The sequence below is a fragment of the Desulfurococcus sp. genome (assembly GCA_026626905.1).
Lineage (GTDB): Archaea > Thermoproteota > Thermoprotei_A > Sulfolobales > Desulfurococcaceae > Desulfurococcus.
Genome location: JAPNUX010000003.1, coordinates 172,356 through 229,563, shown reverse-complemented (window position 1 = coordinate 229,563; position 57,208 = coordinate 172,356). Strand labels below are relative to the sequence as shown.

At 46.2% G+C, this 57,208-nt stretch carries 61 protein-coding genes, 1 tRNA gene and 1 pseudogene (2 of these 63 only partly in view); 31 read left to right on the top strand and 32 right to left on the bottom strand.

Features of this window, described 5'->3' with window-relative positions; genetic code table 11:
• From OWQ48_03285 to OWQ48_03260, 6 genes are all read left to right on the top strand, one after another.
• Positions 1-483 carry the 3' end of an ATP-dependent DNA ligase gene (locus tag OWQ48_03285; protein ID MCY0868238.1) on the top strand. 1,356 nt of this gene lie to the left of the window's left edge, so 483 of the gene's 1,839 nt are visible here — the last part of the coding sequence; the start codon falls outside the window, past its left edge; its stop codon occupies positions 481-483.
• A 54-nt stretch (positions 484-537) separates the two neighbouring features.
• The gene (locus tag OWQ48_03280; GenBank protein MCY0868237.1) at positions 538-1,305 is read left to right on the top strand and encodes an ATP/GTP-binding protein; all 768 of its coding nucleotides are present in this window, start codon (positions 538-540) and stop codon (positions 1,303-1,305) included.
• A gap of 40 nt (positions 1,306-1,345) precedes the next feature.
• Entirely contained in the window at positions 1,346-1,924 is a 579-nt protein-coding gene (locus OWQ48_03275; GenBank protein MCY0868236.1) for a glycosyltransferase, read from the top strand.
• 4 nt (positions 1,925-1,928) lie between these two features.
• Entirely contained in the window at positions 1,929-3,602 is a 1,674-nt protein-coding gene (locus OWQ48_03270) for a DUF2070 family protein (GenBank protein ID MCY0868235.1), read from the top strand.
• A 69-nt stretch (positions 3,603-3,671) separates the two neighbouring features.
• The gene (locus tag OWQ48_03265) at positions 3,672-4,256 is read left to right on the top strand and encodes a TATA-box-binding protein (GenBank protein ID MCY0868234.1); all 585 of its coding nucleotides are present in this window, start codon (positions 3,672-3,674) and stop codon (positions 4,254-4,256) included.
• Between the two features lie 271 nt (positions 4,257-4,527).
• Positions 4,528-5,895, top strand: coding sequence for a rhomboid family intramembrane serine protease (locus OWQ48_03260; protein MCY0868233.1), 1,368 nt, complete (start codon positions 4,528-4,530; stop codon positions 5,893-5,895).
• Here OWQ48_03260 and OWQ48_03255 read toward each other — a convergent pair.
• A complete protein-coding gene (locus tag OWQ48_03255; GenBank protein MCY0868232.1) occupies positions 5,892-6,419 on the bottom strand; it encodes a nitroreductase family protein in 528 nt (175 codons plus the stop codon). The genes OWQ48_03260 and OWQ48_03255 overlap by 4 nt on opposite strands.
• 209 nt (positions 6,420-6,628) lie before the next feature.
• Between OWQ48_03255 and OWQ48_03250 the strand changes: the two genes are divergently transcribed.
• Genes OWQ48_03250 through OWQ48_03240 form a run of 3 tightly spaced genes read left to right on the top strand, consistent with a single transcriptional unit; the run spans position 6,629 to position 9,355 of the window.
• A complete protein-coding gene (locus OWQ48_03250) occupies positions 6,629-7,213 on the top strand; it encodes a hypothetical protein (GenBank protein MCY0868231.1) in 585 nt (194 codons plus the stop codon).
• Positions 7,200-8,645, top strand: a complete 1,446-nt coding sequence (locus tag OWQ48_03245) for an ATP-binding cassette domain-containing protein (GenBank protein ID MCY0868230.1) — start codon at positions 7,200-7,202, stop codon at positions 8,643-8,645. Before OWQ48_03250 ends, OWQ48_03245 begins: the two co-directional genes overlap by 14 nt.
• 2 nt (positions 8,646-8,647) lie before the next feature.
• Entirely contained in the window at positions 8,648-9,355 is a 708-nt protein-coding gene (locus tag OWQ48_03240; protein MCY0868229.1) for a hypothetical protein, read from the top strand.
• Between the two features lie 147 nt (positions 9,356-9,502).
• On the opposite strand, the gene OWQ48_03235 is transcribed toward OWQ48_03240, so the two are convergent.
• From OWQ48_03235 to OWQ48_03220, 4 genes are all read right to left on the bottom strand, one after another.
• On the bottom strand, positions 9,503-10,273 hold the full coding sequence (locus OWQ48_03235) for a hypothetical protein (GenBank protein MCY0868228.1): 771 nt from the start codon (positions 10,271-10,273) through the stop codon (positions 9,503-9,505).
• A gap of 265 nt (positions 10,274-10,538) precedes the next feature.
• Positions 10,539-10,703: a hypothetical protein gene (locus OWQ48_03230; protein MCY0868227.1), complete on the bottom strand. Its 165-nt coding sequence runs from the start codon at positions 10,701-10,703 to the stop codon at positions 10,539-10,541.
• A 72-nt stretch (positions 10,704-10,775) separates the two neighbouring features.
• Entirely contained in the window at positions 10,776-10,898 is a 123-nt protein-coding gene (locus tag OWQ48_03225; protein MCY0868226.1) for a hypothetical protein, read from the bottom strand.
• A gap of 165 nt (positions 10,899-11,063) precedes the next feature.
• Positions 11,064-11,336 (bottom strand): hypothetical protein, encoded by a 273-nt coding sequence (locus OWQ48_03220; GenBank protein MCY0868225.1) that lies wholly within the window; start codon positions 11,334-11,336, stop codon positions 11,064-11,066.
• Between the two features lie 108 nt (positions 11,337-11,444).
• Here OWQ48_03220 and OWQ48_03215 point away from each other — a divergent pair, with 108 nt between their 5' ends.
• Positions 11,445-11,897, top strand: a complete 453-nt coding sequence (locus OWQ48_03215) for a magnesium transporter (GenBank protein ID MCY0868224.1) — start codon at positions 11,445-11,447, stop codon at positions 11,895-11,897.
• Between the two features lie 14 nt (positions 11,898-11,911).
• Here the strand turns inward: OWQ48_03215 and OWQ48_03210 are convergent, their stop codons facing one another.
• The 7 genes from OWQ48_03210 to OWQ48_03180 all read right to left on the bottom strand — a co-directional run bounded on the left by OWQ48_03210 (position 11,912) and on the right by OWQ48_03180 (position 19,926).
• Complete coding sequence (locus OWQ48_03210; GenBank protein ID MCY0868223.1) at positions 11,912-12,880, bottom strand: NAD-dependent epimerase/dehydratase family protein; 969 nt, start codon at positions 12,878-12,880, stop codon at positions 11,912-11,914.
• Between the two features lie 202 nt (positions 12,881-13,082).
• Positions 13,083-13,436 carry a carboxymuconolactone decarboxylase family protein gene (locus tag OWQ48_03205; protein ID MCY0868222.1) on the bottom strand — a complete coding sequence of 118 codons (354 nt, stop codon included), beginning with the start codon at positions 13,434-13,436 and terminating at the stop codon, positions 13,083-13,085.
• A gap of 91 nt (positions 13,437-13,527) precedes the next feature.
• On the bottom strand, positions 13,528-14,499 hold the full coding sequence (locus OWQ48_03200) for an ABC transporter ATP-binding protein (GenBank protein MCY0868221.1): 972 nt from the start codon (positions 14,497-14,499) through the stop codon (positions 13,528-13,530).
• 6 nt (positions 14,500-14,505) lie between these two features.
• Positions 14,506-15,498 (bottom strand): ABC transporter ATP-binding protein, encoded by a 993-nt coding sequence (locus OWQ48_03195; protein ID MCY0868220.1) that lies wholly within the window; start codon positions 15,496-15,498, stop codon positions 14,506-14,508.
• Complete coding sequence (locus tag OWQ48_03190) at positions 15,495-16,589, bottom strand: ABC transporter permease (protein MCY0868219.1); 1,095 nt, start codon at positions 16,587-16,589, stop codon at positions 15,495-15,497. Before OWQ48_03190 ends, OWQ48_03195 begins: the two co-directional genes overlap by 4 nt.
• Positions 16,590-16,599: 10 nt before the next feature.
• The gene (locus OWQ48_03185; GenBank protein ID MCY0868218.1) at positions 16,600-17,658 is read right to left on the bottom strand and encodes an ABC transporter permease; all 1,059 of its coding nucleotides are present in this window, start codon (positions 17,656-17,658) and stop codon (positions 16,600-16,602) included.
• Between the two features lie 75 nt (positions 17,659-17,733).
• Complete coding sequence (locus OWQ48_03180; GenBank protein MCY0868217.1) at positions 17,734-19,926, bottom strand: ABC transporter substrate-binding protein; 2,193 nt, start codon at positions 19,924-19,926, stop codon at positions 17,734-17,736.
• A gap of 189 nt (positions 19,927-20,115) precedes the next feature.
• Between OWQ48_03180 and OWQ48_03175 the strand changes: the two genes are divergently transcribed.
• The gene (locus OWQ48_03175; GenBank protein ID MCY0868216.1) at positions 20,116-20,628 is read left to right on the top strand and encodes a 4Fe-4S ferredoxin; all 513 of its coding nucleotides are present in this window, start codon (positions 20,116-20,118) and stop codon (positions 20,626-20,628) included.
• Positions 20,621-21,934, top strand: a complete 1,314-nt coding sequence (gene thiC, locus OWQ48_03170; protein MCY0868215.1) for a phosphomethylpyrimidine synthase ThiC — start codon at positions 20,621-20,623, stop codon at positions 21,932-21,934. The genes OWQ48_03175 and thiC overlap by 8 nt, the downstream gene beginning before the upstream one ends.
• A 37-nt stretch (positions 21,935-21,971) precedes the next feature.
• Here thiC and OWQ48_03165 read toward each other — a convergent pair whose 3' ends face one another.
• Positions 21,972-23,372, bottom strand: a complete 1,401-nt coding sequence (locus OWQ48_03165; protein ID MCY0868214.1) for a phosphoglucomutase — start codon at positions 23,370-23,372, stop codon at positions 21,972-21,974.
• A gap of 138 nt (positions 23,373-23,510) precedes the next feature.
• Between OWQ48_03165 and OWQ48_03160 the strand changes: the two genes are divergently transcribed.
• Entirely contained in the window at positions 23,511-23,702 is a 192-nt protein-coding gene (locus OWQ48_03160; protein ID MCY0868213.1) for a hypothetical protein, read from the top strand.
• Positions 23,703-23,852: 150 nt separating this feature from the next.
• Positions 23,853-25,127 (top strand): glycoside hydrolase family 1 protein, encoded by a 1,275-nt coding sequence (locus OWQ48_03155; protein MCY0868212.1) that lies wholly within the window; start codon positions 23,853-23,855, stop codon positions 25,125-25,127.
• On the opposite strand, the gene OWQ48_03150 is transcribed toward OWQ48_03155, so the two are convergent.
• Positions 25,124-26,452 (bottom strand): MFS transporter, encoded by a 1,329-nt coding sequence (locus tag OWQ48_03150; GenBank protein ID MCY0868211.1) that lies wholly within the window; start codon positions 26,450-26,452, stop codon positions 25,124-25,126. The genes OWQ48_03155 and OWQ48_03150 overlap by 4 nt on opposite strands.
• A 215-nt stretch (positions 26,453-26,667) precedes the next feature.
• On the opposite strand from OWQ48_03150, the gene OWQ48_03145 reads away from it, so the two are divergent.
• On the top strand, positions 26,668-27,237 hold the full coding sequence (locus OWQ48_03145) for an inosine/xanthosine triphosphatase (GenBank protein ID MCY0868210.1): 570 nt from the start codon (positions 26,668-26,670) through the stop codon (positions 27,235-27,237).
• 23 nt (positions 27,238-27,260) lie between these two features.
• On the opposite strand, the gene OWQ48_03140 is transcribed toward OWQ48_03145, so the two are convergent.
• A complete protein-coding gene (locus OWQ48_03140; GenBank protein MCY0868209.1) occupies positions 27,261-28,775 on the bottom strand; it encodes an SLC13 family permease in 1,515 nt (504 codons plus the stop codon).
• A gap of 187 nt (positions 28,776-28,962) precedes the next feature.
• Here OWQ48_03140 and OWQ48_03135 point away from each other — a divergent pair, with 187 nt between their 5' ends.
• The 4 genes from OWQ48_03135 (at position 28,963) to OWQ48_03120 (ending at position 33,540) form a co-directional block, all read left to right on the top strand.
• Positions 28,963-30,099 (top strand): NDP-sugar synthase, encoded by a 1,137-nt coding sequence (locus OWQ48_03135; protein ID MCY0868208.1) that lies wholly within the window; start codon positions 28,963-28,965, stop codon positions 30,097-30,099.
• Complete coding sequence (locus OWQ48_03130) at positions 30,083-31,324, top strand: phosphoglucomutase (GenBank protein MCY0868207.1); 1,242 nt, start codon at positions 30,083-30,085, stop codon at positions 31,322-31,324. The genes OWQ48_03135 and OWQ48_03130 overlap by 17 nt, the downstream gene beginning before the upstream one ends.
• 111 nt (positions 31,325-31,435) lie before the next feature.
• Positions 31,436-32,836, top strand: coding sequence for an ATP-binding cassette domain-containing protein (locus tag OWQ48_03125; protein MCY0868206.1), 1,401 nt, complete (start codon positions 31,436-31,438; stop codon positions 32,834-32,836).
• Positions 32,833-33,540 carry an energy-coupling factor transporter transmembrane component T gene (locus OWQ48_03120; GenBank protein ID MCY0868205.1) on the top strand — a complete coding sequence of 236 codons (708 nt, stop codon included), beginning with the start codon at positions 32,833-32,835 and terminating at the stop codon, positions 33,538-33,540. The genes OWQ48_03125 and OWQ48_03120 overlap by 4 nt, the downstream gene beginning before the upstream one ends.
• A gap of 70 nt (positions 33,541-33,610) precedes the next feature.
• On the opposite strand, the gene OWQ48_03115 is transcribed toward OWQ48_03120, so the two are convergent.
• From OWQ48_03115 to OWQ48_03105, 3 genes are read right to left on the bottom strand one after another with little or no spacing between them, the layout of a single operon-like run.
• Entirely contained in the window at positions 33,611-34,726 is a 1,116-nt protein-coding gene (locus OWQ48_03115) for a glycosyltransferase family 4 protein (protein ID MCY0868204.1), read from the bottom strand.
• A 7-nt stretch (positions 34,727-34,733) separates the two neighbouring features.
• Positions 34,734-35,801, bottom strand: coding sequence for an MBL fold metallo-hydrolase (locus OWQ48_03110; protein MCY0868203.1), 1,068 nt, complete (start codon positions 35,799-35,801; stop codon positions 34,734-34,736).
• Positions 35,802-35,813: 12 nt separating this feature from the next.
• On the bottom strand, positions 35,814-36,527 hold the full coding sequence (locus OWQ48_03105) for a CopG family transcriptional regulator (protein ID MCY0868202.1): 714 nt from the start codon (positions 36,525-36,527) through the stop codon (positions 35,814-35,816).
• A gap of 322 nt (positions 36,528-36,849) precedes the next feature.
• Between OWQ48_03105 and OWQ48_03100 the strand changes: the two genes are divergently transcribed.
• The 3 genes from OWQ48_03100 (at position 36,850) to OWQ48_03090 (ending at position 38,215) form a co-directional block, all read left to right on the top strand.
• The gene (locus OWQ48_03100) at positions 36,850-37,173 is read left to right on the top strand and encodes a hypothetical protein (protein ID MCY0868201.1); all 324 of its coding nucleotides are present in this window, start codon (positions 36,850-36,852) and stop codon (positions 37,171-37,173) included.
• Between the two features lie 161 nt (positions 37,174-37,334).
• Positions 37,335-37,718 (top strand): hypothetical protein, encoded by a 384-nt coding sequence (locus OWQ48_03095; protein ID MCY0868200.1) that lies wholly within the window; start codon positions 37,335-37,337, stop codon positions 37,716-37,718.
• Between the two features lie 167 nt (positions 37,719-37,885).
• Positions 37,886-38,215: a hypothetical protein gene (locus OWQ48_03090; GenBank protein ID MCY0868199.1), complete on the top strand. Its 330-nt coding sequence runs from the start codon at positions 37,886-37,888 to the stop codon at positions 38,213-38,215.
• 408 nt (positions 38,216-38,623) lie between these two features.
• Here the strand turns inward: OWQ48_03090 and OWQ48_03085 are convergent.
• Positions 38,624-38,709: transfer RNA gene (locus tag OWQ48_03085), tRNA-Tyr, on the bottom strand.
• A gap of 64 nt (positions 38,710-38,773) precedes the next feature.
• Between OWQ48_03085 and OWQ48_03080 the strand changes: the two genes are divergently transcribed.
• On the top strand, positions 38,774-39,451 hold the full coding sequence (locus OWQ48_03080) for a haloacid dehalogenase (protein MCY0868198.1): 678 nt from the start codon (positions 38,774-38,776) through the stop codon (positions 39,449-39,451).
• A 91-nt stretch (positions 39,452-39,542) separates the two neighbouring features.
• Entirely contained in the window at positions 39,543-39,974 is a 432-nt protein-coding gene (locus OWQ48_03075) for an ArsR family transcriptional regulator (protein ID MCY0868197.1), read from the top strand.
• Between the two features lie 26 nt (positions 39,975-40,000).
• On the opposite strand, the gene OWQ48_03070 is transcribed toward OWQ48_03075, so the two are convergent.
• The 4 genes from OWQ48_03070 to OWQ48_03055 are packed head-to-tail and all read right to left on the bottom strand — an operon-like array spanning position 40,001 to position 43,182.
• Complete coding sequence (locus OWQ48_03070; protein ID MCY0868196.1) at positions 40,001-40,855, bottom strand: 50S ribosomal protein L11 methyltransferase; 855 nt, start codon at positions 40,853-40,855, stop codon at positions 40,001-40,003.
• Between the two features lie 15 nt (positions 40,856-40,870).
• Entirely contained in the window at positions 40,871-41,272 is a 402-nt protein-coding gene (locus OWQ48_03065; GenBank protein MCY0868195.1) for a ribbon-helix-helix domain-containing protein, read from the bottom strand.
• Positions 41,273-42,142 carry a metal ABC transporter permease gene (locus OWQ48_03060; GenBank protein ID MCY0868194.1) on the bottom strand — a complete coding sequence of 290 codons (870 nt, stop codon included), beginning with the start codon at positions 42,140-42,142 and terminating at the stop codon, positions 41,273-41,275. It abuts the gene before it with no gap.
• Positions 42,143-42,147: 5 nt separating this feature from the next.
• Positions 42,148-43,182: a zinc ABC transporter substrate-binding protein gene (locus OWQ48_03055; GenBank protein ID MCY0868193.1), complete on the bottom strand. Its 1,035-nt coding sequence runs from the start codon at positions 43,180-43,182 to the stop codon at positions 42,148-42,150.
• Positions 43,183-43,226: 44 nt separating this feature from the next.
• Between OWQ48_03055 and OWQ48_03050 the strand changes: the two genes are divergently transcribed.
• The 4 genes from OWQ48_03050 (at position 43,227) to OWQ48_03035 (ending at position 46,993) form a co-directional block, all read left to right on the top strand.
• Positions 43,227-44,012, top strand: a complete 786-nt coding sequence (locus OWQ48_03050; protein MCY0868192.1) for a metal ABC transporter ATP-binding protein — start codon at positions 43,227-43,229, stop codon at positions 44,010-44,012.
• A gap of 22 nt (positions 44,013-44,034) precedes the next feature.
• On the top strand, positions 44,035-44,868 hold the full coding sequence (locus OWQ48_03045) for a hypothetical protein (protein MCY0868191.1): 834 nt from the start codon (positions 44,035-44,037) through the stop codon (positions 44,866-44,868).
• Between the two features lie 84 nt (positions 44,869-44,952).
• Complete coding sequence (locus OWQ48_03040) at positions 44,953-46,194, top strand: Nre family DNA repair protein (protein MCY0868190.1); 1,242 nt, start codon at positions 44,953-44,955, stop codon at positions 46,192-46,194.
• A gap of 1 nt (position 46,195) precedes the next feature.
• Positions 46,196-46,993, top strand: a complete 798-nt coding sequence (locus OWQ48_03035) for a radical SAM protein (GenBank protein MCY0868189.1) — start codon at positions 46,196-46,198, stop codon at positions 46,991-46,993.
• Between the two features lie 55 nt (positions 46,994-47,048).
• On the opposite strand, the gene OWQ48_03030 is transcribed toward OWQ48_03035, so the two are convergent.
• The 4 genes from OWQ48_03030 to OWQ48_03015 are packed head-to-tail and all read right to left on the bottom strand — an operon-like array spanning position 47,049 to position 48,805.
• Complete coding sequence (locus OWQ48_03030; GenBank protein MCY0868188.1) at positions 47,049-47,774, bottom strand: DUF2192 domain-containing protein; 726 nt, start codon at positions 47,772-47,774, stop codon at positions 47,049-47,051.
• Positions 47,758-48,051 carry a hypothetical protein gene (locus OWQ48_03025; GenBank protein MCY0868187.1) on the bottom strand — a complete coding sequence of 98 codons (294 nt, stop codon included), beginning with the start codon at positions 48,049-48,051 and terminating at the stop codon, positions 47,758-47,760. The genes OWQ48_03030 and OWQ48_03025 overlap by 17 nt, the downstream gene beginning before the upstream one ends.
• A 3-nt stretch (positions 48,052-48,054) precedes the next feature.
• Entirely contained in the window at positions 48,055-48,441 is a 387-nt protein-coding gene (locus OWQ48_03020; GenBank protein MCY0868186.1) for a hypothetical protein, read from the bottom strand.
• A 10-nt stretch (positions 48,442-48,451) separates the two neighbouring features.
• Entirely contained in the window at positions 48,452-48,805 is a 354-nt protein-coding gene (locus tag OWQ48_03015; protein ID MCY0868185.1) for a helix-turn-helix domain-containing protein, read from the bottom strand.
• A gap of 84 nt (positions 48,806-48,889) precedes the next feature.
• Between OWQ48_03015 and OWQ48_03010 the strand changes: the two genes are divergently transcribed.
• On the top strand, positions 48,890-49,765 hold the full coding sequence (locus OWQ48_03010; protein MCY0868184.1) for a hypothetical protein: 876 nt from the start codon (positions 48,890-48,892) through the stop codon (positions 49,763-49,765).
• 24 nt (positions 49,766-49,789) lie between these two features.
• Here the strand turns inward: OWQ48_03010 and OWQ48_03005 are convergent, their stop codons facing one another.
• Positions 49,790-51,004 carry a PLP-dependent aminotransferase family protein gene (locus tag OWQ48_03005; GenBank protein ID MCY0868183.1) on the bottom strand — a complete coding sequence of 405 codons (1,215 nt, stop codon included), beginning with the start codon at positions 51,002-51,004 and terminating at the stop codon, positions 49,790-49,792.
• A 69-nt stretch (positions 51,005-51,073) separates the two neighbouring features.
• On the opposite strand from OWQ48_03005, the gene OWQ48_03000 reads away from it, so the two are divergent.
• The gene (locus OWQ48_03000; GenBank protein MCY0868182.1) at positions 51,074-52,654 is read left to right on the top strand and encodes a radical SAM protein; all 1,581 of its coding nucleotides are present in this window, start codon (positions 51,074-51,076) and stop codon (positions 52,652-52,654) included.
• Positions 52,655-52,746: 92 nt separating this feature from the next.
• Here OWQ48_03000 and OWQ48_02995 read toward each other — a convergent pair whose 3' ends face one another.
• The 4 genes and pseudogenes from OWQ48_02995 to OWQ48_02980 all read right to left on the bottom strand — a co-directional run bounded on the left by OWQ48_02995 (position 52,747) and on the right by OWQ48_02980 (position 56,366).
• On the bottom strand, positions 52,747-53,145 hold the full coding sequence (locus tag OWQ48_02995) for a Zn-ribbon domain-containing OB-fold protein (protein MCY0868181.1): 399 nt from the start codon (positions 53,143-53,145) through the stop codon (positions 52,747-52,749).
• A gap of 24 nt (positions 53,146-53,169) precedes the next feature.
• Positions 53,170-54,222: pseudogene (locus OWQ48_02990) on the bottom strand (hydroxymethylglutaryl-CoA synthase).
• A 56-nt stretch (positions 54,223-54,278) separates the two neighbouring features.
• A complete protein-coding gene (locus tag OWQ48_02985; protein ID MCY0868180.1) occupies positions 54,279-55,394 on the bottom strand; it encodes an ABC transporter ATP-binding protein in 1,116 nt (371 codons plus the stop codon).
• Between the two features lie 6 nt (positions 55,395-55,400).
• Positions 55,401-56,366 carry an ABC transporter ATP-binding protein gene (locus tag OWQ48_02980; GenBank protein ID MCY0868179.1) on the bottom strand — a complete coding sequence of 322 codons (966 nt, stop codon included), beginning with the start codon at positions 56,364-56,366 and terminating at the stop codon, positions 55,401-55,403.
• A 111-nt stretch (positions 56,367-56,477) separates the two neighbouring features.
• Between OWQ48_02980 and OWQ48_02975 the strand changes: the two genes are divergently transcribed.
• Positions 56,478-57,208: the 5' portion of a radical SAM protein gene (locus tag OWQ48_02975; protein MCY0868178.1), read on the top strand. It continues 328 nt past the right edge of the window; only the first 731 of its 1,059 coding nucleotides appear in the window; it begins with the start codon at positions 56,478-56,480; its stop codon lies beyond the right edge, outside the window.

The following is a 57,208-nucleotide window of genomic DNA, read 5'->3' as shown; positions in this document are numbered from 1 at the left end:
ATGATTGATACAGTAGACCTAGTCGTAGTGGGAGCCTTCTACGGGAAGGGGCGTAGAGGAGGAAAGTACGGTGCTCTTCTAATGGCTGCATACAATGAGGAGAAGGATGTCTTCGAGACGGTATGCAAGGTGGGCTCAGGCTTCTCGGATGAAGACCTTGATAAGCTACCGGAGATGCTTAAACCCTACTTAAGGGATAGAAGACATCCCCGTGTAGTAGCTAAAATGGAGCCTGATGTATGGGTTGAACCAGTATTTGTTGCTGAGATAATAGGAGCCGAGCTAACTCTTTCGCCAATACATACATGCGCGTACGGGAAGCTTAGAAGTGATGCAGGTATCTCTATAAGATTCCCGAGGTTCATACGGTGGAGAACAGATAAGAATCCGGAGGATGCTACTACTAGCTCGGAGCTAGTTGAAATGTACCAGAGGCAGTTAAAGAAGATCACTAGTGAAACTAAAAGCATGGAAGAACAGTAGTTGAAAATTCTTCATAAACCATGCCGGAGTTTCAGGAGTATATGGGAGCAAGTGATGGTGGTTGTCGCTGTATTTGTGGGTCCAGCTGGTTCAGGCAAGACTAGCCTTGTTAAATCCTATAGTGAGTGGGCTCGGAGAAACCTGCTTTTAAAGACAGCAATAGTGAATTTAGACCCGGGTGCTGAGGAGCTAGGCTATACTCCTACTCTCGATATAAGAGAGTTTTTCACGCTGAGAGATGTAATGGCTAAGTACGGTCTAGGACCTAATGGTGCCTTCGTGAAATCCTCAGAGCTACTACTTGATTACATTGACCTCATGCTAGCTAAGCCTCCCTTCTCCAACATGCATAAATGGGATCTTGTGCTAGTGGATACACCTGGACAGATGGAGGCATTTATATTCAGGCCTGCCGGCAACATCTTCCTCAGGCATATAGCTAGGCGTGGAAACACAGTACTAGCATATCTTATAGACGCTTCAACCGTAGAATCCGTTGCTGATGCTGTCACGCTCTGGTTCATCTACGTTCTCCTGCAAGTGAAGACGGGTTTAACTACAGTTCCCGTGGTCAGCAAAACAGATGCGGCCAGGAGACCTGAGATACTGCGATTAATAGTTGAAAACCCATCAGATCTGGTTAAGCTGGCATCTAGTGAGCACAGTTTTGCCGTTGAAATTATACCAGACCTACTTAACGTGGCTATGAAGACTAAGGGGCCATATAGAGCTGTTGAAGTATCGGTAGTCGAGAATAGAGGGTTTTACGAGCTACACTCTCTAATTCATGAAGCTTTCTGTGCTTGCGGAGATTTAACCTGAACTGAACCTTATTAAAGAATACCTGCTGCCAACAATATAAATGGTGGGGATAATATTTCTATGCAAGGATGCCGGCGGCTACAGGGGTTCCATGATGAGCCAGTGGATAACCTTAGAGACGGGTAGCCTGGTTTCACAGCTGGCTGTTATTTACGGCTTGATCCTGCTTCTAGCTGGAAGGTTTATCGTTAAGATCGCTGTATCTTTAGGCTTAGGCTTGATTGGAGGCTACATAGCCTATTTAAGTGCTATACATGCTGGCCTAGGATACACTGGGTCACTTGCAGTCTTCATCGTGGTTTCCATCCTGGTGACGCTGGTAGGCTGGTTTCTCTTCAGGATCACTATATCTCTGCTGGCATCTCTATCCATATGGCCTATTCTAGCGAATCTCCCCTTCATGCATCGCTTAGAGGTGCTCTCTATACTAGTCTTTATACTGCTATTCTTATTCTTCTATGTTGTTTCAGATATACTCGTAACATCTATTACAGTTATAGCCGGGCTAGCATTGATTTACGTGGGTTTATCCCGGCTTTCCAGTCCTCTACTGGCATTACTATTTATAGTTCTGCTCGTATCTCTCCGCATATACCTATATATTTCATTCAAGTGGTGAACCAATGAAGCTGTACAAGCCTAGAACATCAGTAAGCAAGTACTACACGGTTCTCTTCACGCTACCCCACTGGAGAACTCTTGCAGCTCTACTCGTAGTACTCTCTACTGTGCTCTTAATACTTCAAGGAGCAGGTGCTACGCCACTACTAGTGAATTCCATAATGCTTGTAATCGTATTGAGGATCTATGGGCTGCTTTATCCATCCACTGTATTCTACAAGTTGAAGAGAATACTTGGCCTCACACTAGTGGTACTACTGTATACTCTGCTGTACGATGTGGTGACAAAGGATTGGATTCTAGCTGTTACCGCGTCTTCTACTCTAGTGATAGCTGTGCTTCAAGGGCTTGATGGAACCAGGTGGTGGAGGTATATTATAGCGGTTTCACCAGCCTTTACATCAATAGCTATATCCTCCCTTGTAGTGGAGGAGCCGTTGGGTCTAGCTGTAAGTAGAGCTTCAATCCTTCTACTGCTATTCATAGTGCTAGACTACGTGATATACCTCGTGCTGAGTAGGCATAGGGTAAACAGTTTTAGTGCACCAGACCTCGGTACGCTGTACCTACAGAACTGGCTTGATAGGAAAAAAGATATAGAGAGAGTTTTTGAAGCCCTATCCACCTATGAGATCGTGCACCCGCAAGCCATATACCTGGATGACCTAGTGGTAGTCTACACGGACCTACACTACGGCCCGTTCTCTAATACTGGTAGCAGTGAGCTGCCAGGCGAGTTGAAGAAGCTATTGGGGAGGCTAGGCTATACAGCTATAACGCTACACGGATACGGGTTCCACGATAGAAATCTCGCTTCAAGCAGGTATCTTGCAGAGTACTTGAAGAGAGTTCAATCCATGATCCTCGACGCTGGGAGAGTGAGATTACAGTATCATGGCGCACTGAGACTGAGTGGAGAAGACAACTGGGAGATTCTAATGCTCGTCTTTGATAAGCTGATCCTGGCGTTTACTTCGAGACCTGGTAGGGGTATTGACGACCCACCATACTACGTGTACATGCGTTTTAACGCTACAGTGAAGAGAATGGGGTTAGGGAACCTCATTCTAGTTGACTCGCATAACTGGGAGAAGGAAGTAGAGCATGATATAAGAGCACTTGAAAACCTCCTTGAGGAAGCTTTAAATCAAGCTCTAGAATTGAAGAAGCTTCCACCCGTAGAAGTGTTATCAAGATACGTGTGCTTTAAGTCGAAGTCGCCAGGGTTGATCGAGGGGGATGCATGCCTGCTCGAAATAGCCGGGGAAGGGCGGGGGAGAGTAGTCCTCCTCTACCTTAGAGGAAACAATATGAAGCCAGGCCTCAGGGATCAACTGGTCAAGATTCTCAGGGAGCTGACTGGAGCCGACTACGTGGAGGTATTCACGAATGACGAGCATAGTGAAACCGGTACCAGAGCTACTCTAACCTATGTACCAGTACACGAGTCGCCAGAGCTTCTACGGGATCTAGAGGAAGCTGTAAGAGAGCTGGTATCAAAGCCCTATATGCGTGGAGCCTTCTACTCTTCAATGAGGTTTGATGCTAAAGTTATGGGTTACTCAGCACGCGTGCTCGAAGACCTGCTTAAGGAGACGTATATCGAGTCAACAGTACTCTTATTATCCTATGCTTTTCTTCTACCACTAGTAGCCTGGATGCTGGGATTCCACTAGCCTCAGGGTATACCAGGTTTATAAAGCTACACGGGTTTATTAAAGTGGTTTGAATAGGTGATTAAAGCGATGAGCAAGGCCCTTCCCTTTAAAACCAGTTATCGCGTTGAAAACATTGTGGCTACAGTCATCCTAGAGCACGACCTTGACTTAGAGCTCATTGAAACCAGAATTCCAAGTATAACCTACAAGCCTGATCAGTTCCCAGGCTTAATATTCAGGCTTGAGAAGCCTAGAGCCACCGCACTAATATTCAGGTCGGGTAAAATGGTGGTTACAGGCACTAAGAGCACTCAGCAGCTTGTAGAGGCAGTTAAAAGAATCATAAAGACGTTCATGAAAAACGGTATTGACATACATGGTAGACCACGAGTTCAAATACAGAATATTGTCGCAGGCGGTGACATCCACGCGTACGTCAATCTTGAGAAAGCAGCCTACACGCTTGAAGACAGCATGTATGAGCCGGAGCAGTTCCCTGGTTTAATACATAGGATGAGAGATCCTAGAGTAGTCCTCTTGATATTCAGTAGTGGTAAAATGGTGATTACAGGAGCTAAAGAAGAAGGCGAGGTTGAACGCGCCGTACACAATATAGCTAGGCAGCTCTATGAGGCTGGATGCATCGTTGAAGCCCGTCCTGAAGAAGAATAGTCTTTAATAAACCTTAATGGAATCCCTACTACTAAGTGATGAGGCGGGCAGCCTTAGACCATGAAGGGATGAAGACCTCTAATGCTCACTCTGATCGAGCGTTCAACAGGGGTCTTTTTAAATAATGGCTTCAGGATTCAATCACCTGGCCGGGTAGAAGCTGTATTAAATCCCCGTTGACTGCAAGTTGGATTTTAGATTTTAATGCTACAGTATATAATCTAGTTTCAAAATGTAGAATATCCGCTATAGGTTGCAAGAGGTACTTTAGATGGTTGTGGTTCCAGGAGAGAGAGTTAGGGTGAGAGGCTCAGCTAAGGTAACTTATCTCCTAGTGCTCGCTAATACATTAATCTACCTTTACACTAGCTACCCATACATGTTTCTCCAGTCAACCGAGGAGAGCGTTTACTCTCTAGGCTTTATCCCCGCTCTACTGTTCACTAATCCCATTCAAGGCGTAGTAAGAGTGTTTACATCAATGTTTACTCATGCAGACATCTTTCACATATTCTTCAATATGTACTTCCTCTGGTTGTTCGGTAAGAGTGTTGAAGGCTACCTTGGCTCGAGGAAGTATCTTTCACTCTATATGCTCTCAGGGATTGCAGCCACACTATTCTATGTGGCTATAATTCCAGTTGGAGGATATGATTCACTAGTTATACCTGCTATAGGTGCATCGGGGGCGATAAGTGGTGTCCTCGGCTCATACCTCCTGCTATTCCCTCACACTAGGCTCATATGGTGCATGTTCTTCTTATTCCTGCCTTACTGTATTCCTGTTCCAGCTTCACTATTCCTCGTGGTGTGGTTTGCGGAGCAAGTGATATACGGGTATGCTAGGCTTGGAGGAGTTGCATTCTTCGCTCATGTGGGTGGATTTATAGCTGGAATTGCCATGACCTACCTTATCGCGAGGAGGGCTTCCAGGCAGTACGCTTACTGGGCTTTTAGTAGTCTATACGACTGGTATAGGAGCATAGGTGTGATCTTTACTGGAAGGCGCGGGCTAGGAAAGATCACTAAGGCGGTATTAATAATCTTTCTGGTGGCTGTGGCAGCAGGCTTCGCTTACAGCCTCTACACTCTTACATCCGAGCCCCCGTTAACGTATATTATGAGAGCTCAGGCTTCCAGCGGTACAGCTACAGCATCAGATACAGTATCCCTTGTAGTATACAGGGATGGCGGCGTGGAGATATCCTACAGCCCAGTTGACGTAGTCAGGATACTGCTAGGTAGAATGCAACCCTACATCTACAATCCCAGTTTAAGTGGGGAAAGTCTAGTGATAGATGCAACTTATAGCGTGACTATACGTGGATTAACGGTTCCAGTAGAGCTACACGCGAATGCTTCATACGATAGCAGTGGTGTTATTCTCTACGGGAGTGGATGGATGAATACACGCGTAGTGAACATAAGGGTATCTAGCCTAGGTGAGAGCGCCGTGCTAGGAAACCCTATTACTATAAACTTCGAGCTGCACTCGGAGAGATTGAGGATGGAGACCGCGCTCAGCCTTGGTGGCATAGCATCCCTGGCTCTAACGATCCTCGCCATAATCTCAGTTAAGAAGGCTGACGAAGTCTCAGCTTTCACAGAGGAGTACACGTATATACCTCCACTACTCTAAGGCAGGCTTGGAAATACCTCCCCGTACTTATTCAAGTAGACTATTTTATCAAGGCTTCTCCTGGGTCTAGGTGGTGGATTCTCAGCTGGATAGCCTACTGCTAGCACTGATACCGGTATCACGTTAGCTGGCAACTCCAATATAGATCTAATTGCTTCAATGTTTCTTAGTGTCTGAATCCATACTGTGCCAAGCCCTAGTGCATGTGCTGCCAGCATGAAGTACATTGTTGCATTAGCGCAGTCGAGGAGATAAGATGTAGGTGATTCATCAACCACGCACGCGACGACTACAGCGAGAGGCGCGTTCAGTAGTGGTCTAGCCCCCACGTGTAAAGCGCTGAGCTTACGTTTCACCTCGGGATCCTCAACAACAATGAACCTCCATGGCTGGCTATTCCCAGAGCTCGGTGCATACCTAGCTGTATCAATAATCTTCAAGATTAGCTCTCTAGGAATAGGCTCAGGTTTAAACCGTCTTATACTCCGCCTCGACTTAAGAAGCTCTAGCAGGGCTTCACTCATACCACTCTACCGTTTTATAGTTCGTGTGGGAGTCAGATTATAAGATTACGGTTTAGGTAGCTGGTGATCACCTTACACTGCAAACACGGATATCTAGGATTATTCTCGAAGTTCTATTAACTGTTGAACCCTCTATTGTAATAGGTTGTGGAACAGTTCAGTAGCCCTATTTAAGTACTGTAATCCTGAAGGGGGTTATGGTGTCTTTGTTGAGTGATATACGTGTTGAAAGATATGTTAAGCTAGTTTACATCTCGAATTTCACGGCTCTAGCAGTAGTCTTGAAGTTCTTCGAGATACCTTTCCCGCTGGCTCCCTTCCTCAAGTATGATTTCTCTGGTATACCGCTTATGGTGTTAGGGTTTAGATCACTTAAGTGGGCTTTACTCGCGCTTCCAGCATACTATGTTATCCCTGTTGTAATGGGATCTGATCCTATTGGCATGGCCATGAAGGTGCTTGCAGAAGCATTTACATTCACTCCCTTCATACTGCTCTACAGGAGGCTGGTTCAACACTCCCCGTGGAGCACTGCGTACACTCTCTCTAGCCTTGCAGCCTTACTCTCGAGGACCGCCCTCATGACTCTCGTAAACCTAGCGGTAACACCCTTATGGCTTATGCTATCCTACCCTAAGTCCTACCCAGACTATATCTCAGCGTTTAATCTAACCCTTAAACTAACACCATATATAGCTGTATTCAATGCTACTCTAGCTGTAATAGTACTAGTGCTTACAGCCCCTATCTTCAGAATTCTAGCGAGAGTTGGTCTACTCTATGACAAGGAGTAACTGCGCAGTCAGCTTTGAAGGCGTGTGGTTTAGGTATCCGAGGGGAGACTGGGTTTTAAGAGACGTTAATCTCTGCGTTGAGAAAGGCGAAAGCGTGCTTATAACTGGCGCGTCAGGTTCAGGTAAGACAACTATATCTAGGATACTCAACGGCTCAGCCACAAGGATCTATCAGGGTGAATTAAAGGGTAGAGTCCTCGTAGAGGGTGTTGATGTTGAAAGCACTGCACCCTGGATTCTTTCAAGGATTATAGGTGTTATAGGGCAGAACCCCTACTTCTACTTCATAGATCCTTATTTAAGAGAAGACCTGGAGTCCTATGCCCGCTCACTCTACGGTGATAACGAGGTTGCCAGCAGAGTTTTCTGGAAGGCTGTAGAATCGACTAGCATAGCCGGCCTCCTCGAGAAGTACTTCTTCGAGCTATCTGGTGGTGAGGCACGCAGAGCCCTGGTTGCTAAATCCATGATTGCAGAACCCAAAGTAATAGTGTTTGATGAACCATTAATGTGGCTTGACGATAAAGGCGTGAACGAGTTTCTGAAACTAGTTGAAGTCTTTAGGTACGCAGGCAAGACGCTGGTATTCATGGAGCACAGGTTTATGCCTCTACTAAACTATATTGATAGAATATTAGTTTTAAGAAATGGGAGACTAAACGATGAAACAGTAAGACTACACCAGGTTAAAAGACAGATCACCATTAAGCGTTCTAGAGAGAATCTGGGTAGCAGTATAGAAGTAAGACGAGAACATAATACTAGTAGGCCCGTTGTCTTAAAGGCTGAGAACTTATGGTTAAAGGTGAATAATACAGTTATTCTGAAGGGTGTAGACCTTACTGTTCACAGTGGTGAATACGTGTATATATACGGGGACAATGGGTCGGGTAAGACAACCCTACTAAGGATACTGGCCGGCTACCTCAAGCCTACCCGAGGAAGAGTTTGGAGGAGTGGTAGAGCAGTATATGTCCCCCAGAATATCTCACTCTTCTACACGGAGGAATCTATCCGTAAGGAGATAGAGGTCTCATGTAGATCCCAGCAAGATAAAGTTGAATGTATTAAGAGAGGTGAGAAGATTGCTGGAGCCCTCGGCGTGGATCTCGATAAGCCAGCTTTCAATCTATCCTATGGTGAAATGGTTAAGCTTGCAGTTGGTTTAGCTAGTATTAGAAGAGACGTAGATTTAATATTACTGGATGAACCCTTCTCGGGTCAAACATATATTGATAGACTCGAGTTAGCTAGGAACCTCGAGGGAGTAGGAAAAACTGTTATTGTAGCTGTGAGTAGTGGATGCATGCTTGGATACCCGAGGTCCTCAAGGATCTACAGGCTTGAGGATGGATCTCTACAAGTGTATGCTTTCAATGATTCACCGATGGAAAAGTACGCTGAGATAGCTGCAGTGCTACTAGGTGGATAACTATGATTAGGGATCTAGCCTACATGTTCCTAACATCTAGAAGAGACTTAGGTTTCAGTACTCTAGGTAAGATACTCTACAGTTCAAGCATTATAATTCTACTAGTACTCTCGAGAAACGTGGGGAATCCACTAGTCTACACTACTTACCCTGTAGTCGTCTTGCTCGTAGAGCTTATCTTTCTATCAGTCCATAAAGGCTACAGGGTTGTTTTTTCAGGCTTGAAACTTATGCTTGTATTCGTAATGCTTGGAGTATTATTGTTTATGCTTTCATCGCTAGTAGGGACGCCGGCCCCCTCAGCTGTGGAAATCATTGTGGGTAGTATAAGGATGATCGCGTTCTTCTTAGCCTTTACACTCTTCTTCCAGCTTATCACTATTAGGGAGTGGCTGGGAATTCTAGCTAAGCTCGGCCTCCACGAGTATGCAGTAGTATTAGCTCTAACGCTATCCCAGGTGCCATTAATGCTAGTATACTTTAGTGAAGCGCATACTGCTGTAAGCCTTAAGTACGGTAAGAAGACCCCTGGAGTTCTCGTGACACCACTAATATATCACTCGGCATTAACAGCTAGAAGCAGGCTTGAAGCACTACTACAGTATCCTATTAGACCTCTAGCTCAGCTCACAGTATTCAGGTGGAGAGATATATATCTCTACATTATAGTGTTAATACTGGCACTACTATTAGTATACGGGTATATATAAATGCTTTTGAGGAAGTAATGCTAGAGATATTTTAAGTTAAGCAAACCCGTGAAGGGGGTTTGCAGTACGATAACTGCATTATTGCAAGCCAGGATATCACGTTCTGTTTACCCGTATGTCTTACATCGGAAGAGTATTGCTTGTTTTCTATATAGTCTTCAGTAGTGATGAAACCTCTTCATCGAATTCTACAGGATATGTTATAACCAGTTTATCGCCTGGTTTTAGCTCAGGGTTCTTGGCGAGAGGATATGCAAGCCATGTGTCCCCTATTTTTACTGCTAGAACTGTACCCCCATACTTTCTAAGCCATGCAGCTATTTTATCGAGGCTCTCGCCTCTATGTATAGTGAGAGTGCGAACTCTCTCGCCGATTGACTCGAAAACCTTACTGAAGATGTCTTTGTATTCTTCGGGCATCTCTCTGAGAAGGCTTGGTATATGGCTTATAGTGTTTGATGCGTCAGCTATGTCCTCGAACTCCTTGAAGAGAATTGAAAGCCCTATGAATGTATCAGGGTCTATTCTACCACTCGCTTCTTTAAGCTTGTCTAGTGCGTCCAGCTGCCTCCAGTCAACGTATACCTCTAGATCCTCGACTTCATCTATTACGCCTGGCTCAGGTTCTAGTAGAGTGTAGTGTGCTAGGTCTATCATTAACCTAGTATAATCTTTTAACTCGATAATAGCTTTTAGCACCGGGTCAAGCCATTCCTCCATTCGTTTCTCTGGAAGGGTTATACCGAGCTCGCTGAGCATTCTAGTCACGTTCTCTCTATATCCTCTCACATATATTACTGATCCTTTGGGAAGTGTTAGTTCTGGCTGCGGGGCTAGAATCCATTTACCTGAGTGCACGCTCAGCAAGATGTCTACTGGGTAGGATTCCACGAAATCTTCCACCCTGATCGATTCCATGATGGTTAGCTTAGCTACTATCTCACCGTCAGTTAACGGGATTACTTCTTCGTATGATACACGTGGAGTATACCCGACGAGCAGCGTGTAAACTATGTCTTTAATGCTGTCAACTATCGCATCAATTGATGAACCATAATAGAAGGCTAGAAGGTGAGCTTCAGCAGCCTCTCTACTCCTCCCGTATGCTAGACTTGGTGTGCATTATAAACTGAGCGAGATTCCCGCTTATCACATCGTCTATTTCAATGACTTGTTTAGCTGCTTAAATATCCTTCGAGAAGTAGGCGTAGAAGGCTAGATCAAGGCCTATATCACTGAGCTTCCATATACTCCTTAGTAGATCGGATATTGGTGTGGGCTTATACTCTATTCTTGAAATCTTCCTGTGAAGACGCCTGTGTTGATCAGGTGAGATGTTCCTAGACACCACAGACTCCTCAACGCTGAATTTAATATATTATCAAGCCTCTTAAAAACGTGTGGTAGAGCAGAGTTAAAACTAGAGGTGGACTAGTATTGCAAAGAAAAATATCAAGGAGATTACAGGCGTCTTCACACCGCTCATTACTCTAGCATTAATCGAGGTATGGGCTGGCTTAACATTAAATCTAAACGTCGACATGCTAGTTGCATTCAGCATCTTCATGGTGGTGCTACCAGGGTTAATGGATTTACGCGGGGATATCTATGGGGCGCTGGGCTACAGGCTTACATCTAGGTAAAGCCGAAGCGAGTTTCTCTGGTAGATTCAGCTTGGTTAACGCTCTCATAGGCTTCACTGTATCTGTTATGGCATCTCTATGGCTATCAGTGTTCTCTGCAATTCTGTCTTTTCAAGCCTTACCTCTATTGATATATTCTCGTTATTCTTCGTTGTTATGGCTTCGACACTCATAGTCTTCGCTATTCTAACTCCTGCTACAACAGCATCTATAATAGCCTTATACAGGAAGGGTGTGGATCCCTCAGGTTTTGTAGCACTAGTTGTTACAGGGGTGGGTGATGCACTAACACCTCTAACGCTAATATTAGTATCCCAGATCCACCATTCCTTCCCCATGATTCTTAAACTAGTACTTCTCGTGGCTGTACTAGCACTTAGAGCAGCCTCATACTACTATCTGATTATATTTCTTCAATTATTGCTTCAACGGGAAGTAGCCTAGGAGTGTTTATTGCCGCTTTAAGCCTAGGGGATCTCGCTAGATACCCTGAGATACTGGGTACTCTACCAGCATTAAACGCCTTGATCGGGGCGTCTATGGGGCATCTTGGTAACACGCTTAATGTGAGACTACATGTAGAAGGACGCGCTGAGCTAGCCTTATACTCGAGGCAGGCGTTTATAGAGGCTCTCGGAGTTTACGTATCAACTCTCACGGCTTTCACTGTGATCGCAACTCTAGGAGTGGTGGGTAACCTAGCCTTATCCCTGATGACAGTCTCCCTGGTCTTCCTAGCAGTATATGTTCTCTCATCTTTAATTACATTCTACCTTACTCTCGAATCCTTCAGGCACGGCTGGGATCCAGATAACCTCGTGTTCCCTGTGATGACGACTGTCGCAGACTTTCTCGGCTACTTCTTTACTTCAATTGCTCTACGGGTTCTCGCAGGCTAGAAGGTCGTATCCTATTAATCCTTACCTAGAAGCTCTCTTACAGTTCTCCTTACAGCTTGACGCGAGGATAGCGTGGGCTTCCAGCCGGATGACTCTAGTTTCCTTATGTCAAGCAGCATTAGCTTCACGTCGCCCGGCCATCCTCGTCCGTCAGGTGTCACCTTTTTGAACACGTATTGAACGTTCTTTAAGCCCATTTCTTCTACAACTATATCTGCTATCTCAGTGACAGTAATCCAGTCATTATTGCCTACATTGTATACTTCAAAACTGCCGGGAGTCCAAGCGGCATGTTTAACTAAGTGTACTGTGGCTTCTACGGCATCGCTGACATGGAGGTAGCTCTTCCTCTGTGATCCATCGCCAAGTATCTCGAGTACTGAGGGGTTAGCTTTAAGCTTGCTTATGAAGTCTACTATTACACCGTGGCTGCTTCTAGCGCCAATTATATTAGCGTATCTTAATACCAGGGCTTTAAAGCCGTAGAGACTACAGTAGGATTGGATAAGCACTTCTGATGCTAGTTTTGAAGCCCCGTAGACTGATATAGGCTTTAAAGGATAGTAGTCTTCTGGCGTTGGTATTACCGCTGGCTCACCGTATACTGTGGAGCTGCTAGCGAAGACTATTCTATCCACGTCATGTATCCTCATGGCTTCAAGCACATTGAAGGTTGCAACAACATTATTGTCGAAGTGTATTCTCGGCTCAATACTTGAAACCCGTACCTCAGGGTTAGCAGCATAATGGAAGACTATCTCACCATCCTTAAACCATTTAATCCATTTTTCATCGAATACTGTTAAGTCGGCTTCCACTAGTTTAACAATACCGCTCCTTAAGTGCTGTTCAATATTCCTGATGCTTCCAGAGGATAAGTTATCTACTACTATTAAGTCTCTACCGCTTGATTCGCTTGCAAAGTAGTCGATTAAGTGGCTGCCGATGAAGCCTGCTCCACCTGTGACAATGTATGCTCCCATAAATTTAACACCACTAGTTGAATCAGTATAGTTGTGAGGATTTATTAGACTTGTGCATGGATCGAGGAACATGTTAGTGTAGTAATAACCAGGAATCCCGTTGAACCAGCATAGTGTTAAAAACCCTGTTGAAAAGAAAAGTAGGAGTTCTGGAAAAGAGACGCTGTGTTAACTCGACGCGGGTTGAGAGATTAATGTTGTGTTACTTCTTCACGCCGGTGAATTCCTTTGCAGCCTCATATGCTTTCAAGCCGTACATTAAGGCTGGACCGCCACCCATGCATACAGCAACCTTGATTACATCGAGTATCTCTTCTAGTGATGCACCGGCTTTTACTGCTGCATTAGTATGCCATATTATGCACGGCTCGCACCTAATAGCAATGGCTATTCCGAGACTTATCAGCTCCTTTGTCTTCGAGTCAAGTATCTTGGGTGCTTCAGCCTCCTCCAAGTACTTAATGAACTCCTGGAGTTCGGGTGCTCTGGGGACCAGCTCGTTTAGTACAGCTAGTGTTTCATTAAGTTTATTTCTATATGTCATCATGACCACCATTATTACTTTTAACAGTAAGTTAATATTAAAAGCTCTCGAATAGGCCCTCAGAGCTAGGTGTGCTCCTAGAGCATGAGGGTAGAGGAACCTTTTATTTACGGTGGTACAGCCAGCATGCAACGTAGTGGCCTGGTTCTACTTCTACTAGTGGTGGCTCCTCCCTCCTGCAGATATCCCTGGCTAGAGGGCACCTTGGGTGGAAGCGGCATCCAGCCGGCGGGTTTATTGGTGAAGGCGGCTCGCCTTCCAGTTTAATCCTCTTTCTGCTTCTAGCAATCTTCGGGTTGGGTATGGGGATTGCTGAGAAGAGCATCTGTGTGTATGGGTGTAGCGGGTTATTGAATACTTGCTCTGAATCCCCTATCTCCACGATTTTGCCTAGATACATTACTCCTATCCTATTGCTCATGTATTTTACCACTGAGATGTCATGGGATATGAACAGGTATGTTAAATTAAACTTCCTCTGGAGGTCTCGTAGAAGCTCTAAGACCTGTGCTTGAACTGATACGTCTAGTGCTGAAGTCGGTTCATCTAGCACCATGAACTTCGGTTTCAATATTAATGCCCTGAGGATAGCCACCCTCTGCTTCTGTCCTCCACTCAACTCGTGAGGGTACCTGTAGAGTAGCTCAGGGTTTAATCCTACGAGCTTCATATGTTCAGCTAGAAAGTCCTCAATACCTCCTTTTACCTCGATATTATGCTCTCTTACAGGCTCCTCGAGTATCTCAGCTATGGTCATCCTAGGGTTAAGAGATGTATGCGGGTCCTGGAAGACCATTTGAGCGTTTCTACGGAACTCCTTGAGCTCTCTACCCTTAAGTCTAGCTATATCCTTACCTTCGAAGAATATGCTCCCACTTGTCGGCTCGTGTAACAGTAGTAGAAGCCTGCCGAGAGTGGTTTTACCACAACCGCTCTCACCTACAAGCCCGAAGGTCTCTCCCCGGTATATCTTGAATGATACATCGTCGACTGCTTTCACAAGCTTTGTTGAAAATAGCCCTCTAACCTTAAAGTACTTTTTTAAGTTGACTGCTTCTACGAGCACTTGGCTCACAGCCTATCACCTCTTAGCGTGAAGCCAGCAGTAAACTCTATGTGTTTTACTCACCTCGATTAGAGGAGGCTCCTTCGAGCACTCCTCGAAGGCAAATGGGCATCTATCTCTAAATCTGCATCCAGGTGCTGGGTTTATGAGGCTTGGGACCGTGCCGGGAATAGATTCTAATCGTTCAATCCTCCTTGTTGGGTCAGGGACTGTCTTTAGGAGCAGCCTGGTGTAGGGGTGCTGGGGATCCTCGAAGAGCTCCTCTACTGTTGCCTCCTCAACTATTTTACCTGCATACATAACGTAGACTCTGTGAGCTACTTCAGCGACTACGCCTAGATTATGTGTTATGAGTATAACGCTCATTCCATGCCTGGCTTGAAGCTCCTTTATTAGCTCTAGTATTTGAGCCTGTATAGTGACATCCAGGTTTGTTGTAGGCTCGTCTGCTATAAGCAGGACAGGGTTATTGCTTAAGCCTATGGATATTACGGCTCTCTGCCTCATTCCCCCGGATAACTCGTGAGGATAGTTTTTCACTCTTGCTTCAGGACTCGGCACTAGTGTCTCTCTGAGGAGGCTTATGGCTCGATCTAACGCTGTCTTCTTGCTCACTCTACTGTGATCAGCCATAGTCTCGTAGAAGTGGTGGCCGATCGTGTATAGCGGGTCTAACGCTGACGTTGGATCCTGGAATATATATGCTATTTCATTACCCCTAATATCTCGTATTTCTTCGTCACTTAAGCTGAGGAGGTCTACGATACGTCCATCTCTCCTCCTGAATAAGGCTACACCTCCTTCTATTCTCCCAGGCGGGTCTATTAGCTTAGTGATAGCTCTTGTAGTCACAGATTTACCGCATCCAGTTTCACCTACCAGTGCAACAATCTCGCCTTTACCTACATCGAATGAGACACCTGATACAGCGTGTACTACCCCAGCGTAAGTGTAGAACTTGACTTCTAGGCCTCTCACACTTAAAACTATATTCTCATTCAAGCTCACTTCCTCTCACCCTCACTAAACTCTATTGCCCTCCTAGTTCGAGGGTCTAGCACGTCTCTTAATGCATCCCCGAGGAGGTTCCAGCCTAAAGCTATGAAGAGGAGGACTAAGCCTAGGAATAATACTATATGCCAGCTGCTTTCAGGGAACCAGTTGCCTGCTTTAGATATCATGAAGCCTAGCTCCGGGACAGGCTCCTGGGGACCCAAGCCTAGGAAGGAGAGGGTTGCAGCAAAGAGTGTTGCAGTAGCTATATCAAATGTCATCATGACTATGATAGGCGAGATAATGTTAGGTAGCATATGCTTGAAGAGTATCCGCCACGTTGAGAGACCTAGGACTTTAGCAGCCTCTACGTAGGTGTGTTCTCTAGCACTCAGCGCGCTCCCTCTAACTACTCTAGCGTATCCTGGCCACCACACTATGATCATTGCTACCCATAATGCTAGGAGCGCGGCTATCTGAGGGTATTCCTCGGCTCTTAAGCCGAGTAGCCCTGCTATAAGGTTTCTCGCAATAGTGTTTGATTCCAGGAAGAGTCTGAACCTGCTGGGTAGTACTGCAGCGAAAGCTATTGCGAGCACCAGTGCTGGGAAAGCCATGAATATATCTGTCAGCCTCATTATGATCTCATCAATAACACCGCCTTTGTACCCTGCTATTAAACCGAGTAGAATACCTAGAGGGGCTCCTAGCACTACAACCATTATTGAGATCACGAATGATATCCTAATGCCAACCAGCGTCATGGACAGCAGGTCTCTTCCCCATTCATCAGTTCCAAGTAGCGGGTGCCCAGTACACCAGGGTGGTATACATGGTGGTAGTAGCTTTAATCCAGGGTTCTCTATAACTGGGTACACCCAGTATGGCTGCCAGGCTAGGTATGGCCCTATAATAGCTAGTACTACTTCAATGAACACGAGTATACCGCCTAGTACGCCTATCCTGCTCTTACTTAACGCGTAAGCCATGAGCTTCCATTCACGTATCTTAGAGCTATTTCTCTCACTCCACCCTCTACTCAGCTTATTCCTTAGGGATGCGTAGCCATCTATAGCTTTAACTAGCAGCTTATAGATTATCTCCACGGTCTACCACCTAGTACCTAATCCTCGGATCCAGGATTGCATAAACTATGTCTATGATTAGATTTATAGTAACGTATACTATGGCGACTAGGAATGTTCCACCTATTATCGCGGGGAAGTTAAGTCTTGTTATAGCATTGTAGATGTATCTTCCAATTCCAGGTATATTGAAAACTGTTTCAGCTACTATAGCTCCAGATAGCAATCCTCCGAATAAAGCTCCAAGAACTGTTACTACTGGGATTGATGCATTCTTTAATGCATGCATCCACACCCTAGTCTTCCTTAAGCCTCTAGCTTTAGCGTACTGAATGTACTCTTGGCTGAGGTTATCGAGCAGACTGTTCCTCACTATTCTAGCTATGAATCCACCATTCAGTAGCCCTAAGGCTAGCCCGGGCAGGTAGAGCCTCCTGAAAGTATCAGTTACCACGCTCCACTCGCCACACATGGCTGCACCAAACATAGGTACGCTTCCAATAGCTGAAACTAAGTGGCCGAGAACTGGTATCCTTCCTGGTAGAGCTGAAAGAGTTGACATGCAGGCTTTGGAGGGGAAGGGTATTCCAGCTAGAACTGTTGTATGGAGGTATGTGAAGAGGAATAGTATTAGGAAGTAGTAGAGAACGAAGGCTGGTAGCGAGCTGCCAACTAAAGCAAATACTCTTACAAGGAAGTCTACCCATGTATCCTTCTTCAAGGCTGCTATGAAGCCTAATGGTATTCCTATGATAACTGTGAAGAGAAAGCCGACAATTGCTACTTCAACTGTTATAGGGAACCTGTAGAATAATTCATCGAAAACATTTCTGTGAAGAACCGGGTCTTCTAGGTTACCTGAGAGGAGGCTTCCAACGAGAAACGCAAACTGCTCATACCAGGGTGCATCAAACCTATACTTAACGCGGATCTGCTCAAGGGCCTCAGGATTCATGTTTTTCTCTCCAATCCAAGCTCGCACAGGGTCGGCTGGAATAGCATAGGCTATAATGTAGGTTATGAAGAGCACACCTATAACTGTAGGTATGAATGTAAACACCCTTCTAACAAGAAACCTGCCAAGCCCCATCTGGATCCCCTGAGCTGGACGTCATAGGGAGAGTATGAGTGAGAAATTAAAAAAGATATATAGGGGGTACAGGGCTCATGGCCTGAACCCGTAGAGCTCATACCACATTGTGGCATTCCAGTAGTATGGGTTGAGCTTCAGCAGGATATAGCTGTCCTCCTTGTAGTCGGCTATATAGTAGGGGCCAGTGCTCACAGGCTTATCCCTTAGTAGCTTATAGGTAGCATCATCTTCTCCCTCAATAACGTATTTAGCCCACGCACTCGGGTTCTTACCGTTGTTGCTGTCAGCTAGTGCCTGCTGGTACTTGTCTCCTAGAGCATACTCCATTGGGATAATGCTGCCAACAGCTGTTGTGAATATATGGAGTATCGGCGGGTACGGGAATTTCAGCTTAAACTTAACGACTCCAGCTGTGCTACCAGTATAGTTGAAGATTGATAGCAGCTCACTTAAGCTTGAAACAGTCTTTAACTCACCATGATACACAGTCTTCAATCCACTGCTCGCTATCTGCTCGAACTCATCCTCACTTAGAACCTGGGATGCATTAACATCTATGAAGTCGGAGACCATCCATGAGGGTCCTCCAGGTAGGTTAAGTCTAGCAACCCTCCAGATGCTGAATAACACGTCTGTAGCGTCTATTGGATACGTCTTGTTATTCCATGGATCGTATGCTACAACACCTCCTCTAATAATGAGGTATAGTTCTGTCTCATCGCTGCTGAAAGCCCATGCTACAGCGAGCTCTGGCTCCGGCTCAGTGTTCTCGTAGTAGTAGGTTACAGGCTTCGAGTATATTTGCCAGAATAGCTCCCAGCCGAAAGACTCGTAGGATTTAGCTGGATCGAATGTGTCAGGCCATCCTATGGTAGCTATCACCATAGTGTTGGGGTCATTCTTTACCCCTGCTACACCAGTATCAACTACTGGGGCATCAGGGTCCTCCCATACGAGATCGTATCTAGCGAAGGCTGAAAGCGGGTAGTACATGTCGTGTACCCATGAACCATAGTTCTCGGCCCTCACAGCCTGGCCTAGCATTATCATTGGTGCTTCATTGTTGAATACTATTACTGCAGCGTTAATTACAGCTGTCCTGATCTCAGGGTCTAGTAGTGTTCTCGAGAGCTTTACTAGAGCGCTTACAGGTATATCTTTCCAGCCAGGTGCTCCAATTGTGACCATTGAGACTGGGTTCTCCCAGTTCTTGCTGGTTTTAGCTTCATCTAATACGTAGTCTACTACGAGTATGGGTTTACCTGTCGGGCCAGTATAAGATGCCCCACTACCACTTGGACCTACAACTACAACGTATTTCTCCGTATCGATTACTCTCTCAGCTTTAGAGATGTAGTTGGCTACATCGCTCGGGGATGTGACGACATGGTATCCTATACTGGTGAACTCTGCTCCACCCCATACGAAGGGCATCAGGTAGTTATCTGGGTCAAGGTAGTCTGGGATCCAGCCTAGAATTGCTACATCGAAGTCGAAGCTGTCGACCTTACTTAGGTACTGTGGCCAGTTGTACGTGTTTACGATAACTTTGAATCCGAGCTGGCTCCAAGCATTCTGAAGTAATGCTGCTATCTGGGCTCTTGCAGTGTTCCCGAGGTTGTAGGCTACTTCAATAGTGTACTTGGATGGATCGAAGCCTTTCTCCTCCTTAAGCTTATTTATTATCTCCTTCGCCCTTGTCATATTGTACTCGTATTTAACAATATTGTATTCAGTATAGCCCTGAAGACCCTTCGGCACTATAGTGTAGAGCCTTGTGTATAATCCAGCGAAAACCTGGTCTAGTATAGTCTGGTAGGGTGTAGCCCATGCAAGTGCTTGTCTTACTTCTGGTATGTTGAATGGCTCCTTCATGGTATTGAGGATCAAGTGCTGTATGGTTAGACGTGGCTTACTAGGGTCGTATCTAAGTACAAGGTGGAACCTGCCGACTGGCGTGTTGTTAACATCCTTCCATCTAGCTGGGGTTACAACAGCTATATCAGCTGTACCCGCCTGATACATTTGTATCCGCGTGATTTCATCGTTAACTATCAAGTAGAGTACCTGAGTGTGTAGAGGCTTAGTGGGCTGTGGCGTGGTTGTAGGGGTTGGAGAGGGAGAAGGCGTGGGTGTTGGAGTAGGGGATGGTGTCGGTGTAGGGGAGGGTAGCTGGGAAGTATAGATGTATGCTCCCACAGCTATAGCAACAATAACTATTAATACTAGTATTATAGCTGTGGTCTTACTAAGGGCTTGACTCAACTACCTCACCTTCTGCATGGTATCATGGGACCCCTATATAAATTTTTCCATAGGTTAGATCAATAGTTATGTGGGTTCTTAAGTAATTACAGGTATTTAACTACGAGTATCTGCTGTGTTCTCGCCATTATAACTATGTTATTAGTAGATTTATAAAGGTGTTAGCGATTATTTACCCTGGTGCTCTGTATGATGAAGGATGACCTCCACCTACCTGGCTTGTGGAGTATATGGGTTAAAGCCCCTCTTCTCAAAGATAGTGATCTACTTGTCGTATCAGCATGCCTGCCCTACGTGAATCCAAGGCTCTTCAGAGAGCTTTCTAAGGGTAAAGTAGTTCTACTTGCCTGCCCTGAAGCCGAGTCTTCAGCATACTATGGTAAGCTTGCAAGTATCGTGAAGAGTTCTAAGCCTAGGAGTATTACTGTGGTCACTATTGATGGCAGTCCACACTGCTTAATGCTGCATGCAGCAGCTAATGAAGCCGAGTATATTCTAGGGGAGAAAGTTGAAAAGAAGCACTACGTGGTGGTAGGAGCTGAGAGACTCGTAGAGGTAAGCTCAGACGCGGTACGCGTTGCAAGATACCTCTCGCTCGTAGACGAGTTAATCCGTGAGAAGCCTGAAATATTCGGGGAACTAAGAAAGTTGAGTCTCGAATATAAGAGCATTCTGGAGAAGCATGGTGGAAGCCGTGAGTAAAACTATTGTCTCTACAGCTAGAGCTGGAAGTATAAGTGAAGAAATGAGGAAACTCAGCGAGCTTGAAGGAGTTCCAGCTGAGAAGATCCGTGATAGAATAGCTTCGGGCAGGATAGTTATCATAGCTAACAATAGACTTGAGAATTTAAAGGTGACTGGAGTAGGAAGGGGCTTGTATACCAAGGTTAATGTTAATGTAGGCACCAGTGGCACTGTCATGGATGTAGAAATGGAGAGGGAGAAAGTAAAGATAGCTGTCGAATATGGTGCCGATACAGTAATGGATTTAAGTATAGGCGGGGATCTAGATGAAATAAGACGATTAATTATAAGAGAGGCTAGACCACTACCAGTTGGCACAGTACCAGTTTACCAGGCATGGATTGAAGGTGTTAGAAGGTACGGGGGCGCTGGGTTTCCCAGCGACTGGTTCCTAGAGATTGTAGAAAGGCACTTAAGGGATGGAGTAGCCTTCATGACCATCCACTCGGCTATAAGCCTCGAGCTAGCTAGGAGAGCTGTTAGAAGCAGTAGAATCATGCCGATTGTAAGCCGTGGTGGCGCAATGCTAGCTGCATGGATGCTCGAGAACAATGAGGAGAACCCGTTTAGAAGGCACTGGGACTACCTTGCTGAGCTCTTCGCTGAGTATGATGCAGTCGTTAGTATAGGAGACGCATTGAGACCTGGAAGTATAGTAGACCAGCACGACGAGCTCCAAATAGCAGAACTCACCGAGGCTGCCAGGCAGGTTAAATCCCTTAGAGAGAAAGGAGTCCAGGTGATCGTGGAGGGCCCGGGCCACATGACAATAGATCAAGTAGCCAGTAACATCAAGTTAATGAAAAAGCTAACTGATGGGGCACCCTACTATGTGCTGGGACCCTTAGTCACAGATATAGCTATGGGCTACGATCACATCGCTGCCGCTATAGGTGGAGCGATAGCAGCTGCAAGCGGTGCTGACTTCCTGTGCTATCTAACTCCAGCCGAGCATCTAAGTCTCCCCACACCAGAGCAGGTGAAAGAAGGGTTAATAGCAGCCAGGATTGCAGCGCACGCCGGTGATATAGTGAAGCTGGGAGCTAGAGCTTATAGGAGGGATTTCGAGCTGAGCCTTCACAGGGCAAGGCTTGAATGGAGCGAGGTATTCAAGTACGCGTTTGATAGAGAGCGTGCTCTACGAATATACAAGCAGTTTAATGTTAACGTAAGCTCATGCAACATGTGCGGGCAGTACTGTGTTTTTCTACTACTCGGTAAGTACCTCCGTGAGAGGGCTGTGGGAGGCAGCTTAAGCCAGTAGCAGGTGGAGCCGTGCTTGAAATAATGAAAGTACTCTATTAGCCGATTGTAATAGCTTTCACACAAGCATTTCTTGCTAAAGCGGACTCCTTGATAATCTTGCTAACGGATTCTATTATCTCCTTCAGTCTATCACGGCTCTTCGCTTCAGCGTAGACTCTCAGCTTGGGCTCTGTACCACTGATTCTCACGAGTATCCAGGAGTCGTCACTATACTCGAACCTGTATCCATCAATATCTATGATTTTAGCCGGCTCGCCTAACCTGCTTTTCAACTCCTCCACGAGATCCCTGTAAACGTGGATCCTGGATTCAGGGGGGTCGAGCAGGAAGCTTCTCCTATCCCATGGGTACTCAGGTATCCCCTCCTCCATGAGTATCTTGGCTAGCGGCTTACCTCTCTCTACAATGAGCTTCGTGAGTAGTGCCACCTGTCTTATACCGTCAACCCACGGCCCCCATGACGGGTCTATGAGCTTCCAGGGCTCGCCTGCCATGGCTACACTACTTAAACCTAGCTCCTTAACTCTCTCATGCGTCTTCCCTAGAAGATACCTTTCCACTCTACCCCCCATGGATTCTACGACTTCATCGACGACTCTACCTGTATCAATGCTTACTACTACAAGCCCCTTCCTCTCCTCTAGTAGCAGCTTAGCGTAGAGGGCTAGCAGTCTATCCTGCCTTATGAAGCCTTCAACAGGGTCTAAAACGGCCAGCCTGTCTGCATCACCATCATGCGCGAAGATTACAGCTGGTTCGGCACTCCTATATAATGGGAGCAGTTTCTCCAGCACGTCTACTCTAGGCTCAGGTGTTCTCCCAGGAAAGAATCCATCCGGGTTACAGTTGACTGTAACTGGTATGCCGCCAAGAGAACGGGCTACCAGCGGGGTTACATGGCTTGAGGCTCCATTAGCGCAGTCCACGAGCACACTAGGACTCCACTTCCTCGCGCTCGGCTGAGAGTGCTCTAGGAGATCCCTGATGTAGTCGTCGAGGACTCCTGGCTCGTAGCTTATTCTACCAGCTTTATCCCACCTTAAAGCTACTGGAGCCTCTAGAAGCTCCTCTATCTTCTCTTCTAGGCTACGCGTGAACTCATATCCCTCTGTATCGTACAGCTTGAAGCCATTGTACTCCGGGGGGTTGTGGCTGGCTGTAACACTAACCCCTATGCTTCTATGCTTCAACCCTGCGTATCCTGCTACAGGGGTTGGTGCTAAGCCTATTACTGAGACATCGCTCCCTGATGCAGCTAGACCTGCTGCGAAAGAGTAGGCTAGCACGTGGCTTGTAACCCTGGTATCGTACACTATGTAGCCTTTCCTCGCGAGCCCTAGGCTACCTGTTGAAACCCCAATCCTGTAAGCTAGCACGGGATCTATTTCCTCAGGGTATCTCATTCTTATGCCTGCAGTACCAAAAAGCCTAGGCATATCACACCACGAGTTACCTAGAGTTTTAATCCAGGGATTTATGTCTCACTCAGTACAGTAGCAGCAGGAGCTCGAGGAGAGCCGGCTTTAAGCCTCTATATAAGCTGGTATTAAACTACCAGTATAATGGGGGTTTCATTGGCTTTATACAAGCCTGGGAGGTCTCGGAAGGAGGTAATAGAAGGAATACTCAGGGATTTAGATCCTTCTCTTAGAGACCTGGCTAGAAGCATCCTCGAGAACATGAGGCTTGAAGAGCTAGCCGAGTTGAAGAGCGAGGATCTCCTCAGGATACTAGAGGAGAAGAGAAAGCTGTCCAAGCAGAAGTAGGCTTTAAACTCGCTGGACAGGGTTCTTTCACTCCACCAGCTCTAATAGTTAATGCTGGCTGGAGTTGCCGCAGGCTTAAATGGTAGTATCATCTAATGAGATTACTAATTCTTATACCAGCTACTTTGATCCCACTTGTAGGGGGAGTGCATGCCTGTAGTCTTCCCTAGTGGATTCCTCTTTGGGACAGCTACTGCAGCACACCAGGTTGAAGGCGATAACATATATAACGACTGGTGGAAGTGGGAGGTTGAAGGTAGACTACCCTACAAGTCGGGTAAAGCATGCAACCACTGGGAGATGTATAAGCAGGATATAGAGTTAATGAGTAAGCTGGGCTACCGTGCCTACAGGTTCTCCATAGAGTGGAGCCGCTTATATCCTAGAGAAGATGTATTCAACGAGGATGCTCTTAACAGGTATACTGAAATACTAGACCTCCTCGCCAAGAATAATATTAAACCTATGATAACACTCCACCACTTCACGAGCCCAGCGTGGTTTAGCAGCAAAGGCTCATGGATTAAGAGAGATAACATAAGGTTCTTCCTGAGGTTTGTTGAGAAAGTAGCTGATAGTATACGTGGAGTAGACTACTGGATAACTTTCAATGAGCCAAACATCTACATTCTCATGGGCTTCATGAGAGGCGAGTGGCCTCCAGGCTACAAGAGCATCGGTAAAGCTAGAGAAGCCCTGGTAAACCTTGTGGAGGCTCACAGTGAAGCCTACCATATTCTGAGTAAGAGGGGAGTGAGAGTTAGCATAGCACAGAACATTATACCGTTTAAACCATTCTCGGAGAGACGCCGCGATGTTGAGAAGACACGCATGATCGATGAATCGTACAATTGGTCTTTTATTAAAGGAGTACTTAACGGGTCAGCAGAATTCCTTGGGAGAAAGCTTAGAGTAAAAGAGAGCAGCCTAGACTATATTGGAGTTAACTACTATTCAGCTTGGCTAGTTAAGCATAGCTGGAATCCATTCAAGCTCTTCATTGATGTAAAGCCACTTGACACCGGGCTCTGGACTAAGATGAATTACTGTATCTATCCACGTGGGATATATGAGGCTGTGGAGAAAGCTTATAGTGAAACCGGTAGGAGTGTGGTGATAACAGAGAACGGGGTTTCTGTTGACGATGACGAGTTAAGAGTTCTCTCCATTATAAGACACCTCCAGTACGTCTCGAAAGCTGTCAAGGAGGGTGTACCGGTTGAAGGCTACTTCTACTGGAGTTTCATCGACAACTACGAGTGGGATAAGGGTTTTGAGCAGAGATTTGGTTTAGTGGAAGTCGACTACAATACGTTTGAGCGGAAGCCGCGTAAAAGCGCTTACATATACGGTGAGATAGCTAGAACCAGCGTTATTAGGGATGAACTTCTAGAGAAGTATGGTGAGAAAAAGATACTCGATTAAGCCTCACCCAGGATTTTTCTAGCTCTCTCCTCGAGTATACCTGCAATTCTATCCCTGTCAACCGGGTACTGCTTGTATATTAACACCCATATAGCTGAACAGGGTAGCCATGCTAGCACTGAGATAATAAGCGCCCACTGGTAGGCTAGTGGATCGCTGTAGCCAAGGCTCCTCAAGTACTCTATGAGTAGTCCATCAAGCACTGGACCAATCGCCCAGCCAACATTATCGAGGATTGTGAAGACCCCGAAGACTGTACCTCTAGCCTCAGGTGGATTCACCTGAGATAGAATTGTGCGTACATTCGGTCCAGCATAGCTTACCACCTGTAGTAGTCCAAACCCGTAGGCAGCGATGAGCAGCAAATCGAGGAGACTAGGTTTCGAAGGCCATGGATGCACTATGAAGTATATAGCGGCAATCATACCTGCGAATATAGCTAAACCTGTTAATGCAGCTCTACCTCCACGCCTCCTGCTTTCAGCCCAGTCTCCTAGTAGCCCGCCGATAATACCGCCTAGGATCTGGGCGAGCCCGATTAACATTAGTACTATTGTCGCAGTACTCTTAATCATCCCTCTAGCTACTATCAGAAAGGATATAAGCCAGGTGACCACGACACCCCATGGGAAGGTACCTATAACTCCCTGAGTAAACAACAGTATATTCGTTCTAGTTTTAAGACTAGATTTCAAGGTTTCCCAGGATATTCTATACCTGTACTCTAAGCCTTTCTCGTATATCTCTCTGAGCGCGCTCTCGCTAATACCTCTCTTAGGCTCCTGGAATATAACGTAGAATATGGGTGCCAGTATCATGTTAGGAATTGCCGCGTAAATGAAGGGGGAACGCCAGTCTGGTATGAAGCCTCCTAGAATCATTCCGAAAAGAGTGCCTAGCCCAGAGCTAGCTCCTATAAGCGCGTAGCCTCTCCCCCTCTTAGCCTCCTCATATAAGTCTGCTATAAGCGTGTATGCTATGGGCGTTATTGAACCTATAGATAAACCTGTCATTGATCTTATTAAGAGGAGCTCCCAGTAGTTGCGTGCGAACGCTGTCAGCAAGCACGGTATCTTACTACTATACACTCCTATGAGGAGAAGCTTCTTTCTAGTTGCCACGTCAGATAGAAATCCCCACATTGCTGTCGCTAACGCGTTTGTAGCTATGAAGATTGATGAGACAAACCCCATTTGCGCTTCTGTTACACCGAACTCCTGCATTATTTGAACGTAGTTGGGTGGAAGTAGCTGCATATCGACTACCTCGAATGCCACCATTACTACTAGTATTGTGAAAGCGATAGTATTCCTAATACCCCCCATTATTTACACCTCATGGTGGTACGTGAGATCATTGAACAGACCGATAATAAGCCTTAGGTTCAGCTAACATGAGGAAGGCAATACACTACACTAGAATACCGTATACTATGCTGCCACCATAATGATCCCTGAAAATACATTCTCACACTTCAAATTTTAACTTCCAGCAGTCTTCATTTGCATAGTGGCAGCGCCTTGTGTACTGGTGGATACTTATGAGTCAGCATCAAGGAGGAGCTGGCAGGGTCGTCGTATGTATTGGGTCGAGGAATCCTGCAAAGATTAAGGGCGTGGTAGCAGCTTTCTCGAGGTTCTTCGGTAACGTGATCTCCATGCACAGTGATCCCAACGTAGACTTAGGTCTTCCACCACAGCCTATAGGCTTTCAAGCCATCACCGAGGGAGCCAGGAGGAGGGCTTTACACGCTATGAGCGTGCTCGACGACTGCGAGTACGGGGTTGGCGTTGAAGCCGGCTGGGTGTTAGTTAACGGAGACTACTATGATGTTGAAGCAGCATGGATTCAAGCAGTGAACGGTAGGTGGAGCCTGGGGTTTTCCCCAATGTTTAAGGTGCCGCGCAGGTTCGCTGAGCTAGTGGTTTCAGGTGCTAGAAGAGAGCTTGAAGAAGTAGTGGATGAGTATTATGGTACACAGAGTATAGGGGATAAAGGAGGATTCATCAGCCTGCTGACAAAAGGTGTTGTAGTCAGAATGGATTTAAGCTATATGGCTACAGTAATGGCGCTAATACCATTAATTAACGAGAACCTATATGAGGCTTAAACCAGTGTTCATTAACAGCATTTTTAACCACCTGTCATAATCCACATGTAGCTCCATGCTAGCGCCATAATGATCTGGGACGTCGTGGTTACAAAGGCTATTTTAAGCCATTCACCCCATGAAACACTCATCTTACTTCTCTCAGCCATAGATACCGCTATTATGTTAGCTGTCGACCCTATAGGCGTGTAGTTGCCTCCGAGTACTCCACCGTAGAGTAGGGCGAAGTACGTCATGCTAGTTAAGCCTAGCTTAACCAGCAGGATTGTCGGCTGCATTAGTGTCACTACAACTGAAAGGTTGTCTAGAACAGAGCTTAAAGCCGCTGAGCCTGTGAGAAGCACGCTGGTTACCGCTATGTTACCCCAGGATGTACCGGGTTCAGCTACCGATGCAATCATGTATGCTATCTTAGCTATTGCACCTGTATAGCTTAGAGAGTACGCTAGAATGAAGAGTGATATGAAGAATACTACTGATGGCCACTCGACTGCTGAAGAAACCAGCTCGTTCATGCGGGCTGGGTCTATTAGAATTAACGCTAGTACTATCGAGAAGTAGGGTGTGAAGGCTAGTAGCGAGGAGCTTGATACACTAACATGGCTCAGATCGCTTAATAGCTTAGCAATGTACTCACTTGATACTACTAGCGTGATGAAAACGAAGAGAACGAGAACACCCATTCTGAAGCGTCTCTCAGCTTCATGATTTACCTCGAGAGTCCTGCTTGTAGCTAGCTTCAGGATCTGCTCTCTCGAAGCCTTCAGCTCGGAGTCTAGCCTACTAACGTAGCTACGCTGTATTAGCTTGAATAGCAATATCAAGATAGCTAACTCGAGCAGTGAGAGCGTAAAGCTCCTCACCACGAACTCCACGACCGGTATATCAGCCTGGAAAGCAATGTACAAGCCTATAGGGTTGCCGATAGGTAGCGCTAGGCTCCCTGTGTTCGTAGCTAGTACAGTGAATACTATAAGAGGCTTCACGCTCACCTTTAGAATCCTGCTTAACTCTAATACTATCATCATAGCGTAGATTATGCTTGTAACCTCACCTAGGATAATCGATGAAAACGCTGAGAATAATCCGAGGAGGGTGAGTAGAATTGAGGCTGACTCACTCCTCTCCATTAAATTCACTGCGAGCTTCTTGAAAACCCCGGCTTCTTTTAGAATACCGGCGAGCGTCATGGAGCCTATTAGGAATAATATTAAATTCCAGTCTACAGCGTAGTTAACGAAGTTCTGCGGGGGTACAATACCTGTTAAAGCTAGTATACCGATACCTGCTGCAGCAGCTGCTACCCGCCACTCCATCTTAATTACTGTAAGCGCTATTACCGTGAAGAATATCGTCATTGTGAGTGCTTCAACGAAGACAGCGTAGCTTGAATTAGGATCTATGGTTGATCCGTACTCTCTTCTCATGATCTCAATTATCTGCTCGCCCATAGGCCCTGAGAGGTGAATGAAAGACATCAGCAGGTATGATATAATGAATATTACAGACATGATTGCGATAAGCCTTCCTATACTCATTCATGCTCCCTCCAGTATTCGCTACCAGCAGTAGGTATGCCAGGTAAGCTTAAAACACTTAGTAGCAGCCTGCTTTCAGTGATATTAATGGAGATCCAGCAGACTAGCAGAGCATGCCGCACTATCTTACTCTTAGGAATTTATTATCTCGGGAAGACCAAGATAATTAGCTAGGGATGGATTAGGGTTGACTGTCATCCTTTTAGCTGGTGGATTAGGAAGTAGAATGTACCCTTTGACAAGGATTGTCCCTAAACCCATGGTGCCTTTAGCTGGCAAGCCGATACTAGAGCATATCGTAGATTACTTGAATACCCGTGGATTTAAAGAGATAGTTATAGCTGCTAGATACCTCGGAGAGCAGATCGTGAGGTATTTCAGCAATCACCCCCACGCTAAACCAGTCCTACTGGACTCCAAGGATACAGCTGATGCTGTCAGATTACTCGGCAACTACATTAGAGACCACTTCATCGTGGCAATGGGGGATGTCATATGTAACGCCGACTACAGTGAGATATACGGGTACCACTTATCCGCTAACCCTGCTGCAACAATAGCTCTTAAGCAGGTTGAGAACCCCCTACCCTACGGCGTAGTATACTTAGATGAAAACATGGATGTAGCATTATTTGTTGAAAAACCTGTCTCTCTTGAAGCATACCTGCTCAGTCTAGCCTACTACAGAAGGAGAAGTACATCTGCATACGAGAATCTAGTTAACGCTGGAATATACGTTTTCAACCCCTACGTGCTCGAAGTCCTCGAGAGAAACCCAGGGTTAATGGACTTTGGGCGCCATGTATTCCCTTATCTTGTTGAAAATGGATTTAAGGTTAAAGGATATGTTTTAAGCCATAGAGTCTACTGGAGTGATATTGGCAGAATAGACACATATAAGAGTGTTATGTGGGATCTTCTCGACGGGAAGATTGCAGGTATAAAGCCTCCTGCTACAGAGGTTTCGCCAGGAGTATATATTCACCCATCATCTGATGTAAGAGGTGAAATTCGGCCTCCAGTTTATATTGGTAGAGAGGTTAGAGTGAAGGAGGGAGCAGTGGTAGGACCATACGCTGTGCTAGAGGATGGGGTTGTAGTAGAGGAGGGCTCGAGGATGGTGGAGAGTATAGTATGGCATGGCACTATTGTAGGCAGGGACTCAGTAATATACGACTCCATAGTCATGAATAACGTGAAGATATCTCGGGAGACCCGAGTCTACTCATCTATTATTGGAACTAGACGTATTGTTTCAGGCGAGCTAAGGAATAGCATTATGGAGCCGGTTGAGGTGGTATCTCCTTATGCTCAGAGTGCTTGATGGGAGGATAACAGGTAGGCCTCTAACTGATATAAGACTTGAGGATGTAGTAATGCTTGGAGTAGTCTTCGGCTCGAAGCTTGGAGGAAAAGCTCTTGTTGTAAGTGGAAGAGATTCAACCCCGGTCTCACGGATGCTTAAGAGGGCGTTAACAGCTGGATTAATGAGTGTTGGCTGCGATGTAATGGACTTCCACGAGGCTGTTAACGGCGAGATATCTTTCAGCATGAAGCGGTTTGGGGCTACTGGAGGCTTCAACATTCATGTAAGCCCTACGAGACCAGGTTTTATTACCATAAGGCTGTATAAAGCACCCGGGTATGAGTTAATTGGGAAGAACGCTGTAGATGTAGTATCAGCGATAAGCTCCCCGCCGGGTAGCACAACTACTAGTATCGGTTGGGTTAACTACGCTGAATACATGCACGAGCTCTATGCTTCAGCATTGATAAGCTTCATTAAATCTGATGATGTCTCAGCAGCTAGACTCAATATTGTTGCAAGCTACAGTCATGGTGCTTCAGGCGATATCCTGAGGAAAATGATGGCTTCACTTGGATTAGAGCATACATTAATGAGTAGTGGTAGAGTTGAATCAGGAGCCTACCCCATGACGAGTGATATGGGGAAGGTGGCATTATCCACTAGAGCCATTGGTGCTGATATAGGCGTAGTCTTCAATATTGATGCATCATCGCTAGCAGTATACTTGAGGGAAATAGGCTTCCTGCTTCCCGAGGAAATACTTCTAGCAGTGCTAACAAGGTATCCTGCTGGAAGCAGCATCGTGCTCGAGAAGAATACCTCGACAACTGTAGCCAGGTACCTGGCTGAGAAAGGATACCACGTGAAAATAGTGGAGGATGAAGAGAAGTTCATAGAGACTGTGAGAAAAGAGAGACCTGTGATGGCCTTGAATAGTAGAGGCGAGTTCATAACACCCTTATTCAGTTTAGGCTATGATGCCATCGTAATATTTGCTCAGCTACTCGAAGCCTTAAGCCTCCAGAGGGATGAAGTATACAGGGAAGTCGCAGCTGTGAGAAGCTTAATCACATCCAGCCAGAAGAATCCGAGGGATGTAGAGGCTCTCTGTAGTGGCGAGAACTGTATTAGGACGCTGTGGGGGTTTAGAGCTCTAGGGAAAGGTGTTCTAGAGACATACATGTATAATCCTGAATCCGGCTCTTACGTATTATTCACTGAGAAAACAGAACTCTCCTGAAGCACAAGCATGCACACTACAGTGAACACTTCTAAAGCCATTTTCCCTCTCAGCAAGCTACTATTAACTTTACATCAAATAACCTGTTGATTACTAGTTAGATTACAGAGAGTGAGTGCTGTGGATAACGGGATACACGCGGAGATCAAGCTAGCCGGCTTCAACTCCAAGCATCCTGTCATAGTTGAGAGCACGCTGAGAGTTGAGACTGGTAGAACTGTAATGGTGGCCGGGCCCTCGGGTACGGGCAAGACACTACTCCTCCTAGCGGTTACAGGTGTTCTCAAGCACTTTCTAAACGGGGTTGTAGAAGGCTCTATCAGCCTCAACGGCTTAAACCCCCTGGATTACAGTGAGTACACTAGGATACCCAGTGAAGTAGGCTTTATAATGCAGGATCCGGAGAGGCAGATCATCTACCCGACACCTCTCGATGAAGCTACAGTGGTCTTAGAAGCAAGAGGCTACAGTTACGAGGAGGCTAGGAGGAAGGCGTTTCAAATCCTCGGGACTCTAGGCTTAGCTGGCAAAGCGGAGGAGCACGTGGAGAATTTATCTGGTGGTGAGAAAAAGCGTTTAGCTATAGCGCTCTCAATAATACATGATCCAAGAGTACTTCTGCTTGACGAGCCTTCATCAAGCCTTGACCCGAATGGGGTAGGGCTAGTCAAGAAGATCATTGCTGAAGGGAAGAAGAAGGGGTGTTCAATCCTTCTCACAGAGCATAAAGTGGAATTCTTCACTGATGTAGTTGACGAGGTCTACGTGCTTGCAGAGCGTAAGATACAGGCCCTGAGGAAAGGCTTCCCAGTTAACTACGAGAAGGCAGTTGAATGCAGAGAAGCCTCTAATTCTAGTGGTGAAGTAGTAATTGAAGCACGGGGTCTATCAGTCGGGTATAATACCCCACTAGTTAGAGACGTCAACATGCATGTAAGACGCGGTGAGGTGGTAGTCCTAGCAGGACCTAACGGCTCGGGTAAAACTACTATACTGAGGACACTAGCAGGATTCATTAGGCCACTGGAAGGCGAGGTTAAAGGTGGTGGTAGAGGAGTCTTCTACGCCCCCCAGAACCCGGATATAGCTTTCATTCATGGAAGCGTTGAAAAAGAGCTATTAGATGTATCCCGTAGAACAGGCGTAGGGTTCGAGGAGCTGGTGTCAATGTACCCATGGTTCAGTGAGGTACGCCGGCTACACCCCCTCCGTTTAAGCCATGGTCAGAGGAGGTGGTTGACTCTACTTATCTCCTATGCCTACGGGTCACGCTTAATGATACTTGATGAACCCACATCCGGGATAGACTATGCTTTGTACAACAGGCTTATCGAGCTCCTCAGAGAGTTAAAGTTGAAGAAGCGCGGTATCCTCATAGCAACTCATGACCCGAGGCTCATTGCAGATGTAGCTGATAGAGTCTACGTGGTTGGAGATGGAGGGGTTCGCGAAGCCGATAAGTGTAGTGTAGTTGAAGCTATGTACAAATCTATTAGCAGGGGGTATACGTGAAGCCGCACGTCTACTCATCCTTCATATATGCTATTGTAATGACGCTACTAGCGTTCATCGTCAGAGATACCCTCTGGCTTACTGTAGCCTCGCTTGTAAGCATAGCTATTAGCTTTACCTACGGGGGCAGAAGAGTGGTGTATCTGCTAACTTTAGTAGCTATAGGCTTGTTCGGGGTCTTCGTTAACGCTCTGGTCTTCGCTAACACTGGCCCGGCTGTCGCTGAGATCGGCTTCCTCACTATTAGAAGACACGCTCTAGAAGAGTTTACCATTGTATCTCTCAGGCTGCTACTAATAGCTGGTGCTGGTGGAGTATTCGCTTTAACGCACAGCAGTAGCGAGATTGCTCGAGGGCTTACGAAAGAACTTGGACTCCCCTACTCTATTGCTCTCGCTGTATCCTACGCGTTAAGGTCAATTCCATTGATTAAGAGGGATCTGGAGGAGGTGCTCTTCATGCGAAAGCAGAGGGGGTATAGTAGGATACCATTGAAGCCTTCAGACCTGGCCTCCATTCTCACTCCTCTTCTCTCAGTAAACTATAATAGAGCTGTGTGGAGTGGTATAAGTGCTGAGATACGAGGACTTAGACTAGTGAGAACGCGTGTAGTAATTAAGGTTAACTTAATGGATTTGCTTCTCCTAGCTTTAATCACTGCTCTTCTAGTACTACTTGTAGTACTCCACGAAACCTCGCTATGACTCCTCTAGAAGACCTGGCACTCGATCGGAACGGCTCTTCTACATCACTACTCAGTATCGCGGTTTCTCCTCATCTAGGTGCAAGTAAGGGTTCCACGGTATTATATAGTTTACTGTGGAATGAATGCCTGTCCATTCTTCTTGCTCTCATCTTGCTGGACTCGCTTAATTCTAACCATAGCTCCTCCCTCTCTAATAGTAGTTTAACTGCCGAGGCTGCATCACTTAGGCTCTTGTATGGTAGAGCAATACTTCTATCTCTCTCTGCTATGTCAATCCAGCTCCCAGACTCCACGGGTAGTACTGTGGGTACCCCGGCAGCCATGGCTTCAACAACTGAGATACCGAAGTGCTCTCTGGGGGTAGGATGAAGGTAAACCATTGACTCTCTGTAGAGCTCTATAAGCTCTCTTCTCGAGATATTAGTTTTAAAGTCTACTAGGTCGTCGACACCTACCTTGACGGCTAGCTCTAGGAGATGGTCATAGTAGTCTATATTGTATTTTGAAAGAGTCCCAGCTACGATGAAGTCAGCTTTAACTCCTAGTTTTCGCAGCCTGCTAGCCACATATATAGTGTTCTCTACGTGTTTCTCAGGGCTTATACGGGCAACTGTGAGCACTACTGGTTTTCTCTCGTATCGCGGTGGCAGTGGCTTCTCGATGATGTCATCTATGTTGACCGGTGGGGGGATGATGTGAGGTCTAATACCATAGTATTTCTCGAAGAATGAAGCTGTAAGCCTCGAGTTAGCTATATAGACTTTAACACGCCTCATGATCAAGGGGAATACAAGCGAGTTTATAAGTGAGTAGGTTTTCCCTACAATGCTTGATAACCCCTTGAGACCAGGGTAGTATGTCTCGTGGTCGAGGAATGAAGGGTAATGGAGGTATAGGACGTCGCCAATCCCGGATAACACGTCTCCACTCGTGTTAACTGTTAGAACAGGTTTTCCCCCGGGGTCTCCGAGCCCTATTGATCTAGCTTCACTATAGTTTAAACCGTAGTACTCGATTAGCTCCATTAACTTGCACTTAGAGTTCAAGGTTGCTGAGTCAATGTAAACTGTGTAGCCTTTCTTAGCTAATGCTATAGCTGTTTCAAGAGTCACATACTCTGAGCCCCCTGGCCCCATAAGGTACGTGTTAAACATGTGGTGTTTCACTAGAATGTACTCTCCCATAGGGTGTTCATCCCTTACACTCCTCTAGCTGCTCGTGGAGGTTCATGCTTGGCATGACAATCGAGCAGAAGCCCTTCTTTACTAGGGATTCTCTAAGGCTCCATGCTTCACCTTCTCTCGAGGCATCAACTACCACGAGCCCCGGTCCCCCTTTCTCAACGTACTCTACGAGCTCGTCGAAGTCGGCGTGATCACTTAAAGCTAGCAGGAATGTGTACTCGTCTAGTCTTCTAGCAGGCTCCTTGAACTCCCAGCCACTTAGAATAATGTGGAGTCCGCTTCCATCAAGCCTTCTATACTCTGCTGCCCTCATATGCTTGAATACTACTACTCTCTCATTGTTGAATCCACGGTATTCTTCTTCAGCCCAGTAGTCGTTAATTCTGAATCCATGCTTCTCTAGTAGCCTTGTCACATTGAATATCTTACGTGGCAGCATGAAGGGGGCGTCAACACCCCTTTCTCTCAGTATCATCATAGCCTCCTGCAGCTTCCCGTGATAGCCGTAAATGTAGACTCGCTTGTAGCGTCGAAGCCCTTCTTCCACTAGATCCACGAGTAGCACTGGAACCTCCTTCTTGAATGGCCGGCGGTAGTGTGGGTTACCGTATGTTGCCTCAATGACTAGGGCATCAAGCCCTTTCATGATAACTGTGCTTTCATCAAGCTTGAAGTCGCCTGTATATCCAAGCCTAAATCCATCGGATTCAACATATACTTGCGTGGACCCGGGGATATGGGAGGCTGGCAGGAGGCATAGCCTATCATCACTGGTTGTATCGCACTCACCATACTTCAACTGCTTCTTTTTCAGCTTGTAGAGGGGGAGGATCGATCGATCAACATAGCCTAGTGCTTCGATGAGATCTAGGGTTACAGCGGTTCCCGCTATAATCTTCGAGAACTTAACGCTATCCTCTAATCCTAAGACATGGTCTATGTGGGCATGAGTTACAACTCTTATAGCTCTCTCTGAGAATCCATCAGCAACCACGTTTCTCCCGAGTAGCACGGCTCCATTACTGTGCACTCCAATATACTCGAGCAGCCTCTTAAGCTCGCTTCTCGCCAGCATGCAGCGACTACTCTATTTATCTCTCAGCTCACCGGACGCTGGCTTCCAGCTCCTCGTCTTAGAGTCATATACGATCATGCCATCCTCATATAAGTTTTTCCAGAGAGCAAACCCTTTATCTCCTAGGATTCTCTTCAACTCTTCTTCACTACTACTCTTAACCTCATTAAACAACTTCTCCTTAAACTCCCTCCAGTACTCTGGGTCTACAGCTATCCGCTCCCTGCTTAAATGTAGGATTACAGCCCCCATTCTCTCAAAATATGAGAAGAGTCTATCGCGTTGAATTCTCGGTGGGAGAGAGCTCTCGAAGAGTACTTTATCCTCTCTCAGCCTCTCCATCCCCGTCTTACCCGGCTTACGGGGCCTGCCAGCTTTCTCGACGGCTGCTTCAACAGCTTCTACAGCCTCCCTCCCCTCAATACTCTTAATTCTATCTTCTAGCTCCTCAACTCTCTGGGTGAGATCGGTAACCTGCCGTCTTAAGACTTCAATTGACGCTAAACTCTTGTTGATTTCATCCTGGATAAATCTCTCTAGGCGAGCCCTCAGTCTCTCAAAGCTATCTAAGCTAGGCTTCTCTAAGGGTATTCTAGCTGTAATCAAGCTGAGAATATAGCTGGATACATCACTAAAACCCTCAGAAATAGCCCTCTTCTCAAGCTCCCTGTAGAGTGCTTCATCTACAAGTATTCTAATCTCTCTTTTACTCCCCTCACTGCTCATAGCCTAAACCAGACTACAGTAGTATCCGGCAGCTTAATAACTGTTAGGGATCCACAGCTAGCAAAAACAAATATAGAGCAGCTTGAACAGCTGGAGGGCTGCTCACTGCCTTACACCATCATAGGAATACACGAGAGGAGAGGCGAAGACTCTGGCAAGCCGTAGAGCACCTGAGACACCATTCACTTAGACATCACAAGCTAGAAAGAATATAGCACCTTGATAACTCTTTAAGTGGGATGTATAAAAATTATCACTCATCGTAGAGGAAAACACTTTTATTATGCTGTATTTCCCATAGAGCCTATATGGTGGAGTCCACGTGGACTCCGGCTACGACGAACACGCAGCTGCTCAAGACTACGTGGTTAGTCTCCTGCGATATTACGGCTTTGATGCTCGAAAAGAGGTATGGATTAGCGGAGGGAGAATTGATATAGCTGGCCGTTGTGTTAACAGGGATTTATGCAAGAGCTACTCCGTAGCTATCGAGGTCAGCAGGACATCCGACTTAGCTAAAGATTTAGATAGGCTTAGTAAAGCCAGCTACGACCTTAAGTTTGTTGTTCTCCTCAAGCCGTATGGAGAGTTACCGTCAATATTCGGTAATATATGGATAACAAGAGAGACTCGAACACTTGCTTAGATGGCTTCTCGATATTCATTCACATTATCCTCTATTTCCGGTGAAAAACCTAAGCTTATTATACGTCCAGCAGGAGGGAAACTCGAAGAGTTTAAGAGATATATAGCTGAGGAGCTTGGTCTCCCAGAGCTTGTTGAAAAATCTTTAAAATTTATATTAGGGTGTATGCTCTTAGAGAGGCGTTAGTTAAAACTGTGTATATACCTCCCTACTCCACACAACAATACGTAGATGCTTACGAGGACATTAGAATGGTCAACCTGCTGGATAAAATAGGAGTTATCAAATTTAGGGACTGCCGCGCATACGCCGATGGGAAAATATATCTCGCCTCACTTTCTGCGTACGGCGAGGAATTAGCGTGTAGCCTCGCTCAGAAAGTAATACTTAGTAATGAGGCTAAGATCAGGGACGAAATGCGTAGATATGGTGTTATCATACCGTTTATAACCTCCATATTACGTTGCTCTGAAATTGAAGAGCTTAAGTGGGAGTATGTTCTAGAATTACCTATGGCACGCGGTGAATTTACTACGATACGCTAAAGTCGAGGGTGCCACCCGAGGTCTATCTATTCGCAGAGAATTCCTATAATTTGCCTAAAGTAAGAAGTAAATGCATAGAGTTTGCGGGGAGGTTCGAGGAGTTACACCTAGCATTTAGAGGCAGAAGATATGGCTCGAAAGGTTAGTATTACGGCGATGAAATTTGCATGGTCCCCGAGCTCGCGGAGTACATTTTTAACTCCCTCAAGGATGAAGCTTTACGTAAGTTAGATGAGAGCGGCTTAATGAAGGAATTCAATACTGTACTTGCTACGTATGTGATCACTCATATGAATGTTAACCCTGTTGAAGTCCTAGTAGATTTTAAGGTTTCGTATGAAGACATGAAGAGGCTTATTCAGACACTACATGGTAAGGGAGTTACAAGTAAGTTCCTGGATAAACAGCCATATGTAATCGTTGTAGATGTGGAGGCTTTCGACAAGGAGATCGTAGAAATATTAAAAGAATTAGAGGATAAGCTGATCTCCCTTTAAGTAAGCCTTTTAATCCCTCATGTATCTTTAGGCGACTACAGCATGAGGAAGTACGAGGAGCTTTCGAAATCGTTGATTCCACAATGATCTGAGACATTTACCTCCTTTAGATCCCTTTAAGTTCTTTATAGACTTCGTTCGACCTGAGTTCATGATACTTATCCTCGGTATGCTACATGGCTTCCCAATCTAGTTCTCGGTAACTCAGTCTTGTTCTTTAGAGTATACTTGACTGGCCAGCTATACTACTTTCTAGTAGCACTGCTAGTTTTAGGGTTAACTCTACTACCAGCAGTATTTAATTAATAAGAAGACTAGTCTAGCTTTACTAGCGGTAGTAAGCATCAGGAGGATATATGAGGGCATAGTAGTTGGAGACGCGTAGAGACTAGGAGTGGAGTGAGAGAGTCCCGCCGGGGGGACTTGAACCCCCGGCCACCCGGTGGCTGCGCCCCTCACTACAGCCGGGCGCTCTGCCGCTGAGCTACGGCGGGCTCTAATCCTAGAGTCTCTATGTTATAAGTATGGCTTTATATAGCTTTAACCACGGGGTTCTCTATGAGGAGTATTGTTGAGGTTATCAAGAAGGATATTGAGGCTGTAGATAGAGTTTTAAGCATTAAGGATGCTATCCGTGAGGAGGCCTACAGGCTTGTAAGAGAGCTGGTGAGGGAGAGTGGTAGCATCATTACGCTTGTTCATAGAGGCATGGTGGAGGATGCTAAAACCAGGCTTGAAGCAGCTAGAATCATAGCCCGCAGATTGAAGGAGATTACAAGCAGCCATCCAGACCTATACTACTCTGGGATGATTTATAATGGGTTAAGCGAGTACGTGGAGGCCGTGTTATTCTACAGTATTATTGTGGAGGGGAGAGCTCTACCACTAAGCGAGCTAGATATACCCTACGCACCATACCTCCAGGGTCTCGGGGACCTCATAGGAGAGCTTAGAAGATATATTATCAAGCTCCTGGACGAAGGCTTAGTTAAACGCGCTGAAGAGTACCTTGAGGTAGCTGAAGAAATATACAGTAGCCTTAAAACCCTAGAGTACCCTGACGCCCTAATACCCGGGTTAAGGCATAAAGTTGATGTTGCATCAAGGTTGATTGAGGAGACTAGGGTACTAATTCTAAACACGAAGAACGCTTACCTGTGTGCTGGTGGAACCCGTGAAACAAGCATTCAAGAATCCTGTGGTAACCCCCCGTTAAACTCCGCTTTTGATCAGTAGGGCAATCGAATATATTAGCTTGCAAGCTAAAGAATATTACTGGTAGCTGGGTGCAGTATCTAAAAGCTAGTAGTAGACAGTGTGACGGGGTATGTATAGAGAGAAGAATGCTGAAGCCTTAATCGTAAAGTACCTACTAAGGAATCCAGGCGGTAGTGTATACCAGAGCCAGCTGAGCAAGGACTTGAATATAGATTCAAGAGTCGTCTCAAAAGTACTCGTAAAATTGGAGAAACTGGGAGCTGTGGGGAGAGAGCCTGTAATGTATAATAGTAGAAAGACCTTCCTGTTGAAGCCTAATAGAGAGAAGCTACTCGAGCTTGCAGAAGAACTAGGAGTAGGCATCTTCCTCGAGGAAGCCTTCAAGAGCGTCATGGATATACCATGCATGAAATGCCCCCATATAGATAGATGCTACGAGGGAGGATACCATGATCCTTCAACATGCACCTTGCTAACAAACTACTTGAGGAGCCTTGTGAAGGAGTCCAGGCCCCTTAAAGCATCCCCTCGTGGCTCCTAGCTTAAACATATTTAGCATGGTAGAGGCTATGCCTGCTTAAAGCAGGTGAAGCCCTGGGCAAGGGGGTCATAGATTACTCTAGTGAAGCCTGCAGAAAGCAGCCTATTCTTGATTCCTTTGAGTATATCAGGAGCTCCATGTCTTCTCGGCTCACCAGTATAATGGAATAATACTCCACCAGGCTTGAGGACTCTATAGAGCTCTCTATAAAATTCTAGACTATAGAGGCCTCCCGTGCTCTTCGTGAATCTCGGTGGATCATGTATTATTCTAGTAAAGAACTCTGATTCCAGCTTTCCAACCTCCTCGACAACATCACCTTTCCTCACTACTATCCTGTCGTTCTCGAGGCTCCTGCTCCAAGGATTCCTCTCCGCAATCCAGATAACGTTTTCATCAATCTCGTAAGTATGAACTTCTACAGCACCGGTTTTCAGGGAGGCTATAGCAGTATAGCCTAAGCCCATGCAGGTATCAAGGACTATAGAGCCTCTTCGAATCCTAGCTGCTTTAATCTTTAGAAGAGTATCCTGCCAAGGATTCACCCCCTGGATTCTATGCATGTGTATCCCGTTGATCTCTAGTGTTGGGGGTGACCATCCATCTACGGCTTTAAGCTTGTAGAACCCGGTATCTGAGTGTAAGATAACCTCGTATATTCTACCGGTTTCCTCAAGCAGGACTATTCTATCCGGTTCACTTGGCTCTAAATCCCTGACGTCGACTTCGAAATCCTTGACTCTAATCTTATTGTTCTCGCTGCAAACCCTGATTGTAGTTAAACCAATATCTAGGGTTGTCTCAGTGCACTTAGACCCCGCTAGCTCTCTAACTGTGTGAATAGTAAACCAGTAGCCTTTTACAGGTTTGAAGGGCTTCACTAGTGCTTCAACCCCTCACGCCTCCTCGAAGTAGTCTAAGGGTAGGTATCTCTGTATTCTAGTATTTGCTGCGAGAATGCTTCTCAGCTCCCGGATAAGTCTTGATGAACCTTTAACTACGAGCACGTGGATATATCTCTCCTTCAGCTTGTACGAGCAGTATGCTACTATTATGCTATTGAAGTCTGTAATGAGCTTTGAGGAAAGCGGGGTCTGAGAGTAGGCTACGACTACACCTTCGCACTCGTGTTCCTCTCTTTCATGGAGGTTTTCATGCACGTACTCGTTTAGAGCATTTGAGACCAGTGTTGACCTATCGCACCGGAACATTTCGCTAAGCAAGTCTAGTTTCTCCGCCATGCTTGAAGGAATGCTAACCCCGAACCTCCTCTTACTTGTCTTTCTAACCATGCTCATTTATCTTCCCCTCGCAAGGAAGTATACGTATACAGCTATTAGGATTAAGCCGCTTAAGCCTACAGGGCTTAAACCATAGTTTAAGGCTAGAGTGTACCCGAGTACTGATGCCATGGTTGATGAGAGCAGTGTGCTGGCAAAGTGATCTCTACTGCTGGTAGAGAATCTAGCTCCTATGAGAGGCGGGAGAAATATCATTACGTGCTCCATTATGTAGCCGCTAACTCTCAGCAAGCCTATTGTCGCTAAACCTATAAGCGTAAATGTTGCTAGATCGTAGAGTCTCATGTTCAAGCCGGAGACTCTAGCTGACACAGGATCCACGCTAATGAATACTATTGGCCTGTAGACAGCGATTGCTACAGCTACTATTATTACTGAGAGCACCATGGCGAAGACTGCATCCTGTCTCGTCATTAGTACTGGGTCGCCTAGCATAATACTTGATAAACTATACTGAGCTGGGAATCTAGTTAGCGTGTAGTATGCTACCAGCACGCCCAGAGCTGTAGTAAAGGATACGAAGAAAGATGAAACTTTAACTGGATCCATACCCCTGTAAACCAGGTAGCCTGCAGTGTACACTAGTATTAATCCCACGGGGAGAGCTGAGTAATAGAGGTTTAATCCATGCATAGCTGAAATCAGGTAGCCTACTGTAACCGCTAGGAAGCTCGCATGTGTTGACCCGGCTGTGAGGAACTCCAGCCCCCTGTAGTATGCTAGTATACCCACGCTGCTGAAAGCCAGGCTGGTTAGTATGTAGGCGGTGATTCTCTCTACTCCAACAGTCTCAGAGCCTTCGAGCAGTAGCATAGGGGATGTGAGGAGAACGGCGGCTAGGAAAACTAGTGGTTCAATCCCCTTCAAGTATTTCACCTCTTCAACCCTCTTCTACTAGCCCATCTCGATGCAAGTACACCCAGCGTGAAGCCTATAATAGTGTAAGCAGCTATGAGCGCGTACTGAACCTCTTGTTCTCTCCTGTAGTCCACGCTTACACTACAAGCCTCCTGGGCTGTTTCAGGCTTTATGCCGGCCTCCTCTACTCTACTCGCCACTAGCTTGAGCTTCACTATAGTTGAGTTTAATGTTAACGGTGATGGAACTTCAACTACTGGCACCCTGTATCTCTCAGCCATCTCTACAAGCATCCTGCCTGGAGTTCCAGTCACAGGAGATGATACGAATGCTATCTTCACGCTCCCGCTTCTCATTAAGTCTTCTACAGTCTTCAAGTCTGTTGGCTGTGGCTCAACTTCATGCTCGGGCTGTAGGGATCTCAAGACTTTGAACCCCATCCATTCAACAGCATACTGTACTCCCGGTGAATCTACTACTGCTGGAACCCCCAGGTATCTTCTATAGTTATCTGCAGCAAGCTGTGTAACAGTGCTTATAACCTCGAGTGCTTTCTCCCTGTAGCAGTCTGCCTTAGAGGGGTTGATGCCCGCAATGACTGCTGTCAAGTTCTCTACGAAGAGCATGTAGTTCAATGGATCGTAGATAGGCATGTGCATGTTAGCTTGACCTGTAGAAGGGTTCACAGTGATTCTAAGCCCCGGGATCTCCATGATGTTCACTACAATAGCCTTCAGCTCGCCTGAAGCAGCTAGCTCCTCTATCTTCACTTCAACTCCTGTATGGCCTGTTGAAACCACTATGTCAGCTCCCGCCAGCTTGTCTAAATCGCTAGTGGTCAACTGGTATTCGTGGGGGTCTACTCCAGGAGGTACTAGGTAGTCTACGGTGTCACCACTACATAGTAGCTGCCTAATATCTTCAACTAGGCTCGGGAAGACGGTGACCACGTGAATAGATCTTTCCGCATGGATTACAGGTACCTGAACCATCAGTATGAAGAATACTGCGGTAAGTGATAGAGCTAATATTACCCTCCGGGATGTCATGGTGGCCTCACCACTTGTGCACAGATTTATAAGACCCCTTTTATATGCTTGTGCACAAGGGAGTAGTCATGATTGTAGAGCTAGTAGACTTATCTGTTGCCCGCGGCGGCACTTTAGTGCTTAAAGACGTGAATGCTACATTCGAGGGTCCAGGTCTCATCCAGGTGATCGGGCCTAACGGAGCTGGTAAAACCACGCTCTTCCTCACAATACTGGGTATACTGAAGCCTGTGAAAGGCTCTGTCAGAGTCAACGGTGTTATCGTTAATGGATCCCCTAATAGGATCCGCGAGCATATATCTTACATCCCTCAGGAATTCCATGTTCCAAGAGAGGCTCCGATCTCGATCTGGGAGTTCGTAGAGGACTATGCTAAAGCTTACAAGGGTGTAAGGGGGTTTAGAACACCACTAGAGATTAAAGACAAGGTTGCATCAGCTCTTAAATCAGCTGGACTCAGCGAGGACATGTGGAGTAAGAGGCTGAGCGAGCTGAGCGGGGGGCAGCTTCAAAGAGCACTTATAGCTAGAGCTCTTTCAACAGATTCCGATATAATTGTAATGGATGAGCCTCTCTCGAACATAGATCCCGAGGGGAGAAGAGTTCTCGCGGATATTATAGGCGGGCTCTCGCGTAGCAAGCTAGTGATAGCTTCAAGCCATGATCCAATACTCCTCCTCCCATACACGAGTAAGATAATGGTGCTGGGATACGGAGTTTACAGGTACGGGGATCCCGAGGAGATACTCACTCAGGAGGTATTATCTAATATATATAGAGGGTGCATCATAGTATTAGAGAAGCACCCGCATATCTCAGACTGGCATTAAGCAGGCGAGACTAGTTTTGAGGATGCTTGAAGGAGAAATATGGGTGCATAATGGAATTGCATATATTGTTAAAGGCTTCCAGCACCCGGAAGGCTGGCTGATAGCTTTCCCGAGGTATGATCTACACGGGCCTCGGAGAATAGATGAATGGCTAGTTGATAAGTACATTAATATTATTAGATGGGAGTGCTTGAAGCTTAATGTACCAGTGATACCATTATCAAGTAGCCACCCGCTTCAAGCCAGGCTGGCAGGGGTATCTGAATGGATTGCTAGATACCTCTCCAGTATTCTAGGGGTTAGTGAGAGAGATATCTACGCTAGTGGATCCTCGAGGATTACATTAGACTACAGGGATGTAGATCTAGTTGTCTATGGGGTAAGAGAGGATTTAGTATGGGATTTAAAGAAGCTCGTAGAGAAGGGTGTTTTAAAGCGTGCAGGCAAGTGGGCTTTAATCAACGAGTACGCGAGTAAGCACTCCAGAAGGCTCACCCTCTCAGACTACTTGTTCTTCAAGAGAAATACTATACTACACCTCGATATACTGGGCTTCCACGTTAACCTCAGGCTAGTCGCCTATACTGCTGGCATCCAGGGCTGCCTGGATCCTGTTGTAGAAGCCTCAAGCTACAACGGGGTAGTAAGGATTAATGAGCCTTTAATGATTCACATCACGCCTTCAAGGTACTCAGCGAGGCTGGATAACGGTGTAAACGTGATCCTAGAGACTTTTAGGGAAGTATACTCTGAGCTAGAACCCGGTGAGTATGTTGTCCGTCAGGGTAGGCTGGAGGCGAGGGGTAGTGGCTTATACCTTGTACCCGATCATGGAGTTTTATCTACCCTTAGGTGAAAGTATAAGATGCTCTAATCTAACTTAAGATAGCTGTAGTGTATTTGCTTCAAGTGGGATCCCTGTTGACATGGGTTTAGATGTATGAGTAGAATGGATCCACGTCTCTGTGCTATTTGCAGGGGTAGGGGTTTCTGCGGGCTAGCATACTGCCCGATAATAGCTAGGAGTAGAGCTGTAGTTAAGCTGGCTAAAGTTTCCCTCTCACGTGTCATAGAGGGTTCATCTCCCCCCTCAGTATTCGTGGGGAGGCATGGATACCCCTACGTTAGAGCCGGGATTAGTGCCCCGCCTCTCAGCGGGGATACAGTAATATATGATCACCCTGAATCCTGGATTACAAGAAGGATAGAGGAGATACTCGACTACAGGTGGAGTCTTATCACAGGGTATACGCTGATCGATGTTAAAAAGCCCTTTGATAAGCTTATCGAGGATGCAAGACTAATAGTTCTCAGTAGTAAGCCTGTTGACGTTGTAATGGAGCTGGCAAAGCCTCCTGCACCTATCATATCATTCAGTGATGAAGAGCCGCCTCAAGGACCCCGCTCGCCTCTCGAGAAGCTCCGGGTTCTAGGTAACCCCTCAGTACCCAGGCCTGTTGAGAAGGTCTACAGTGATATTGATCTACTCGCTTATAACGCGGTAGTCTACTTATATAGGCATGGAGTCCCCGTATCCCATATACAGAAGATATTTAGCGTAGGAGCCCTGGGCGTCGGAAAAGAGAGAAGACTAGTACCAACCAGGTGGAGTATTACAGCAGTCGACAGCATTATCTCGAGAGAGCTGTTAAAGGAGGTTAAAGCCTACAGTGAGGTTAACGAGATTGAAGTATACTCTCTCAGCCACCACGACAACTTCTTTACTGCTGTACTCTACCCAGCTAAATGGAGCTTCGAGTGGATGGAGGCCTGGTGGCCTGGGTCAACGTGGAACCCGGGTTCACTCGAAGTGGTTGTAGAAGGAGACTACGAAGACTACCATGGGAGAACAAGCTACCCGGAGATCGGGGGCTGTTATTACGCTAGCATGCTTGCTACACTCGAGCACCTATCAAAAAGGAAGAAGCAGGCTACTGCAATCCTGCTTAGAGAGATCTACCCTGGCTTCAACCTACCTATAGGTGTCTGGTTCGTTAGGGAGTCTGTGAGAGAGATGTATAAGCGTGGACCTGTATTGAAGACCAATAGCCTGCGTGATGTAGTAGAGTACTTGGATAGAGTATCGAGGCTGGGGGCTGAGAAGTGGTTTAGATCGTCAAGGCTCCTCCAGAGGATATTGAAGTCGAAGAGCATACGAGATTTCTTCGTGAAGGGGGGCTAAATTGAAGTGGAGTTTCAGAGTAGTTGAAGCCAGATACGGGAAAGCTCTCTCTAAGAGCAGGCTACCAGGACTCGACTACGCTTTAAACCCTTATGTTGGTTGCTCTCATGCATGCATATACTGCTACGCTAGACTTTACACTAAGAATAAAGCTGTCAGCGGTAACTGGGGGGAGATTGTAGTTGTCAAGAAGGATTTAATAGACTCACTGAAAAGAGAGGTGAGAAGGTACCCTAAAGGGACAGTAGGGCTCGGCACTATAACAGACGGCTACCAGCCTATTGAAGCTGTATACAAGTTAAGCCGCAGGTCGCTGGAACTCCTGCTCCCCCACGGCTTCCATGTAAGTATTCAAACTAAGAACCCGTTGATTCTAAGAGACGCAGGCTTACTAGCCGACTACAATAAGCTCGTGGATGTTGGATTCACTATAACAACACTAGATGAAGAGGTCTCAGCCATAATAGAGCCTAATGCTCCACCTCCAAGTGCTAGGGTGAGAGCACTTAGAGCTCTCTCCGAGAAGGGTATTCCAGTATGGGTTTTCTACGGGCCGATAATCCCGGGTTTAAACAGTGATCATGATACAATTAGAAGCCTGGTAGAGTTAGCAAGGGAGCTGAATGCTATACTATATTATGATGTACTCCACGTAAAGGAGTTTATGAAGACGCCATCACACCCCCTTTACAGCCTCCTTAGTAGAGTTTACAGGGAGCAGTATAGGATTGAAGAAACCGTATTATCTGAGTGCAGAAGACAAGGGGTTAAATGTAAACCCGGGTTTTCACCAGGCTAGCTCCCTTACCTAGATCTGCTCTCTAAGCTTGCAGGTAAATGGTGACATGTCACCTTTACTTATCTGCCTTCTCGGTAACCTTCAATATCTTTCCTAGTTCCTCCTCACGCATGTTAAAGACTGCTTCAGCTATCGCTTTAATGTAAGCATCGCTTGGAGTGGCTTTAGGGAACCCTATTCTAAGGGCGAGGGCTCTCTTAAGGGCCTCCTTATACTCTCTAGACTTAACTTCCCCTTTGTATATGGCTTCAGCCACCTTGAAGCCTACGAAGAATCTCGCATAGTTTCTTATGGTCTTCTCATCTTCAGGGAAAGTTTCCAGAGCTTTATGAAGTATTCTCGAGAATTCATCTTCACCTATAAACCCGAGAACTAGCTTGGTCATCGGTATCCTCAAGAGTCTTGCTATCATGTTGCTATCGATAACACCTGAGGGTGAAATAGATTTAATTTTCTCTCTAGCTTCATCAAACCTATTCTGCAGGATGAGGTTCAGGGCTTCCTCCAGTGTCTCCTCAATGTAGAATACTTTCGTGGAGAGCGAGGGGTAGTCGTTTAGAACGCCTAGCCCATATTTGCTGATCACGTAGAGTGTAGTAAGCTCCTTATCGTATATGTCAGGGGGCAGGGCTGTGCCTCTAATGGGATTTAATCCAGCTTTCTCGTATGCACGCCTTAAGAGTTCTACTAATTCACTCCTATTTAATTCACCAGGCTTTTTCACTGCTTCACTTAGAATTGAGATGGCTACCTGAATCCTCTTCTTATGTGGCTGTCTCACGCTTCTCACCTTGTATGCGTGATAGCTCTCTGAGTAGAAGCCTTTTGACCCTGATATCCAGGCTTGCTATACCCGAGTATACTCTCACCCTGCTATAATCTTTTTTGATAATAATCTTTACGCGGGATACACCTGAAGGATTACTACCTAAGTTAATGTAGACTTGAAACTCGCTTCTCCCTTCTCTTATCTCCTTAACTCTAACTTCCCCTAGATCTCGCTTTAATATGCTTGCAAGCTTTACTAGGATCTCCGCGATATCTTTTCTCGTCAGCAAAAGCTACTCCCTCCTCTCCCATGATTTACTAAGCTTTACGAGCCCTAACGCTTCAGCTATCTCAAGGTACCAGGCGACCACCTCTCTTAGGAGAGCTTTAACAGCTTCACTGCAAGCGGGTTTAACACCATATACCGAGTCGTATGCTTTCACCGCTATCGTGCAGTCTACTTTCCCTGCTAAGCTCTCCTCTAGCTTCTCAAGTATCTCGATGAAGGTTTTTGAATCCCTGCTTACAAGCACGCTGATTTCCTCTAGGATCCCTCTTGTAGGGAGGAGCTCAGCGCACTCTGGACTTTTCTTCTCGGAGCTGCAGATCTCGAAGTATTTAACTAGGAGGGGGTATCCACCCAGTATTTTACCACTCGCTAGAAAAGGTTTCTCTCTCAATTTACCATCCTTAGGTTACCAGGCTTGCTAGAAGATTCTTAAAGTAGTCTCTGTGCTTTCCATCAAGAGCATTGTAGAGTGCTCTAATTGATTCGAATAGATCACTTATGAGCATTCTTATAGCTTCATCCATCTCGTAGGGTGCTAGGTTTTCGAGGACTCTCTGGAGAACCTCGTCGCTGGGGTAAGCTACTTTCTTAACGTACTTTCTTATAGCTGTTGGAGATATACCTAGATCCCTTGATAGCTCTGTTACACTCCTAGTTGACAGCATTAGCTCTATTAGCCTAGCACGCGTATCCTTACTGACCCAGTGTAAGTTTATATCCCAGATTCTCGTGGATCCAGTGGTGTCTGAGTGCATCAGTAACACCCCGTGTAAACATGCATAAAACTCAGCTGAGCCGAATATAATGTAGTAGCAGTATAAAAGGTTTAGGTGTTCTAGTTGAGGCAGCGCAGCCTAGTGTTTGATGGCGGCGTGAGGATTGTTGACACCCCGTTCGTGAAGATTGAGCAAGGTAGTATTCTAGCGAAGACTGTATACGTTTACATAGGCCAGCTGGAGGAGAGTATTCTCAATAATACCCTACCACTACCTGGAAGAGTAGTCTTAGGTTCTACAGGTGTTGTTAAAGCTATTGAATCCATTGGTGTCGAAGGCTTCGTGGGAAGCTATCTTATTGTGTCACCTATAAGCCGTCATAACGTGTTAGCATATAATGCGGATGGACTACTAACCAGCTACACAGCGATTAAACCCGAGTACATTCTAGAAGAGCACTTAGAAGCCAATCCCTTCATGGCTATTAAGCCTCTCGTCGCGCACGGTGTGGAACTGGGTTCCGAGGCCGGTGGAGTAGTAGTGGTTTCAGGCTGTGGTGTTACAGCTCTCTCCTCAGCGCTAACTGTTCTCAGGGAGGGTTTAGGAGAACCAATCCTATACTGTGAGGGGTATTCTAAACCAGCTCTCCAGCTAGGCTTAAACACAGTTAAGCATGTAAGCAATCTCCCTGAGAGAGTTGATGTCCTCGTGCTCACTGAACCCGGCGTTAGCGTTAACTATAAGCTATTAAAACTCCTCCATCCACGTAGGATAGTAGTCTCTCCTCTCTCATTCACTGCATGGATCCCAGTAGACCCCGGAGTCGAGAAAATTGAAGTAGTCTACAAGGATAGAGTTAGAGTTGTAAAACCTCAGCTAACTGAAGTACTGGTGCGTGAGATAGCGAGAAATATAAGAGTCGTTAAAATTGATGATGTAGAAAAAGCTATTGGACTACTACCTCCTCGTGGACTTGGATTCATAGTCTCACTCGAATAACAGGCTAGATTAATAGTCTAGGCTTTAGGCCTCCTTGATCAACCTAGCTAGTCTTTCAATCCCCTCTCTAATCTGCTCATGTGAAGGGTAGCTGAAGTTGAGCCTCATACTGTTTACTCCATCACCCTCAGGGTGGAAGCTTCCTCCTGGGACATATGCAATCTTGTATTCTCTTACAGCTTTCTCTAGAAGTAAGCCGGCATCGAATCTATCCTTGTAGACGTATGTGAAGATGAAGAGTCCTCCTATGGGCCTACTATACCACGTGTAATCAGGGAAGTTTTCTTCAATTGCCTTCAGCATTGTATCTCTTTTAGCCTTGTAGTGTGGTACTGCCCTGGCTATTACTCTCTCTACTATACCTGTCTTGATAGCCTCAGCTACTATGAACTGGTTTAGGGTTGGAGAGTGTAAATCCACGTACTGCTTAACGATCTCTAATTTCCTCGTGAGCTCTCCTTCAGCTACTATCCACCCGATTCTCAAGCCGGGGGCTAGTATCTTGCTTACAGTACTCAAATATATTACTCTCCCCTCGGCATCCATGCTTTTAAGAGATGAGGTTTCAGCTCCCTCCTCGTATATTATATAGCTGTAGGGGTCGTCCTCCACGATTAGCAAGTCGTATTTCGACGCTATTTCTAGTAGATGCTTTTTTCTATCCTTAGTCATAGTTGTACCAGCTGGGTTCTGCCCAACGGGAATCACGTACACGAACTTGACTCTCCTTGCCTCATCACCTAGAGCTCTCAGCTTCTCTTCAAGTATATCTGTTCTCATGCCGTGCTCATCTATTTTAACACCCATTAGCCTTGCTCCATTCGCTTTAAATGCTCCTAGTGCTGCCAGATATGAGGGGCTCTCTGTTATAACTATGTCGCCTGGGTTGAGGAGAGTCCTTGATATGATATCCAGGCCTGACTGGCTGCCAGCTGTTATAATAATGTTCTCAGCGTCTGCTATAATACCTCTCTTCCTCGCTAGAAAATCACTTAGAGTCTCGCGAACCTCTATAATCCCTTTTGTCTCACTGTACTGTAAAGCATAATCACCATACTTCTCGATAACCATGCTTGCAATCCTAGCTAGCTCTTCACGGGGAAAGAGAACTGGGTCGGGTATTCCTCCAGCTAAGCTTATAACATCCTTTCTTCCTCTGATTAATGCTAGTAGCTCGCGTATCTCGGAGGCTTTAATGCTCTTAGCTGTATTACTTAAGAACCGGGAGTAGTCCACTATGTTCCACCCGGGGTAACGTGTATATGTATATACGGTATATAAAGCTTTATATATAGGTGAAGGCTCGCATTGGAGTATAATACTGTATATAAGAATCCACTTAAGGTTAAAGCTAGAGTAGCCTACGTCTACCCGAGTACTTATAGAGTGATGATTTCAAGTCTGGCAGCCGACATAATATATATGATCTCTAATAGCATGGATGAAGTTTACATGGAGAGATTTACGTGCAAGAAGCTTAGCGGCATGGAGCCGGAGCCTAGGAGTCTTGAAACAGGCACACCCTTAAAGAACTTTAATCTAATTGTGACCACGCTGCACTACGAGCCTGATATAGTCAACTTAGTAAGACTACTTGCAGCTGGAGGAGTACCAGTGAGAAGGCTAGAGCGCAATATACCTGTGATTGCTGGAGGACCAGTAGTCATGGAGAACCCAGTCCCCTATAGCGGGGTAATCGATGCCTTCATAATAGGTGAAGCCGAGGCAACTCTTGAAGCTGTCTTATCCAAGTGGCTTGAAACCATGGAGAAGAAAAGCTTCCTCGAAGCTATCTCCGAGCTTCCATACGTCTACGTACCTGGATTAAATGACGGTGATAGAGTATTTAGAAGATACGTGGAGAACCTCGATGATGCACCCCACCCTATACACCAGGTTGAAAACCCAGAGGTTGAACCCGTGTATGGTGGTGGATTCAAGCTTGAAGTTAGCAGAGGCTGCAGGTACTGGTGTAGCTTCTGCATGGAAACCAGGGTCTTCCAGCCTTTCAGGGAGCGAAGTCTCCCCGTGCTCAAAAGTATTGTGAGCAAGGGGGTTTCAGAGAGTATATGGGGGAAGAGAGTTGTCTTATATAGCCTATCCTTCCCTGTCTCGCGAACTCACGTGAAGCTCCTTGAGTATCTTAGAGATGAAGGCGTGAAGGCCTCACTACCTTCAATGAGGCTCTCAGCGCTGAGTGATGAAGTCTTAGAGCTGGCACGCGAGATCGGCCAGCGGACGCTTACATTAGCCCCCGAAACCTTCTCGCTGAGGCTTCAGAGAGTATTCTTCAAGTACCCTGATCTAGGATCAAGGATTGTAGATGTAGTTAAGCGTGTACTGGAGAAGGGGTTTAACGTCAAGCTCTACTTGATATACGGGGTTAAAGGTGAGCGCCTCGAGGAGGTGCAGGCTAACATCAAGATTTTAAGGGAGCTAGGGGGCTTCGCTAGAAAGCATAATAGGAGTCTTGCTGTATCCTTAAATCCTTTGATACCGAAGCCTCACACAATATTCCAGTGGATTGGCATGGAGAGAACTGAGAGACTTAAAAGCGTGTTAGGCTTGTATAGGAGAGAGTTAAAGGGGCTCATCGAATCCAGGCCATATGATATAGAGTGGGGATTTATTCAAGCTCTCATAGCTTTATCGGGCAAGCCTCTCGATGATCTAATACTAAAGGTAGCTTTCAGGGGAGGGGGGCTTGCATCCTGGAGGAGGGCTCTACGTGAAGCACGAGAGGATTACACCCGAGTGTTAGAAGGCTACGAGTTCGGTGGTAGACTACCATGGGATTTCATAGTACTCGATGGTATCTCTAGAAGAATTGCTGAAAGCCAGTACGAAGTCTACTTAAAGCTGAGTAATGACAGCCGTCCTCTCCAGTAAATTCCAGTAGCTCCTAGGTATAACTAGAGAATAAGGAAAGCAAGGATTTATGGTTAAGCGACTTTTATTACACTGCCATGTGGAGGCTTAAACTACTGTTTTAGTGCCGGCCTCATTGATACACCGTAGTGTATGAGCCCGGCGTTTCCTCCCTCAGATATCCTCCTTAAGACTGGTTCAAGTAGTAGTCCCGGCTTTAACTCGTCTAATAGTATATCGGTGAGCGGGGCAGTTATTCTAGCTTTACTGTTAATAGTCTCCACGATGCCTATTACTACTGGCTTCTTCTCCTCGAAGCCATCCATCGTACTGTATATTACAGTCCATGTCACCAGTCTAGCCTTCTCGTTTATTAGTTCTACGTACTCGATGTTTTCTGACCCGCAGAATCTACACGTGCTTGAGGCTGGATAGCCTACTCTCCCGCAGTCCCTGCACCTGGTGGCTTTAAGCCTATACCTCTCGATCCTGGTTCTCCATGAAGGCGGGATTCTAGGCTCTGATGCACCTGTATTTATTCTCTCGATGAGCCTCCTGAACCTAGCGTATACTGCGTAGTCCACATAGCTTTTTCTCGAGAGGTAGTCGTCTACTGTTGGCGCTAGACTCTGCTTCTCAACTACTCTATCTGTTACTACTATGCTGTACGCGTCGCTTCCAGCACCGCTACCGAATGGTGCTAGTAGTATTCTCTCCCCTGGCTTCGCTTTATCAAGTACTCTTGAGAGACCTATTAGAGCTGACGAATTATAGCTGTTGCCTATGTAAGGGGTTACAAGGCCTGGTAGAACCTTCTCCTTAGGTATCCCGAGGACTCTAGCTACTCTAATAGGGAATGTACCGTTAGGCTGGTGAAATATCGCGTAATCGAAGTCCCCTGGCTTTAAACCAGTCTTCTCGAAGAGGGCTTTTACAGCTCCCACTATGTGGTGGAAGTATGCTGGCTCACCTGTGAAGGCTTCACCGTGAAGCGGGAAGCGCTTGGTATCCCTCCGCCAGAAGTCAGGGGTGTCTGTAACGAACGAGGTACTCGCCTCGAAGTATGCTGCTGCCTCCTCTCGAGGCCCCGTCACTATTGCTGTAGCAGCGGATGATGCAGTGAACTCTAAGACGTCGCCGGGGTTGGCTTGAGCTGTATCGCTACCTATAATTAGAGCATACTTTATTAACCCTGAGGCGATCGAGCCAATGCTTATCCTGAGAGCTTCGCTAGCCGCTCTGCAGGCGAACTCTAGGTCTGATGCCATTGTATTGGGTGTTATGCCTAGTGCTTCAGCTATAATAGTTGCTGAAGGCTTGACAGCATACGGCTTACTCTCGGTTCCAAACCACACTGCTCCTATTCTACTAGGATCCACGCCAGCTCTTCTCAAAGCGTTTCTGGCAGCCTCCCACCCCATGGTGACGGAGTCTTCATCAGGGCCTGCAACACTCTTCTCTGATACAGCTAGGGACTCCGGCTCATGAGGGTTGAAGCCCCATACTCTGACTATCTCGCTCACCGACATTCTCCACCTGGGTATGTAGGAGCCCCATCCAATAATGCCGACCTTCTCCTCGGGTAGCATGCTGAAACACCTAGCCTGTGAATTAAGGTGTCTTCGAGCTAAAATGCTTTCCTATGCTATTTTCTAGCGTAGAGCCAGCATTTAACGTAGTGGCCTGGCTCTACTTCAACCATAGGCGGCTCCTTCACTGTACAGTACTCTCTTAGCTCGGGCTTCCCGTCCAGTGCAACGCATCTCGGGTGGAATCTACACCCTTTTGGAACGTTTATTGGAGAGGGTACTTCACCTTTGATGGGGATCTCCTTGATTACTAGTCTTCGAGATGGATCGGGTTCTGGGACAGCTTCAAGCAGAGCTTTAGTGTAGGGGTGCAGCGGGTTCCTGATGACTTTCTCGGTGTCACCGAACTCTACGATCTGCCCGAGGTACATTACTGCTAGCTTATTGGATATGTATCTTGCTATAGCTAGATCGTGGGTTATGAATAAGTATGTTAACCCAAGCTTCTCCTTCAATTCAAGCATCAACTGGAGTATCTCGGCTCTAATAGAGACATCCAGCATTGAGACAGGCTCGTCTGCTACAACGAAACTCGGGTTTAATATGAGGGCTCTCGCTATCACTACCCTCTGCCTCTGACCGCCTGACAGCATGTGCGGGTATCTATCAACGTAGTCTTCGGGCGGGGTTAGCTTGACTGATTCGAGAGCTTTTGCAACAATATCGTATCTATCCTCGCGGCTTAAACCTATGTTGTGTATTGCTAGAGGCTCCTCTAGAATCTCATATATAGTTCTCCTCGGGTTAAGGCTTCCGTATGGATCCTGCCATATCATCTGCATGTCTTTCCTGAGAGGCTTCAGCGACTTCTCATCGAGGGATGCAATATCTATATGGCCATGCTCGCTTACAGTTTTTATTGAACCTGTTTTTTCTAACTCCTCGATCACACTCTTTGAGGGTAGATACCCTATTACTCCCTCTGTAGGGTCTACGAGTCTTAATATAGCTTTACCGGTTGTCGTCTTACCACATCCTGATTCACCGGCTAGCGTGAAAACTTCTCCCTTACGCACCTCGAAGGATACTCCATCTACAGCTTTAACGTATAGTGGGGGTCTTCTAAACAGTACATCTGTTAAGCCTCTCCTCACTGGGAAGTATACTTTCAAGTTTTTAACGAAGAGAATAGTTTGCGGGGATATTACAGGCTCGTATCCACCTTGACTCATAGTCTATCACCTCTTAGCGTAGAGCCAGCATTTAACGTAGTGGCCTGGCTCCACCTCGATTACAGGAGGCTTCTCACCACACTTCTCGAAAACCCTCGGGCATCTAGGAGCAAACCTGCAGCCGGGTGGCGGGTTAGCTAAGTCTGGTGGGAAGCCTGGAATCCACGTTAAATCCTTCAGCTCTCCGCGTAGCCTGGGTATACTGCCCAGTAATCCTATAGTGTAGGGGTGTAACGGGTTGTTGAATACAGCTTCACTCGGCCCGTACTCCACGATTTCCCCTCCATACATTACTGCTATCTTATCAGCTACCTCTGCTATAATGCTTAAGTCGTGCGATATGAATATTATGGAGATACCTAGCTCTTTCTTAAGCCTCTTCAAGAGGTTTATTATCTGGGCTTGGACAACTACGTCAAGGGCTGTTGTAGGCTCGTCTGCGATCACTACAGGTGGATTCAGTAGGAGAGCCATGGCTATTACAATACGCTGCTTCATGCCGCCGCTTAACTCGTGAGGATAGCTCTTCAGTCTTCTACGGTCTATGCCAACCAGCTCGAGCATCTTACCGGCTGCCTCTAATGCTTCACTCTTAGTGTAACCCTGGTGTATCATTAGGACTTCAGCCATTTGATCGCCTATCGTGTAGACTGGGTTTAAAGCGTTCATTGCACCCTGGAATATCATGGATATACCCTTCCATCTAACATCTCGTCTAAACTCTTCTTCACTCATCTCGAGGATATTCTTACCTCTGAAGAATACCTGGCCTCCAACTATTCTTCCTGGGGGAGGCACCAGCCTGATCAACGAGTATGCTAGAGTACTCTTCCCGCAGCCTGATTCACCAGCTATTCCTAAGCTTTCACCCTTACCCAGCGTGAATGATACATCGTCGACAGCTCTTACTACGCCTCTACCAGTGTAAAAATACGTTTTCAAGCCTTTTACATCTAATACCAGTTCGCTCAACCATCATGCACCTGCAGTACGCCTGATTCTCGGGCGTTAATGTATATACTTTGCTTCAGGTATTAAAATAAATTACGAGTAGTAGAGTTTTTGAAGCCCTGGTGGCTCCAGGTGAGAGGAGTTTTAAGTGTAATTGGGCGGTTCCCTGATGGAAGAGTAATCTACATGGTTCCCGGGAGTTTCCCTGCATTCGGCTACATAGCTTTTGGTGTAATAGATAGAGGCACTAATGTCCTGCAGGCCAGGCCTACGACACTCTGCCCCCAGAGGTGTGCTTTCTGCAGTGTTGATGCAGGACTTGAATCATCCAGCAGGTGGGCAGAGTTCCTTGTCGAGCCGGAGCTTATTGTTAGAGGAGTGGAGGAGGCTGTAAGAGTTAAAGGAGGAGGTATTGAAGTACTCTTAGACTCCATGGGCGACGTGTTAACATATCCCTGGCTTGTTAACCTAGTAGAGGAGTTAAAAGGAGTTCCTGGGGTATCGAGTGTAGCACTAGAGACCCACGGCCTGCTTCTCTCAAAGACGCTTATAGATAGACTGAATAATGCTGGACTAGATAGAATAAACTTGAGTATAGACACGGTGAGCGATGAGAAAGCCTACTACTTGTATGGTACAAGATACTATAGTGTCAGCAGGATCATGAAGCTCGCTGAATACATTGCAAGGGAAACAAGTATAGACCTCCACGTGACCCCCTTATGGCTACCTGGCGTTAACGACGATGATGTAACCGAGCTCGTAAAATGGGCTGTGCAAATTGGTGCAGGGAAGAAGTGGCCTCCCGTCACTATTCAAAAGTATGTGAGGCATAAGAGAGGGAGGAAGCTAGAGGGTGTTAG

What these genes read in the sequence shown, in the direction of transcription:
- OWQ48_03045 (MCY0868191.1), top strand. Translation starts at nt 44,035, where the DNA reads ATGCTTGAAGGAGAAATATGGGTGCATAATGGAATTGCATATATTGTT.
- OWQ48_03075 (MCY0868197.1), top strand. Translation starts at nt 39,543, where the DNA reads ATGTATAGAGAGAAGAATGCTGAAGCCTTAATCGTAAAGTACCTACTA.
- OWQ48_03115 (MCY0868204.1), bottom strand. Translation starts at nt 34,726, where the DNA reads ATGGGAGAGTACATTCTAGTGAAACACCACATGTTTAACACGTACCTT.
- OWQ48_03205 (MCY0868222.1), bottom strand. Translation starts at nt 13,436, where the DNA reads ATGGTGGTCATGATGACATATAGAAATAAACTTAATGAAACACTAGCT.
- OWQ48_03210 (MCY0868223.1), bottom strand. Translation starts at nt 12,880, where the DNA reads ATGGGAGCATACATTGTCACAGGTGGAGCAGGCTTCATCGGCAGCCAC.
- OWQ48_03220 (MCY0868225.1), bottom strand. Translation starts at nt 11,336, where the DNA reads ATGGGGAAGGAATGGTGGATCTGGGATACTAATATTAGCGTTAGAGGT.
- OWQ48_03145 (MCY0868210.1), top strand. Translation starts at nt 26,668, where the DNA reads ATGAGTCAGCATCAAGGAGGAGCTGGCAGGGTCGTCGTATGTATTGGG.
- OWQ48_03040 (MCY0868190.1), top strand. Translation starts at nt 44,953, where the DNA reads ATGAGTAGAATGGATCCACGTCTCTGTGCTATTTGCAGGGGTAGGGGT.
- OWQ48_03275 (MCY0868236.1), top strand. Translation starts at nt 1,346, where the DNA reads ATGGTGGGGATAATATTTCTATGCAAGGATGCCGGCGGCTACAGGGGT.
- OWQ48_03065 (MCY0868195.1), bottom strand. Translation starts at nt 41,272, where the DNA reads ATGAGCATGGTTAGAAAGACAAGTAAGAGGAGGTTCGGGGTTAGCATT.
- OWQ48_03140 (MCY0868209.1), bottom strand. Translation starts at nt 28,775, where the DNA reads ATGAGTATAGGAAGGCTTATCGCAATCATGTCTGTAATATTCATTATA.
- OWQ48_03015 (MCY0868185.1), bottom strand. Translation starts at nt 48,805, where the DNA reads ATGCACTCAGACACCACTGGATCCACGAGAATCTGGGATATAAACTTA.
- OWQ48_03130 (MCY0868207.1), top strand. Translation starts at nt 30,083, where the DNA reads ATGCTCAGAGTGCTTGATGGGAGGATAACAGGTAGGCCTCTAACTGAT.
- OWQ48_03080 (MCY0868198.1), top strand. Translation starts at nt 38,774, where the DNA reads ATGAGGAGTATTGTTGAGGTTATCAAGAAGGATATTGAGGCTGTAGAT.
- OWQ48_03260 (MCY0868233.1), top strand. Translation starts at nt 4,528, where the DNA reads ATGGTTGTGGTTCCAGGAGAGAGAGTTAGGGTGAGAGGCTCAGCTAAG.
- OWQ48_03225 (MCY0868226.1), bottom strand. Translation starts at nt 10,898, where the DNA reads ATGTCGACGTTTAGATTTAATGTTAAGCCAGCCCATACCTCGATTAAT.
- OWQ48_03050 (MCY0868192.1), top strand. Translation starts at nt 43,227, where the DNA reads ATGCTTGTGCACAAGGGAGTAGTCATGATTGTAGAGCTAGTAGACTTA.
- OWQ48_03245 (MCY0868230.1), top strand. Translation starts at nt 7,200, where the DNA reads ATGACAAGGAGTAACTGCGCAGTCAGCTTTGAAGGCGTGTGGTTTAGG.
- OWQ48_03090 (MCY0868199.1), top strand. Translation starts at nt 37,886, where the DNA reads ATGGTCCCCGAGCTCGCGGAGTACATTTTTAACTCCCTCAAGGATGAA.
- OWQ48_03110 (MCY0868203.1), bottom strand. Translation starts at nt 35,801, where the DNA reads ATGCTGGCGAGAAGCGAGCTTAAGAGGCTGCTCGAGTATATTGGAGTG.
- OWQ48_03150 (MCY0868211.1), bottom strand. Translation starts at nt 26,452, where the DNA reads ATGGGGGGTATTAGGAATACTATCGCTTTCACAATACTAGTAGTAATG.
- OWQ48_03240 (MCY0868229.1), top strand. Translation starts at nt 8,648, where the DNA reads ATGATTAGGGATCTAGCCTACATGTTCCTAACATCTAGAAGAGACTTA.
- OWQ48_03280 (MCY0868237.1), top strand. Translation starts at nt 538, where the DNA reads ATGGTGGTTGTCGCTGTATTTGTGGGTCCAGCTGGTTCAGGCAAGACT.
- OWQ48_03055 (MCY0868193.1), bottom strand. Translation starts at nt 43,182, where the DNA reads ATGACATCCCGGAGGGTAATATTAGCTCTATCACTTACCGCAGTATTC.
- OWQ48_03155 (MCY0868212.1), top strand. Translation starts at nt 23,853, where the DNA reads ATGCCTGTAGTCTTCCCTAGTGGATTCCTCTTTGGGACAGCTACTGCA.
- OWQ48_03255 (MCY0868232.1), bottom strand. Translation starts at nt 6,419, where the DNA reads ATGAGTGAAGCCCTGCTAGAGCTTCTTAAGTCGAGGCGGAGTATAAGA.
- OWQ48_03185 (MCY0868218.1), bottom strand. Translation starts at nt 17,658, where the DNA reads ATGGGGCTTGGCAGGTTTCTTGTTAGAAGGGTGTTTACATTCATACCT.
- OWQ48_03175 (MCY0868216.1), top strand. Translation starts at nt 20,116, where the DNA reads ATGATGAAGGATGACCTCCACCTACCTGGCTTGTGGAGTATATGGGTT.
- OWQ48_03235 (MCY0868228.1), bottom strand. Translation starts at nt 10,273, where the DNA reads ATGGAATCGATCAGGGTGGAAGATTTCGTGGAATCCTACCCAGTAGAC.
- OWQ48_03265 (MCY0868234.1), top strand. Translation starts at nt 3,672, where the DNA reads ATGAGCAAGGCCCTTCCCTTTAAAACCAGTTATCGCGTTGAAAACATT.
- OWQ48_03270 (MCY0868235.1), top strand. Translation starts at nt 1,929, where the DNA reads ATGAAGCTGTACAAGCCTAGAACATCAGTAAGCAAGTACTACACGGTT.
- OWQ48_03105 (MCY0868202.1), bottom strand. Translation starts at nt 36,527, where the DNA reads ATGAGCAGTGAGGGGAGTAAAAGAGAGATTAGAATACTTGTAGATGAA.
- OWQ48_03165 (MCY0868214.1), bottom strand. Translation starts at nt 23,372, where the DNA reads ATGCCTAGGCTTTTTGGTACTGCAGGCATAAGAATGAGATACCCTGAG.
- OWQ48_02985 (MCY0868180.1), bottom strand. Translation starts at nt 55,394, where the DNA reads ATGAGTCAAGGTGGATACGAGCCTGTAATATCCCCGCAAACTATTCTC.